Raw genomic sequence first — 57,671 nt, 5'->3', positions numbered from 1 at the left:
AACAGGGCCCGGGCCAGCAGCACGGCCTGGCGCTGGCCGCCGGAGAGCAGTTGGCCGCGTTCGCCCACCGGGCGGTCGAAGCCCTGGGGATGCTGGCGGGCCAGTTCGCCGACGCCGGTCAGTTCCGCCACTTCGAGCATGCGCGCGTCGCTGATGTAGCGGGCGCCGAGGGTCAGGTTGTCGCGCAGACTGCCGGCCAGCAGCGGCAGGTCATGGGCGACATAGCCGATCTGTTGGCGCAGGTCGGCGATGTCCAGTTGCCGCAGGTCCAGGCCGTCGAGCAGCAACTGGCCTTCCTGCGGTTCGTAGAATCCCATCAACAGGCGCGCCAGGGTGCTTTTGCCCGAGCCGCTGCGGCCGATGATCCCGACCCGTTCACCGGCCTTGAGTTTGAAGCTCGCGTTCGACAGCGCCGGTGTGCTCTGGTCGTTGTAGTGGAACGTCACGCCGTGGACGTCCAGCGCCCCCTGCAATTGGGTGCGGTCCAATGGCCGCTGCCTGGCATCGCGCTCCTGGGGCAGCGCCATCAGGGCGTCGGTGCTGCGCATGGTGAGTTGGGCCTGCTGGTAACGGGTGATCAACCCGGCGATCTGCCCCAGTGGCGCCAGCACCCGGCTGCCAAGCATATAGGACGCCACCAGCGCACCGACGCTGAGGTTGCCGGCGATGATGCTGTAGACCCCGGCGACGATGGTGGTCATGCCGGCCAATTGCTGCAGGAACAGAGTGCCGTTGGTCGCCAGTGCCGAGAGGTTGCGCGCATGGCTGTCCAGGCGGGTGAGGGCGCCGTGGGTGCTTTCCCATTGGTGCTGGCGCTCGCTTTCCGCGCTGCAGGCCTTGAGGGTTTCCAGGCCGCCGAGGGTTTCGATCAGCAAGGCCTGGCGCTGGCCACCCAGGGCCAGGCTTTTTTGTACGGTATCGCGCAGGCGTACCTGGATGATCATCGCGAAGATCACCGTGATGGGAAACGCCACCACCGGAATGACCACCAGCCAGCCCCCCAGCAAGCCGATCACCAGCAGCATCAGCACGGCAAAGGGCAGGTCGATCAGGCTGGTGAGGGTCACGGCGGTGAGAAATTCCCGCAGGCCCTGGAAGTCATGGATGCTCTGGGCGAACCCGCCGATGGTCACCGGCCGGGCTTTCATCGCCATGCCGGTGATGCGCTCGAACAGGGTGGCGGAGAGGATCACGTCGGTTTTCTTGCCGGCGCTGTCCAGCAGGTGCGCGCGCACCACCCGCAGTACCAGCTCGAAGCCGGTGCCGATCAACAGCCCCACGGCCAACACCCACAGGGTAGACGTGGCCTGGTTCGGCACCACGCGGTCGTAGGTCTGCATGACGAACAGGGGCACCATCAACCCCAGCAGGTTGATGAGCAGACTCGCCAGGATCGCGTCGCTGTACAACCAGCGCGACAGTTTCAAGGTGTCGCGGAACCACGCTTCGACCCGTGGCACCAGGGGCGAGCGCAGGTCTTCGAGTTCATGGCGCGGCCGGGCGAACAACGCCTGGCCAGCATAATCGGCGGTCAGCTCCTCGCGGCTGACCCATTGCTCGCCGCCGTCGGCTTCGCAGGGCAGGATCAATGCGCGGCCGTCCTTGTGCCAGCGTCGCAATACCGCGCAACGACCACCGGCCAGCAGCAGCATCACCGGCAGATTGAGTGGTGAAATCTCGCCCAGGCCCCGGCGCAGCACCCGTGCCTGCAAACCGGCCCGGGCCGCTGCACGTGGCAGCAGGTCCAGGCTCAGCCGTTGGTGCGCCATTGGAAGCCCGGCGCTGAGGCTGGCGCGGCTGACCGTCGCGCCATGGAGTTTGCAGAGGATCAACAGACCATCCAGCAGAGGGTCATCGAAGCTCAGGCGCGGATCGGCGCCGGGGATAGCGGGTTCCATGCTGGTCACATCGATCGCTCCCAGTGGGCTACTTCAATTCGGGCAGCCGTGCTTCGCTCTTGACTTCGGTCTGGGCGATGGCGTCGGCCGGCAGCACGATCCGTTGTTTGCTCAACAACAGGCCCATGTTCGCCAACACCCGGTACATCGAGTATTCCTCGGTGTAGCGCACTTCGGTGTAGCGACGGTTGGCGTTGTACAGCTCGTTTTCGCTGTCGAGCAGGTCGAGCAGGGTCCGCTGGCCGAGGCCGAACTGATCCTGGTAGGCGGCGCGCACGCGGGCGGTAGTGTCGGCGTATTCCCGGGCGGTGGGGGTCTGCTTGCGAGCGTTGAGCATCGCGTTCCAGGCCAGGCGCGTGTCCTCATTGAGCTGGCGCAAGGCGTTATTGCGAATGTCCATGGCCTGGTCGATCTGGTGCGCGTTGGACGCCAGCCGTGCCTTGTCGCTGCCGCCGCGGAACAGGTTGTAGTTCATCACCACACCGACCCGCCAGTTGTTGTCGTGACCTTCTTCGCCACCGATGTTGTTATTGGCGCCCACCGCGGCCTCGGCGTCGAAGCGTGGGTAGAACGGCGACTTGGCCACTTCATATTGGCTCTCGGCGGACTGCACGTCGGCCTGGGCCGATTTCAGGTATGGGTGGTTCTCCACCATGCTCTGCTGGGCTTCGCGCAGGTCGGCGGGGATTTCGCCCTTGGTCGACGGCGGTGCTTCCAGCTCATCGGGCATGCGCCCGACCACGCTGTAGAAGTTCGCCTCGGCGTCAGCCAGGTCGACCTGGGCGGTGTCGTAGTTGTTTTCCGCCAGCGCCCGACGGGCATTGGACTGGTCGGAGTCGGCCGTGCTGCCCACCCCGCGCTGGGTGCGCAGGCCGATCTGGTCGTTGACCCGCAGGTGCGCCTGCAGGTTGTTCTTGGCCAGGGTCACCAGCTCGCGACGTTTGAGCACTTCGAGATAGACCTCGATGGTGCGCAGGGCCAGGTCCTGGGCGGTGCCCTGTGCGTAATAGGCCCGGGAATTGACCACGCCCTTGGTGCGCTCCACCTCATTGCTGGTGTTGAACCCGTCAAAGAGCATCTGCCGCAGGCGCAGCTCCGACTGGGTGTAGTTCAGGGTGTTGGTGTTGTGATTGCCCTGTGCCCGGGTGTTGGGGTTGTCGCTGTAGCCACGGCCGTAGCCGGCATTCAAATCCACCGACGGAAAGAAGCCCCCCCTGGCGACCTTGACGTCTTCATTGGCCGACAGGCGGCTGTCCACCCGTTGCGCCAATTCAGGGTGAGTCGCGATGGTGCTCTGGATCGCTTCGGTCAGCGACATGGCCTGCGCAGAAGAAGAGCAGGCCATCGCCAGCAAAACCGCGCTGCAAAGAGGGGATAAAACGCGCATGGGGTGCATCTCCTGAGGTCTGTTGTGCTTCTGTGTCGCCAGAATATTGACGTATTTAAGATCAAAACCGTTTCAACCTTGTAACAACACAGCTAAGAACATCCTGAGGGAAACCTAAGAAGAATTTCTCATAACGCTTATGCCGAAAAAAACTTATGTGCCCGGAAAAAAGCGGCACATTGTTCAAAGGCAATTCCTTTGAAATTGCGGGCTCTGACGGCTTTTGGACGTCAAATAAAAGTTCCGTTGGAGTTTTGAAACAATGTGAAGAGGTGCCTACAGGGTTGAATGAGCAGGACTTTGAAGTGACGGTTTTTTGTCGTTGTGGCGACTGGCTAGCGCTTCTTGAACCTGCGAAAGCTGGCAGATTTTCCAGATTTCCTGGTTGTCCCTAAGCACGGATTTCTTCACCCAACAAAGGGCCGACTGCGGTTGGCAACGGAGGGATGCACATGGCAGCGCTCGTCGGTACAGTCAGCAAGATTGTGGGGCAGGTTTTCGCAGAGACGGCCGCAGGCCAGCGGCGTCCTCTGGTCGAAGGGGACCGGCTGTATGCCGGCGAGCACCTGATCACCGGTGCCGAAGGAGCAGTGGCCGTGCACCTTGCGAACGGTCAGGACCTGACGCTGGGCCGTGAAAGCAACCTGACCCTCACCGCGCAACTGCTGGCCCACCAGGTTCCCCATGTCGATGTGCCTGAAGCGGCGACACCGACGGCCGGGCAACTGACCGATGTGCAGAAACTGCAGCAAGCCATCGCCGCCGGTGCCGACCCGACCCAGACAGGAGAAGCCACCGCCGCTGGCCCCGGTGCGGGTGGTGCCCCCGGTGCCTTGGGTGGGGGGCACAGTTTTGTCCTGTTGGAAGAGGTGGGCGGCGTCGTGGCACCGCAGATCGGTTTTCCTACAGCCGGATTCAACGGGATTCCCGAATTTCCGCTGGTACGTCTGGCTGGCGATGAGAACGGCAACGGCGACAATCAAACCGTGCCACCGGTGACCCCTGAACCGCCGGACAATCCCGTGACCCTCGACGGGCTGAACGTGGAGGGCGGCGAACTGACCGCCAACGAGGCCAACCTGGCCGATGGCTCAGCCAGCAATCCGGGCGCATTGGTACAGAGCGGCACCTTCACCATCAATGCCCCTGACGGGTTGAGCAGCTTGAGCATCGGCGGCATCAGCGTGATTGCCGCTGGCGTGCCCGCAGGCTTCCCCCAGGCCATCACCACCGCACTGGGCAATACCCTGACCATCACCGGCTACAATCCCGCCACCGGGGTAGTCAGCTACACCTATACGCTGCTCGACAATGAAAGCCATCCTGCCGGCGACGGTGCCAATACCCTCACCGAACAGTTCCCGGTCGTGGCGGTGGACACCGATGGCGACAGCGCCACCGGCACCCTGGACGTCAATATCACCGACGACGTGCCCCAGGCCATCGACGACAGCAATGCCAGCACCGCATCGGAAACCCTGGTCACTCTCACCGGCAACGTATTGCCCAACGACCACCAGGGCGCCGATCGCATTCCCACCGGCCCCGACAGCGGGCCGATCATCGGCGGGACGTTCACCGGTACCTACGGCACGCTGGTACTCAACCCCAACGGTACGTACACCTACACCCTGGACACCAGCGACCCGCAATTCGTGGCGCTGCATGGCGGGGGAAGCGGGACCGAAACCTTCACCTACACCCTGACCGATGCGGACGGTGACACCAGCACTGCGAACCTGGTGCTGCAAGTGCACAACAACGACGATCCGGTGATCATCACCGGCCTGGACACCGACGGCGGTGAGCTGACGGTGCAGGAGAAAAACCTCAGCGACGGCAGCAGTCCTGATGCGCCGGCCCTGACCCAGAGCGGCACCTTCACTGTGACCGCGCTGGACGGTGTGCAGACCTTGAGCGTCGGCGGCATCACTGTCGTCAGCGGCGGCGTGGCGGCAGGTTTTCCACAGTCCATCACCACGGCGCTGGGCAATACCCTGACCATCACCGGCTTCAACGCGGCCACGGGCGTGGTCAGCTACAGCTACACCTTGCTGGACAACGAAGCTCATCCGAACGCCAACGGCGCCAACATTCTCGGCGAGCAGTTCAACGTCGTCGTTACCGATGACAACGGCACCACTGCCACGGGCAATCTCGATGTGAATATCGTCGACGACCTGCCGCATGCCGTGGACGACAGCAACGTCGGCACCACCTCGGAAACCAACCTGACCCTGACCGGCAGCGTGCTGACCAACGACACCGAAGGCGCAGACCACGTTGCGTCGGGCCCGATCACTCCGGGTACGTTCACCGGCACCTACGGCACCCTGGTCCTCAACGCCGACGGGTCCTACACCTACACCCTCAATCCCGCCGACACGGATTTCAAAGGTTTGCACGGCGGCGGCAACGGCACTGAAACCTTCACCTACACCCTGACCGACGCGGATGGCGATACCAGCACTGCGAACCTGGTGCTGCAAGTGCACAACAACGACGATCCGGTGATCATCACCGGCCTGGACACCGAGGGCGGCGAGCTGACGGTGCAGGAGAAAAACCTCAGCGATGGCACGAGCCCGGATGCGCCGGCGCTGACCCAGAGCGGCACCTTCACCGTGACCGCGCTGGACGGTGTGCAGACCTTGAGCGTGGGCGGCATCACGGTCGTTAGCGGTGGTGTGGCGGCAGGTTTTCCACAGTCCATCACCACGGCGCTGGGCAACACCCTGACCATCACCGGTTTCAACGCAGCCACAGGGGTGGTCAGCTACAGCTACACCTTGCTGGATAACGAAGCCCATCCAAACGCCAACGGCGCCAACAGCCTCAGCGAGCAATTCACCGTCGTCGCCACGGATGACAACGGCACCACGGCAACCGGCAATCTCGACGTGAACATCGTCGACGACTTGCCCACCGCCCACGCCGATTCCGCCTCGGTGAATGAAGGTGGGACGGTCAGCGGCAATGTCCTGGACAACGACGTGGGCGGTGCCGATGGGCCCGCTGCCAGCGGCGCGGTGATCGGCGTACGCGCCGGTGACGACACCTCGACCCCGGCAATCGGCGGCCTCAATACCCAGATCAACGGCACCTACGGCTACCTGACCCTGGACGCCAATGGCAACGCGGTCTACCACAGCAATCCGGACAGCGTCAGCGCACCCGGTGCCACGGACGTGTTCACCTACACCGTGCGCGATGCCGACGGCGATGAAAGCACCACCACCATCACCATCGACGTGCACGACGTCTGCCTCGTCGCCACGCCGGACCAGGACATCAGCGTCCACGAAAAAGCCCTCGACCTCAATCAGGACGCCCAGGACCTGGCCCCCGGCACGGTCACCGGCAGCGACCCGAGCGCCACCAGCGAAACCGCTACTGGCAGCCTCGTCGGGGCAGTGACCGGTGCCGTTGGCGCCGTGACCTTCGCCCTGGTAAGTGATGCCATCGGCGCCCACGGGCAGTTGCTGCTCAACCCCGATGGCTCCTACACCTACACGCTGACCTCGCCCGCCACGACAACGCCCCATGCCAACGACGGCCCGAACGTGACGAGTGAAAGTTTCACCTATCAGGCCACGGACTCCCTGGGCAACACCGTCACCAGTACCATCGTCATCAACATCGTCGACGATGTGCCCAAGGCTTATTGCGACACCGCCGCAGTAGTGGAGGGCGGGACGGTCAGCGGCAACGTGCTGGATAACGACGTGCTCGGTGCCGACGGCGGTACCGTCATCGGCGTACGGGGTGGCAGCGATACTTCAACCCCGGCGGTGGGCGGCCTCGACACCCAGATCAACGGCACCTACGGCTACCTGACCCTGGATGCCAATGGCAACGCGGTCTACCACAGCAACCCGGACAGCGTCGGCGCACCCGGCGCCACGGACGTGTTCACCTACACCGTGCGCGACGGCGATGGGGATGAAAGCACCACGACCATCACCATCGATGTGCACAACAGCTGCCTTGTCGCCGAAACCGACCACGACATTACCGTCTACGAAAAAGCCCTCGACCTGAATCAGGACGGCCAGGACCTGGCCCCTGGCACCGTCACTGGCAGCGACCCGAGCGGCACTGGCGAAACGGCCAGCGGCAGCCTTGTCGGTTCGGTGTCAGGTGCCACTGGTGCGGTGACCTTTGCCTTGGTGGGCAACGCCACGGGGGCTTATGGTCAATTGCTGCTCCATCCGGACGGCTCCTACACCTATACGCTGGCCTCGCCCGCTACCACGACACCCCACGCCAATGACGGCCCGAACGTCTTGAGCGAAAGCTTCACCTATCAGGCCACGGACGCCCTGGGCAACAGCGTGACCGGCAGCCTGGTGGTGAGCATTGTCGACGATGTGCCCAGCGCCGTTGCATCGGAACGTTCAGTGACGGCGGTGGAGATCGACTCGAACCTGCTGATCGTGCTCGACGTGTCCGGCAGCATGGCCGATGCCTCCGGCGTGCCAGGGCTTTCGCGGCTGGACCTGGCGAAGCAGGCCATCAGCGACTTGCTCGATAAGTACGATGACTTGGGAGACGTCAAGGTCCAGCTCGTTACCTTCAGCAGCAGTGCCACCGACCAGACTTCAGTGTGGGTCGATGTCGCGACGGCCAAGACGCTCCTCACCAGCCTGACGGCTGACGGCGGGACCAACTACGATGCGGCAGTGGCGGCGGCCAAGACTGCGTTTGTCACCTCCGGGCAACTGACCGGGGCGCAGAACATCGGTTACTTCTTCTCTGATGGCAAACCCACCACCGGCCAGGAAACCGGTGCGGCAGACGAAGCCGCCTGGAAAGCCTTCCTCGACGCCAACGGCATCAAGAACTACGCCATCGGCCTGGGCAGCGGCGTCAGCAATGCCAACCTCGACCCATTGGCCCACGACGGCAGCACCCACACCGACACCAACGCCGTGGTGGTGACCGATCTCAACCAGCTCAACTCGGTATTGTCCGGCACCGTGCAAGGCGTGCCGGTCACCGGCAGCCTGTTGGGCGAGGGCGGTACGTTCGGCGCCGACGGCGGCTATGTCAAAAGCCTGGTGGTCGACGGCACCACCTACAGCTATGACCCGGCCGCCAATGGTGGCCAGGGCGCGTTGACGGCCAGTGGCGGGGCCAACCATGGCACGTTCAACAGCCTGGACAACAGCGTGAGCATCGCCACTGCCCACAACGGTACGCTGGTGATCAACCTCGACAGCGGCGAGTACAGCTACACCTCCCAGACCACTACCAGCACGGTGATCAGCGAAAACATCGCCTACACCGTCAGCGACAACGATGGTGACCTGGCCAGTTCCACCCTGGTGATCAAAGTCGTGCCCGACAGGCCACCCGTGGCGGTCGACGACAACATCATCACCAACGTGCTGTCGGGCAATATCGTGGTACCAGGGGAATTGCTGCTGGGCAATGACAGCGACGCCAATGGCGATCCGCTGACCGCGTCACCCACCAGCTTCAACACCGGTTGGGTCGGCAAAGGCGCGGACTTCACCGGCAGCACCGGCACGGTCAGCTTCGCCGGCAACAACGTGCAGTCGATCAACCTCGACCGTGGCTCCTTCGTCGCCAACGCCGCCGCCATGACCGCCGTATTGGTGGTCAGCGGGGCGCTGGGGATGGTGTCGGGCAACAATACCAACGACGAAGACCGCCTCAACATCAGCCTCAAGCAGGGCGAAACCCTGACCCTGGACCACAATCTCGCGGCTGGTCGCATTGCCATGGAGTATTCCCTCAATGGCGGGCCGTTCATCGCGATCAACGATGGGGCTTCATTCACTGCGGCGGCGGACGGCAACTACCAGATCCACGTCACCAACATCCCCAACCCCGGTGGCGGCAATGTCAACGCCGCGGAAAGCTACCAACTGACCCTAACCGTCAACTACGCCGGCGCCCAGGACAGCACGCCGGATTACCATGGCAGCTACACCGCCAGCGATAACCACGGCGGCAGCGACACTGCGGCGTTGAATATCAGCTACCAGGCGGGCCATACCCTGACCGGCACCACGGGCGACGACGTGTTGTTGGCCGGCAATGGCGACAACCTCCTCAACGGCGGGGACGGTAACGACATCCTCAGTGCCGGTTCGGGCAACAACACCTTGCACGGCGGAGCAGGGAATGACTTGCTCTACAGCGGCGCGGGCAATGACCTGCTCGACGGCGGCGCCGGCAACGACACTGCCAGCTACGCCCACGCTACCGCTGGCGTCACGGTGAACCTGGGCCTGCTCGCCGCGCAAAACACGCTGGGCGCCGGCACCGACACCCTCGGTGGCATCGAAAACCTCGTCGGTTCGAACTTCAACGACACCCTCATTGGCGATGGTGCCGCCAACCGCATCGACGGCGGCCTGGGTCATGACGTGCTCAACGGCGGTGGCGGCGATGACATCCTGATCGGCGGCCTGGGCAACAACACCCTCACCGGCGGCAGCGGTGCGGACACGTTCCAGTGGCAAGCGGGCAATAGCGGTCATGATGTGATCACCGACTTCACCCCCGGCCTCGACAAACTCGATCTGTCACAACTGCTGCTGGGAGAGAACGGCACCAGCGCGTCGCTGGACGACTATCTGCACTTCACTGTCACCGGCAGCGGCGCATCGGTCATCACCAGCATCGACGTCAGCGCCACCGCCGGCGCCACGCCGAACCAGACCATCGACCTGGCCGGTGTCGACCTCGCCAGCCACTACGGCGTGACGCCGGGCGCAGGGGGGATGATTGCGGGCGGGGCGGACACGGCGACCATTATCAATGGGATGTTGAATGATCATTCGTTGAAGGTGGATACGGTGTGAGCTGAGCTGAAACGGCAAAACCCGTCGTTTCCGGGTTTCGATCGTTCCCACGCTCCGCGTGGTAATGCAGCCTGGGACGCTCTGCGTCTCCAAGAGCCGAACGCAGAGCGTCCGTTGAGGCATTCCCACGCAGAGCGTGGGAACGATCAAGGGCGGAGTGGCTAGCGCTGTTCGACGTTATCCAGCGCACGGTTCGCCAGCAATGCGTCCAGTTCAATCAATTGCTGGATACCCAACGCCACATGCCGCCGGGAACCGTTCAGCTCGAAGGCCAGATCACTGTCGCTGAGGTTGGCGAGCAGAACTTCAGTGTCGATACCATTGACAATGGTAAAAAGCTGATCGGGAGGCGGATCGATCTCGGACCCGCTCGGTTTTGGTTTCAGGTAAAAGTCGAGGGCGCGGTCAGCGGCTTTGTCGTAAGAGGACGTGGGCGCGGTGTCTGGCGGATTGGGAGTTACCTTGAACATAAGATGAAGCTCCATGTGTAATGAAAGGAGCCATCACCCTCGCTACCAAACGAAGGGTGGTGGCCATACGAAGGTTGGTAGACCGGACCACATGGAAAGCCGGCGCGCCCGAGGGCGCCCTGCGCATGGCCACCATAAGACGAATGCCGAAAAGACACCGCTGAAGGTGACGCCGTGCGTCATGTGGAGGACGGGCTACCAAACCCGATCGCTGATTCGTCAGCGACCGGCAAACGATAGATCTCGCCCCCCTGGTGCGCAAGCCGGCGGATTCTGGCGTAGTTGTAGGCAATGGCGCAAGGCGGTGTAGCTGAGTGCAGTAGTGTCCTACGGCTCAATAAACACAATAGATCAATGCTTTATCGATAGCGTGTGCCTGATCGCCGTAGAGAAGGGCAGGCTTGCGATTTTTTGAACTTCCTCTTCAAGGAAATCCTGAATATCGTTCTCCGAATATTCTTCAGGCATATCCATCATATCCATGAGTGCTTGTGCGGTGTTTAGGTAAGGACGAACCGCCTCTCGCCTCATCTCACGCAACGCTCCGTTCTGAGCATCCAGGTTGAAGATTCGCAATGTTTCGACTGCCCTGTGTCTCGACCGATCATCCAGATTTGCTCGCGGGACAATGGTGCCGTCGCTGACGAAAATGAAATAGTCGTCGGGATTGTCCACGTCAGGTTTAACCAGAATGGCATGTTCATAGGCGCCGCAGCGATCCTTGAACTTACCGCAGGCATCTTCACGGCAGCATGAGCCAAAGAGGTTTATCCATTCGAAGGTGCCCTTAGGGTATCTATCTCGTTGTCGAAAATGCTCAATATGGCGAGATGTCCTGATATCGGCTTCACAGTAAGCGCATCGGGTATCCTGCATGGCTTGGAGGCACTCCCAGACCTGCTCGCGCTCCAGTGCGGTCGGGGACTGTGGCGACCATTTATGCACTCCGTGTTTGTAGCGGGAGAGGCAACGCGGTCCTTCACCTCTAACAAGCTTGCGCATGGCCCCGATTTCCTTGTCTCACGGTTTTGTCAGTTTCTTGCGTTTGAAGGTTTCCAGCCGGATCAGCCGTTGGCAGTCGAGCATGTTCGGGTGCTTGACGCCAAAGTGCTTGTCCAGGTACTGCCGTAGTTCCAGACCCTCTGTCGTCGTTTCATGCAGGTTTTGCTGGATCAACGCCATGTACTTGCTTAGTTTTTGAGCTGGCTCGTTATCAGGAGTCGGATCGATGTCCATGACGTAGGCCAGCACCTGAGAGCTGGCAACTCCCTGAGTCTGTTGCTCCACATCATTGACGATGATCTGTCGTCCGCCCTCATCGGTTACCGTTTGAAGGACCCGGATGCAATGAGCAGGCACCGAGCTGATCACCTGTGGGCTGTGCGTCGTCATGACGAATTGAATGTGTGGGAAAGCATCGAGCAGGTCAGGTACGACGGTTTGTTGCCATGCAGGGTGCAAATGCATGTCGACTTCATCGATCAAGACGACGCCAGAGCTTTTACGAGGCGCCGAAATGCCCAAGTGAGGGTTGAGTTTCACGCAGCGATAGGCAATGTCGGCAGCCAGGGCGACGATGTTGCGAATACCATCGCTGAGTTGGCTGACTTTCAATACTCCATGGACAGGATGTTCCAGCACCAGGTCAGAGAATTCACTGCTATACGCCAGGTCTCGCCATCCTGTACGGGTCGCGAGGACGGCATTCACCGCGTTCTGTACCGCCAGTACCGGGAGCGCTAATTCGTCCTTCACATCAATGCTTAGTTTTCCACGTTCGAGGTTACGGATCTGTTCTTCCCGATAGCTGCGAAAGATCCGTGTATACCACTTGGCGAAATGTTTGTAGCTGGAAGCCGGGTCAAGGCAATCGCGATAGGCGTAGGTTCTGGAGAGCTCCGCGTTTTCCGCTTTTTCCTGCGCGGAGGTCAGCTTCTTCTGACTCCAGAGTCGCCCTGTGCCGTAGTACGCCAACACCGGAAGATCAAAGGGGTCTTGGTGGTCAACCACCGTTCTGTTGAAGATTTGTACTTCAAGGGCTTCGGCGGTGGTTTGCAACAGGTTGGCGGTGGCATCCTCTCGGGTTTGCGTTCCCTTGCGGATACTTTCCCGGCGGCGCGACCATGTCCAGGCTTTCTCATGGAAAAGGGCATGGGCTGTCAGTCGGGCCGGGAGAGACGGCTCCATCTGATGCGCCGCGAGGGGGCGTAGAAACACGTCTTCCGGTTGAATGCCGGTGACGTCGTTGGTCATGCTGCCAAGATCGAATCCGCGAACATAGGGCCACAACGCAACCTTGATGGCGTCCAGTAAGCTTGTTTTGCCTTGGCCGTTACGCGCAACCAACAAAGTCAGCTGGGAATCCAGCTCTAGCGTCAGGGTAGGGAAGCAGCGATAGTTTTCTAGCTCCAGCCTGATCAGTTTCACAGACTTTCCTCCATGTGGACCGATGCCAGGCTACGGCAGAAGTGATGTTCCGGGGACAGATGTGGCGCGAATTCTACTGTGAATGAAAACAGGTGAATACTACTCACAATTCCCATCGCGAATCACGGTTTGTGCAGGGTCTTCTGTCGCAGGATATAAACCGTCACCAACAACGCACTCGTCAACATGAACCCCCGCGCCCAAGGCAGGGGCACCAGGTAGCACGACAGCAGAATGCTCGCCCACATCAACCCGATGGCGTAGACCTTGCCCTTGAGCGGGATGCCGTTGCCGCTGAGGTAGTCCTTGATCCACGGCCCGAGTCGCGGGTGCTCCACCAGCCATTGGTAGAAACGCGGCGAGCTGCGGGCGAAGCAGGCGGCTGCCAGCAGGAGGAAGGGCGTGGTGGGCAGTACTGGCAGGAAGATCCCGATCACCCCCAATGCCACGCTCAGCCAGCCGATGGCCAGCAGCACGTAGCGCAACATCAGGGGGCGGTTGCCTATGGGGTTGTCCATAGGCCGGGTCTTAGTGGTGACGAGGCTTGAGGATCGCCGGCTTCTCGTCCGGAGCGTTGCACAGCAGGTACAGCGCGGTGAGAGCTTCCGGGATCTGTACGATCATGTCGTCCATCAGGTTGGCGTCGGCGGCGATGTCGGAGAATTCCGGTTGCTCGTCGAACAGACCGGAACCGACCATGATCGGCAGCAGCATTTCGCTGACTTCCTCTTCGGCGGTTTCGAACCAGGCCGCTTCGCGCAGGAACACACCCTCCATGAAGCCGATGCACCAGCCGCGCAGTTCCGAGTCGTCCGGGTCATCGCCCAGGTCCAGCTCGCAGGGCAGCTCGAACTCTTCGTCGGAGGCCAGCTGACGGGCAATGTGCGCCTTGAGGCCGACCAGCGTGGCTTCGATTTCGATGCGTTGGGCTTCGTCGGTGTAGTGCGGTTCTTCGGCGAAAAGGGCGTCGATCCACTCGCGATCCGGCACCTGTTCGGAGCAGATCGACAGGGCGGTCAGGTAGCCATGAGCGGCCACGTAGTCCAGCGCTTCCTCGTGCAGCTCATCGGCGTCGAGAAAGACTTGCAGGCGGGTCAGTTGCTCAGCGAAGGACATTACAGGCTACCTTGGGGGAATAAACAATGCGGGAATTCTAGGCCTTCTTGAGCGCCCAGGCCAGCCGCTTGGCAGATTTGCCTGCTTCGCAACGACTGACACGGTCTTTGTGGCGAAAGGATTTCTTTGTGGCGAGGGGATAAATCCCCTCGCCACAGAGTGCAATGTCAGGCCTTACAGGTCTTGAGCACCTCTTGTCAGCATCACCCTTTGTAACGAAGGCCTCGGGTATACTGCCGCGTTTTGTGATGCCCTGCAGTGTCCCAGCGATTCGAAACGCGCACTTACGATTTGCCGGTGCAGCATGTTCGGTTCTGAACCAGCCTTGCAGGGATGTTTCGGTGATTTTTGGAGTTTCTATGCTCGAACAGGCTCAACGCGTCCTCAAGGACATCTTCGGCTACGACAGTTTTCGTGGCCGTCAGGGTGCCATTATTGAGCGCGTGGCCAGCGGCGGCGATGCCCTGGTGCTGATGCCCACCGGCGGCGGCAAGTCCTTGTGCTACCAGGTGCCGGCGTTGTTGCGCAATGGCCTGGCGGTGGTGGTTTCGCCGCTGATCGCCCTGATGGACGACCAGGTCGCGACCCTTGAGGAGCTGGGCGTTGCCGCCGCTTCGCTGAACTCAACCCTGAGTGCCGAGCAGCAGCGGGACCTGGCGGCGCGGATCCGGCGCGGTGAGCTGAAGATGCTCTACCTGGCTCCGGAACGCCTGGTACAGCCGCGCATGCTGGCGTTCCTGCAGAGTCTGGAAATCGCCCTGTTCGCCATCGACGAAGCCCACTGTGTGTCCCAGTGGGGCCACGATTTCCGTCGCGAATACCTGCAACTGGGGCAACTGGCGGAGCTGTTCCCCGACGTACCGCGCATCGCGCTGACCGCCACCGCCGACAAACGGACCCGGGAAGAAATCGTCGAGCGCTTGCATCTGCAAGACGCCGAGCGGTTCCTCTCCAGTTTTGACCGCCCCAATATTTTCTACCGCATCGTGCCCAAGGAGCAGCCCCGCAAACAGTTGCTGGCGTTCCTCGCCGAACGGCGCAGCGATGCCGGCATCGTCTATTGCCTGTCACGAAAAAAAGTCGACGAAGTCTCGGCGTTCCTCTGCGACCAGGGGTTTCCAGCGTTGCCCTATCACGCCGGGCTGCCCAACGAACTGCGGGCCTATCACCAGAAGCGCTTTCTCAACGAGGAAGGCTTGATCATGGTCGCCACCGTGGCGTTCGGCATGGGCATCGACAAGCCCAACGTGCGTTTCGTGGCGCACCTGGACCTGCCCAAATCCCTCGAGGCCTATTATCAGGAAACCGGTCGTGCCGGCCGGGATGGCTTGCCGGCCGACGCCTGGATGGCCTACGGCCTGCAAGACGTGGTGATGCTCAAGCAGATGTTGCAGAACTCCGAAGGTGACGAACGCCACAAGCGCCTGGAGCAGCACAAGCTCGATGCCATGCTCTCGCTGTGCGAAGAAACCCGCTGCCGCCGCCAGACCTTGCTGGCCTATTTCGACGAAGACATGCCCCAACCGTGCGGGCACTGTGACAACTGTGTCGATGGCGTGGAGACCTGGGACGCCACGGAACCGGCGCGCCAGGCGTTGTCGACCATCTTCCGCACGGGCCAGCGCTATGGCGTCGGGCACCTGGTGGATGTTCTGCTGGGCAAGGACAACGAGAAGGTCCGCAGTTTCGGTCACCAGCACTTGTCGGTGTACGGCGTCGGCAAGGCCCGCTCCGAGAGCGAATGGCGTTCCCTGTTCCGCCAGCTCGTGGCCCGGGGCCTGGTGGACATCGACCTGGAAGGCTACGGCGGACTGCGCCTGAGCGAGACCTGCCGGCCGTTGCTCAAGGGCGAGGTGAGCCTGGAGCTGCGCCGCGATCTCAAGCCGGCGACCGCAGTCAAGAGCAGCAAGAGCCAGGCCAGCCAACTGGTGCGTGGCGAAGAGCGCGATCAGTGGGAAGCCTTGCGTGCCTTGCGGCGCAAGCTGGCCGAGGAACACGCCGTGCCGCCGTACGTCATCTTCCCCGATTCGACGCTGCTGGAGATGCTGCGCAGCCAACCCACCTCCCTGGCGGAGATGGCCCGGGTCAGCGGCGTCGGCGCGCGCAAGCTGGAGCGCTATGGCGAGGCCTTTCTGCAGGTGCTGGGCGGCGAGGCCGAGGCGCCGAAGGCAGTGGCCGATGTGCGCCATGAGCTGATCACCCTGGCCCGGGCCGGCATGACTCCGTTGCAGATCGCCGGACAGTTGCAGTGCTCGGAGAAAAACGTCTACACGATGCTGGCCGAAGCCATCGGCCAGCAGCAATTGTCGCTGGAACAGGCCCTGGACCTACCCGAGGACTTGCTGGGCGAGGTGCAGGATGCGTTCCTGGATGGAGAAGGTGAACTGCCTGCGGTGGCGGAAGTTGCAGCGCTGTTCGCCGGTCGGGTGCCGGAAGGTGTCCTGTATTGCGTGAGGGCTGCGTTACAGTCGGAATTCGAAGTCTGATCAGTAAGTTGCATGCCTTTAACGATTCAGTACAGGCCGGGCCTTGCCTGAATCCAATGCGCATGCTTAGCTGACTAATAATTAGTATTTCTCCTATTTCAGATCTGATGAGTTTTTTATGTCGTTAACCGATCAACACCGTTTTGGCATGCAACTGGCGCAGATGTCCCGGGGCTGGCGTGCCGAACTGGACCGGCGCCTGGCCGGTCTGGGCTTGTCCCAGGCGCGCTGGCTGGTGCTGCTGCACCTGGCCCGCTTCGAGCACGCGCCGACCCAGCGCGAATTGGCCCAGAGTGTCGCCGTCGAAGGTCCGACCCTGGCCCGTTTGCTCGACAGCCTGGAAACCCAGGGGCTGGTGCAGCGCCAGGCCGTGGCCGAGGATCGCAGGGCCAAGAAGATCGTGCTCTGCGCACCGGCCCGGCCGTTGATCGAACAAATTGAAACCATTGCCACGCAACTGCGCCGGGAGCTGTTCGAAGGTATCGACGAAGAAGACATGCGGGTGTGCATGCGGGTTCACGGCAGGATCCTGGCCAATCTGGAAAAATCCTGAGGCATATCGGCGGTATCCCGACTTTTGAGATTCGGCGATTAGCGAACTATAACCAGTACTAAGCGATCGTATTGGAAGCGTTCGAATCGAAAGGGATACCCATGCTTGAAAGTTTGCAGTCCACGTTGCGCAGTTGGGTCAACGTGTCAGTTGTCTTGGGTGCATTGGGGTATCCGGCTTTGGCGTCAGCGCTGGGGCTGGGGGAGATCACGCTCCATTCCGCCCTGAACCAGCCGTTGCGCGCCGATATCGCCCTGGTCGATGCGGCCGGACTCAGCGAGGCCGATCTGTCAGCCAGTCTGGCCAGCCCGGACGACTTCAAGCGTGCCGGCGTGGAGCGGGTGTTCTTTCTCAGTAACCTGCGCTTTACCCCGGTGATACGCGGCGAGCGCAGTTTCATCCGGGTCACTTCCAGCAAACCGGTGGAAGAACCGTTCCTCAATTTCCTGGTACAGCTCAATCAGCCCAACGGGCGGCTCTTGCATGAATACACCGTGCTGATCGACCCACCGGGTACGCCGGGTATCGTGCCCGCTTCCGACGAGCCTGCCGCTGCTCCCCGGTCTTCGATGCCGACCCCGGCGGCGCCAGCCATCAAGCCGCCCCCGGCGACCCAAGGCAAGCGCTACACCGTCGTGCAGGGCGATAACCCCTGGCTTATCGCCAAACGCCTGCACGATGCCGGCAGTGGCGCTTCGATCCATGAACTGATGCAAGGAATCCAGGCCCTGAACCCGGGCAGCGACCGACTCTCCATCGGCCAGCGCCTGCTGCTGCCTGATTCGGCGGTGTTGCCATCCCCGGCGGAAACCGCCGCCACGCCAGCCACCGTTGCCGGCGACGAGCAACTGGCTGCCAGCGTGCTGCAAAACCAGCAGCAACAGAAAACCATCGACGAGTTGCAGGCCCGGCTGCAGGCCCAGGACCAGGAAATTGCCGGCCAGCGCAAGCAGATCAGCGAGTTGCAGGCGAAACTGGCCGAGGTCCCTCCTGTTCCGGCTACATCTACTGCGCCGCCCCCGGCGCCCGCTGTAACTGAAACGGCGAAGGACGCACCGACGGCTGAGCCGCAGCCCGTGACGCCACCACTACCTGCGGCGGAGCCGTCCGAGCCCGAGGGCATCAATTGGCTGTGGGTGGCGGGGCTGGTGGCTCTTCTGGGGTTGCTTGCGTTGTTGCTGTTCATCCGTCGTCGACAGGAGCAGGCCGACGTACAGCCGATGCCGGAACGTCCCGAACCGATGCTCGAAGACAACGCTGAAACCTACGCATCGGCGGCCGATACGGAGCAGCCCGAGGTCGCTTCGTCGTTCAACAACGGTGATGCGCCGCTGGGAGACGTACTGGAAGGGGTCGGGATCTACCTGACCTATGGCCGCTTCACCGAAGCCGCGGGTCTGTTGCGCGCGGCATTGCTGGCGGAGCCGGAGCGCACCGACCTGGGCCTCAAGTTGCTGGAGGTACTGGGCAAGCAGGGCGATGCCATCGGCTTTCAGGCCCAGGAACATCACTTGTCGGCGCAGGGCGTCGATGCCAGGACGCTGGAAGACATTCGTGGGCGTTACCCGAAGGTCGCGGTGGTTGCCGCACCCGTGGTGACCCCGCCAGAGCCTCAAGCCCCCGAAGCCCTCGCTCCTGTGCCGCCGCCGGTACACGTGCCCGGCGACGAATTCGAGCTGGATCTGGATGCGCTGTCCATGGACAGCAATTGGGACCTGACCAATGAACAGGACAACGTCGAGGAAAAAAGCGCCGTCGCGACGCCTGCCGTTGACGTCTCCCAGGAGTTGTCGCTCTCGGGGTTCGACGAGCCGGAGCTGCAATGGAGCGCACCCCTGGAAACCGAGTCGCTGGACGACGCCTTTCTCGACGGGTTTGCCGATGAAGAGCAGTCGCTGGAGCTGGAAGCGCTGCCTTTCGAGCCTGAGTCTGAGTCTCTTTCCCTGGAGACCATCTCCCTTGAGCCCGAGGCGCCGGAACACGCCGAAAAACTGGAGCAGGCGCAGAACTGCATCGATGATGGCGACTTGAAGACGGCAATCACCCTGCTTGAAGAATTGCTCCAGGAAGGTGACGAACCCCTCAAGCAGACCGCGCGGGTGCTGCTGGCCGGGATTCGCTGAAGCAACGGCTTCCCCGGACCAATGTGGGAGCAAAGCTTGCTCGCGATAGCGGTGGGTCAGCTGGCATCAACGCTGAATGTGCCACAGCCATCGCGAGCAGGCGCGCTCCCACAGGGTATTGGCGGCGGTCCGATCAGAACGTCTGCCCCAGGTTCAGATACACCGCCTGCTCATCATCGTCGTTAAAGCCATAACTGAAACTCAGCGGCCCCAACGGCGTGTCGAACCCGAGGAAAATGCTGGCGGCATTGATATAGCCGCTGTCGAATTCGTTGTCGTTGTTCCAGGCCCGGCCGCGCTCCAGGGAGCCGCCGAGGTACAGCGGAAAGTCCAGGGGCAGGTAAGCTCGCGGCGTCAGTCGACGGTAATACACGGCACGCATCAGGCTCATGTTCTGTCCGGAAATCCCGTCTTCGCGAAAGCCCGACAACTGCCGCGCGCCGCCAAGCACGAAGCTCGACGTCACGATTTGCGCGGTGTCGAGCGTGCGGCCATAGCGTCCACCCAGGATGAAGGTGTCCGGCCCGCTGCTCAGGGCCTTGTCCAGTTTGAACTCCCATTGGCGGTAACGCTGGTCGGAGCCCAGCCCGGGTTCGTACTGGCGCCAGGTCAGGCCGATGTCTTCGCCTTCGTGGGGGAAGTACACGTTGTCGAGGGAGTCGAACGAGTATTTCAGTTCGTAGAAGCCTTCGTTGAAGTCCTCGCTGGGCTGGCTGTGATCGCCGATGCGCACATCCGCCTTGCCCCAGGCCTGGCCGACGCCGAAACGGATCTCGCCGCTGTTGCCGATCTGCCGACCCAGGTTGAGGCCCAGGCCATAGCGTTCAACGCGGTATTGGGCGATCGGATCGTTGTCCAGGATCGCCTCGACGTTGCGGGATTCGAATTGCCCATAGGGCGCGATGAAGTAGCGCGAGCCCACGTCCAGCGGTTGGTAAAACTCGCTGTACAGTTCCTGCCTGTCGCCGATCTGCGCCCGGGTCAGCCACTCTGCGCCGAGGCGGTTGATACCGTTGACCCGATAGCTGGCGCCGAGGTTGAAGGCGCTGTCGCCACGCATGTCGTCCGACAGGCTCAGTCCCAGCCGCAGGTAGTCGGTGCCGGTACGTTTGCCTCGGGCGCTGATCACCAGCGTGTTATCCGCGCCCTTGTGCACCACGCGGTATTGCACCTGTTCGAAGTAATCCAGGCCGTACAGCGTGCCCATGTCGGTCTGCAGGTGTCCCAGGTCCAGTGGTTCGCCGATTTTCTGGCGAACGTAATAGCGAATCACGTCGTCGCCGACTTTCGAGTCGTTTTCCACGCGAATGGCGGTGATGACCGGCGTACGCTGGCTGGGAGTACGTGCCGCCATGAGTTCGACGTCGGTCGGTTCGGCAGGGCGAAGCAGTGCCAGGCGGGTCTTGAGTATCTGTGTGGCACGGTAGCCGGCATCGATCATGTCCCGGGCCCGACCAAAATCGGTTGGACCGAAGCTCGCCAGGGCCGGCTGGATCAGTACGTCACCTTTGTTCAGTGTTGCCAGTTGTTCTTCGGAGTTGCGCCGGGTCATCAACGTGGTCGACTGGTTCAGGACATCGACCACCGTGACCAGTTGCTTGCGGGTGCGCAACGGGGTGCCGATGTCGACCACGATAGCCATGTCCACGCCCATTTCCCGTGCCACGTCCAAGGGAATGTTGTCGCTCATGCCGCCATCCACCAGCAACCGGCCGTCCAGCTCCACCGGGGCGAACACCGCCGGGATCGACATGCTGGCGCGAATCACCTTGGGCAGGTGGCCTTTGCGAAACACGACCTTTTCACCGCTGGCGATGTCGGTGGCGACGGCGCGGAAAGGAATCGGCAGTTTGTCGAAGTCCCGGGTGTCACTGGTGTGGGCCAGCAGGCTTTCGAGCAGCAGGGCCAGGTTCTGTCCCTGGATGACGCCCAACGGCAGGCCGAGGCTGCCGTCATCGCGAAAGCTCAGTTTCTGTTTGACCAGGAAATCCCGGTCGTCCTGTTTGCGCCGGAACGGCACGTCCTTGCGAGGCGGGGCGTCGGATAGGGCTTGTTGCCAGTCGATGCCCAGGGCGAGTTTTTCCAGTTCGTCGATCTTGTACCCCGAAGCGTACAACCCGCCGATCACGGCGCCCATGCTGGTGCCGGCAATGGCATCGATCTTGATGCCCTGTTCTTCCAGGGCCTTGAGCACGCCGATGTGGGCCAGGCCTCGCGCCGCGCCGCCGGACAGTACCAGGCCGATCTTCGGGCGCGAGGTTTCGCCGGCGGGCTCGCTGGCATGGCCGAACAAGGGCAATAGCAACAGGAACAGGCAAGGCAGCAGGCGGCGCATCGTCAATCTCGGGGCGGACGGTCAAAGGCGAGTATTATAGCGGCGCCTTCGAAGCCACGAGTCGACCCGCAATGACCGAGCAAAAACCGGAAATCATCATTACCTATTGCACCCAGTGCCAATGGTTGCTGCGCGCTGCCTGGCTGGCCCAGGAACTGCTCAGTACCTTCGGTGACGATCTGGGCAAGGTGTCCCTGGTGCCGGGCACCGGCGGGGTGTTCCACATCAGTTGCGATGGCGAGCAGATCTGGGAGCGCAAGGCCGACGGCGGTTTCCCCGAGGCCAAGGCGCTCAAGCAGCGGGTCCGTGACCGGATCGATCCGGAGCGGGACCTGGGCCACAACGACCGGGTTCAGTGAGAGGGCGCTTCGCTGCCTGCCAGCGGTTTTTTCGCGCCGCTTAGCCGGCTCGACACCACGATGGCGGCGATGATCAGCGTGCCGCCCGAGAGCATGCGCAACGTCGGCGTCTCACCGAACAGCAGCCAAGCCATGCCGATGCCGTAAACCGGCTCCATGGCGAACACCACCGCCGCCGTGCGGGCCTTGATCACCTCCAGGCTGGCGACGAACAGGCTGTGGGCCAGGCCGGTGCAGAACACGCCGAGCAGGCCGATCCACAGCCAGTCGAGGGGGCGCACCGCGCTCAGTTGTGGCGCGGCCAGCGGCAACAGGCATACCCCCACCACCAGGTTCTGACACAGGGCCGCCTGTACGGGCGGCACGAAGCCTGCGCCGGCACGGTTGGTCAGCGACAGCAGGGAAAACAGCAACCCTGATGCCACTGCCCATAGCAGGCCGGTAGTGGCGCCACTGGCCAGGTCGAAGTCCGGCGTGACCAGCACCAGGCCGATGCTTACCAACATCACCAGCAGGATTTCATTGGCCCGAATCCGCTCGCGAAACACCAGTCCTTCGAGCAGTACCGTGAAGGCCGGGAAACTGGCAAACCCCAGCGTGGCGATCGCCACCCCGGCGACTTTCACCGCGATGAAAAAACTCACCCAATGCCCGGTCAACAACAGCCCGCTCAGCAGCAGTCGCCAGCCGTCCCGCGGCCGGAGTTTCTGCCATGGGGTATTGCTGGCGAAGCGGGCAAACACCGCCAGGGCCAGCACGGCAAAACCGGCGCGGCCAAAGACGATGATCGCCGGCGAGGCGGCGGCGAGTTTGCCGAACACACCGGTCAGGCCAAACATCAGTGCGCCGATATGCAGGGCGCCCAGGGCGGTACGGGGAGTCATTGCAGTCCTTAGATCAGCCATCACTATTCCCTGTGGGAGCGAGCCTGCTCGCAATAGCACTGGATCAGTCAATGCAGTATTGGCTGGCAGACCGCTATCGCGAGCAGGCTCGCTCCCACAGAGATCAATATTTAAACCTTTGGATGAGTGGCTGTCTGTCGCGATCCTGGCGTTTTTTAGCGCCAGGCTAGCGCGAACGCCGCAGTTTGCCCGGCGAGCTGCCGAACTCGCGCAGTATCGCCGCGGCAAAGGCGCTCTGGGAGCTGTAGCCGACCCGGTGGGCGATCTCGCCGATAGGCAGGTCCGAGTCGCGCAGCAGCGCTACGGCCTTGTGCAAGCGGCGGCTGCGGATGTAGTCCATCGGAGTCTGCCCGCATTCGGCGACGAAGCGGGCATGCAGGCGAGCGGCGGAAAGTCCCGCGATCCGCGCCAGGTCCGCCACTTGCAGGGGATAGGCGGCATATTGGTCGATGTGCGCGTCGAGGGCGGCGTAGGGCAGGCGCCGGCGGCCGGTCGGTTCCTGGGGAGTACCATTGAGGCTGGCCAGGAGCAGTACCGCTCCTTGCTGGGCGATCAGCGGATCGTTCACCGGGCTGCCCGCGAGCCAACTGACCAACTGGCTTTGTCCCGCATCCAGGGGCCGGCGGGCAGTGCTGTCCAGCAAGCGCCGGCTGGCATCGGCGTGATCCCCCAGGCACTGGGCGACCCACTTATCGTCCGGGACGTCCAGCACCAGGCACTGGCTGCCGCGCGGGCTGCCGCAGGCGTGATGAGCACCGGCCGGCACTACCACGAAACTCTGCTGCACCACCTGGCTGCCACGGCCCTCCACCTCGAAATCCAGCGCGCCCGACAGGCCGAAGACCAGTTGGGCGTGGTCGTGGCTGTGGACAATCAGGTCATGGCTGTAGTGGCGGAGCGTGAGGATCGGTCTCATCGCGGTCTCCCGGGCAGGTCGCCAGCATAACCGAAGGTACGTCGCGTTGCCTTGTCATGTAATCGACATGTGCCTGTCACGGACCATTAACCGCTGCTGTGCACAGTGGTGAAAACGATCAGAGGGGTTGCTCATGACCAGCGCCGAGCTCGCCAGACCCAGCCGCAAGCAGCGTGTCCGCACCCTGTGGATTTCCGATGTGCACCTCGGTACCCGGGATTGCCAGGCCGAACATTTGTCGCAGTTCCTCAAGGGCTATCACGCCGACAAGATCTATCTGGTCGGTGACATCATCGATGGCTGGAAACTGCGTGGCGGCATGTACTGGCCCCAGGCCCACACCAACGTCATCCGGCGTTTGCTGACCATGAGCAAGCGCGGCACCGAGGTGATCTACGTCACCGGCAATCACGACGAATTCCTGCGCCGCTATTCGAAGCTGATCCTGGGCAATATCCAATTGGTAGACGAGGCGGTGCACGTCACCGCCGATGGCCGGCACCTGCTGGTGATTCACGGCGACCAGTTCGACGTCATCACCCGCTACCACCGTTGGCTGGCGTTTCTCGGTGACTCGGCCTACGAATTCACCCTTACGCTCAACCGCTGGCTCAACCATTGGCGGGCTCGGTATGGCTACGGCTACTGGTCGTTATCGGCGTACCTCAAGCACAAGGTCAAGACCGCCGTCAGCTTCATCAGCGACTTCGAAGAAGCCATCGCCCATGAGTGCGTGAAGCGCGAATTGCACGGTGTGGTGTGCGGCCATATCCACCACGCCGAGATCCGCAAGGTGGGGGAGGTCGAATACCTCAACTGCGGCGACTGGGTCGAATCCTGTACGGCGCTGATCGAGCATTGGGACGGCTCGATCGAGTTGTACCGGTTGGCGGATGCCCAGGCACGCGAAGCCCAGCTGAAAGCCCTCAAAGTCGCCGAGCCGGCCTGAGCCTGACACAGTTACCTGTGGCGGTGCGAAGCAGCCCCAAAAAAAAAGCAGCCTGATACATTTAGTTGAAGCTTATAGGGGGCGCTACGCACCCCAGCGGGGATAAATCCCCTCGCCACAGGGGACGGTTCTTTCCTAGAACGGAACCTTGCCCCGCAGCATGTCGCGGTACATGACGAAATCGCCCAGCAGGCTGTAGAGCGGGTGCTTGAAGGTGGCCGGCCGGTTCTTTTCGAAGAAGAAGTGCCCGACCCAGGCAAAGCCGTAGCCGGCCAGGGGTAAGGCGATCAACCACCACCAGGCCGTTGCGACAACGGCCAGGACGAGAATCAGGATGACCAGGGAAGTGCCGATGAAGTGCAGTTGTCGGCAGGTACTGTTGCTGTGCTCGCCCAGGTAGTACGGATAGAAGTCGGCAAAACTCTTGAATTCTCTGATGTTTTCCAAGACTGCAGGCTCTTTGGTGATGGCTCTGTTTCCAAGTCTAGAGTGATCATCTGCAACGGCCAGTGACAATGAGCGCCACTTTAGTATCCTTCGCAAATCCGGCCGTACTCTGCGGCTTGTCATGCAAGCGATACGTCATGAGCGAACGAACGACTTCTTCAAGCTGGGCGATGGGGATTGTCAAGGCGCTGGAAATGGACGGCCTGGATTGTCGTGTGCTGTTCAATCAATTGGGGCTGGACTTTGACGCGTTGGAAGATCCGGACGCACGTTTTCCCCAGGATTCGATGACGCGGCTCTGGCAACTGGCGGTGGAGCTGTCGGGCAACCCGGCCATTGGCCTGAACATGGGCAAGGTGGTGCGCCCGGCATCGTTCCATGTGGTCGGTTACGCCCTCATGTCCAGCCGAACACTGATCGAAGGTTTCCAGCGACTGGTGCGCTACCAGCGGATCATTGCCGAAAGTGCCGATGTGAGCATCCGCCAGATGGAAGGCAACTACGCGCTGATTCTGACGGTGCACGGCGATCATCTCCCCACCACCCGGCAAAGTACCGAGGCGTCCCTGGCTTGTGCGCTGAGCCTGTGTAACTGGCTGACCGGACGTACCCTGCATCCGGTCAAAGTGCTGTTCCAGGGGGCCGAACCGGTCGACCGGGCACCTTATCAACAGGCGTTCTGCGCGCCGCTGGTGTTCGGTGCACCCTTTGATGCGCTGGTCTTCAAGCAGGCCGATATGGAGGCGCCGCTGCCCACGGCCAACGAGGCCATGGCGCAGCTTCACGACCGGTTTGCCGGTGAGTACCTGGCGCGCTTCTCGGAAAGCCGGGTGACCCACAAGGCGCGCCAGGTGTTGTGTCGGTTGTTGCCCCAGGGCGAACCCAAGCGTGACGTGGTGGCGCAGGCGCTGCACTTGTCCCAGCGCACCTTGCAACGGCGCTTGCAGGAGGAGGGCACCAGTTTCCAGGCCTTGCTCGACGACACCCGTCGCGAACTGGCCGAGCAGTACCTGGCGCAGCCGGCCATGACCTTGCTGCAGATCGCCTATCTGTTGGGGTTCGCCGACCCGAGCAATTTCTTTCGCGCCTTCCGCCGCTGGTTCGATGCCACGCCCGGCGAATACCGGGCGGCGAGGTTCGCCAAAGCGGTCAGTGACGCCAGAACGCCGGGATGCACAACACGAACACCGTGATGATTTCCAGTCTGCCCAGCAGCATGCCGCCGGACAGAATCCACTTGGCGGCGTCCGGCAACGGTGCGAAGTTGCCGGCCGGGCCGATGGTTTCCCCCAACCCGGGGCCGACACCGGACACCGTGCTGGCCGCGCCGGTCAGCGCCGTCATCCACTCCACCCCCAGCAGCGACAGCAACAGGGCGATCACGCAGATGGTGATGGCGAAAAAGAACGAAAACGTCAGGATCGACCGCACGATTTCTTCGTCGAGGCGGTGACCGTTGTATTTCTGCTTGATCACCGCCCGGGGGTGAATCAGTTGCATCAGGTTGGCACGGAGCAGGATGTAGGCGACCTGGAAGCGAAAGATCTTGATCCCGCCGGCCGTCGACCCTGAACAGCCGCCGACGAACCCCAGGTAGAAGAACAGCATCAGCGAGAAATTGCCCCAGAGGCTGTAGTCCCCCAAGGCGAAACCGGTGGTGGTGATAATCGATGTCACGTTCAACGCCACGTGCCGTAGCGCGTCCAGCCAATGCAGGTCGGTGGTGGCCCAGTACCAGGTGCCGAGCACCAGCCAGGTCACCAGCAGCACGCCGATCAGGCCCTGGACCTGCTGGTCCTTGATCAGCGCCCGGCGATGGCCCCGCAGCGTCGAGACGTACAGGGCGAACGGCAGGCTGCCGAGGATCATGATGACAATGGCGACCCAGTGCACCGCCGGCTCGGTCCATTTGGCCAGGGACAGGTCCGAGGTGGAGAAGCCGCCGGTGGAGATCGCCGACATCGAATGGTTGACGGCATCGAACGGGCTCATCCCGGCCCACCAGAGTGCCAAGGTGCCGAGAATGGTAATGCCGACGTAGGACGCCACGATCAGTCGCGCCACCATGTGGGAGCGGGGCATGACCTTTTCCGAACGGTCCGAGGATTCGGTCTGGAACAGGCGCATGCCGCCGATGCGCAACAGCGGCAGGATCGCCACCGCCATGCCGATGAAGCCGATCCCACCGAGCCAGTGCAGCAGCGAGCGCCACATCAGGATACCCGGGGACATGGTGTCGAGGCCGCTCAGGACCGTGGCGCCGGTGGCGGTGATCCCCGACATGCTTTCAAAGAACGAGTCCGTGTAGCTGATGTGCTGGGTCAGCAGGAACGGCAATGCGGCAAAGATGCACACCACCAGCCAGCTGCTGACTGTCAGCAGGTACATGTCCCGCGGGCGCAGGTGCACATGCTCGGGGCGTCCGGGAAGCACCAGGGCCAGGCCGGCGACGAAGGTGATCATGCTCGACCAGAGGAACGATGGCAGGTCGCCGGTGCGCTCGAAGATCAGCAGGGTAGCCATGGGCACGACCATGAAGATCGCCAGGGTGATCAGGAAGATGCCGATGATGAAACCAATGATCCGCAGGGTCGGCAACGCCATGAAGTCCGCTCGGGTGAAAGGAGAGGGCGCCATTCTACCCACGCTAGGCGGCATGTAAACCGCACCCGGCGCGACTGGCGTGAGCGTCGGCGGCCAATTTGCGCTAACGGACTCGCCGTACAGGACACTAGAATAGCCAGACATTTTTTCAGGGAGATGGCCGATGCAGGCTCTCGATGCTTTGCTCAACCGTGTTTCCGTTCCACGCCTGGTGGAACCGGCACCCACGCCTGAACAGCGGGAGATCATGTTCGCCGCGGCGATGCGCGCTCCCGATCATGGCCAATTGCGGCCATGGCGTTTCCTGACGGTCGAAGGGCAGGCGCGCTATCGCATGGGCGAACTGTTGGCCGACGCGGCGCGATTCAATGATCCGCTGGTATCCGAGGCGGTTGTGGAAAAAGCCCTCAATGGTCCGCTGCGGGCGCCGCTGGTCGTGGTGGTGATCGCGCGTTTGCAGGACCATTTCAAAGTCCCGAAATCCGAGCAATTGCTGGCCGCCGGCTGCGCTGCCCACGGAATCCTGCTGGCGGCCTATGCCCAGGGCGTTGGTGGCGTGTGGCGCACGGGCGAACTGGCCTACTCGCCGCACGTGGCCAAGGGGCTGGGTCTTGATGTGGGGGAAGAGGTGATTGGCTTCCTTTACCTGGGCACACCGCAGAAAGAAGCGCGGACGGCACCGAAGGAAGATACTGCGGAGTTCGTTCGCGAGTGGACAGGTTTGTAGCAGCGCTTTTGTGGCGAGGGGATTTATCCCCGCTGGGCTGCGCAGCAGCCCCAAGATCGAACGCCGCGGTGTGTCAGGTTACTTCTTATGTAATCAGTTGAGGGGCTGCTGCGCAGCCCAACGGGGATAAATCCCCTCGCCACAGGGTAGCGGTTACTTGCAAACGTCCGCTATCGCCTCGGCCAGCCGATCCAGGCGCGTCGCATCGATACCGGCCACGTTGGCCCGGCCCGTGCCGACCATGTACACGCTGTGGCGCTCGCGCAGCTGCTTGACCTGTTCCGGCGACAGGCCGGTGTAGGAAAACATTCCTCGTTGCACGCCGATATGGGCGAAGCGTTCCCGTAAGCCGTGGGGCTCGAGGGCGTCCAGCAGGCCACTGCGTAGCTGGGCGATGCGCAGGCGCATGGCTTCCACTTCGTCGGCCCACAGCCGCTTGAGCTCCGGGTCGCCCAGGATTGTCGCCACTACCGCTGCGCCATGATCCGGCGGTGTCGACCACAGGTTGCGGGCGATGTTGGCCAGCTGGCTGCGGATGTCCACCAGCTTGTCGGCGTTGCGGGCGCAGACGATCAACGCACCGGTGCGGTCGCAGTACAAGCCGAAGTTCTTCGAGCAGGAGCTGGTGATCAGCACCTCGGGCAACGCCTGGGCGAACAACCGGACTGCCCAGGCATCTTGTTCCAGTCCGTCGCCGAAGCCCTGGTAGGCGAAGTCGATCAGCGGCAACAGCTCACGGCTGCGCACCACCTCCAGTACCTGGCGCCACTGATCCTGGGACAGGTCGAAACCGGTAGGGTTGTGGCAGCAGGCGTGCAGCAGGACCACGTCACCCTTCGGTGCCTGGCTGAGGGTCGCCAGCATCGCCTCGAAATCCAGGCGATTGTCGCTGCCCACGTAGGGGTAGCGGCTGGCCTTGACGCCGGCGGTGGCGAAGATGGTTTCGTGGATCGGCCAGGTCGGGTTGCTCAACCATACGCCACGGCCCGGCAGGCATTGGGCAATGAAGTCGGCGCTCAGGCGCAGGGCGCCGGTACCGCCCGGGGTCTGGGTGGCGCCGGCGCGTTTTTCGGCGATCTGCGAGGCGTCGGCACCCAGGACGAGCGCAGTGATCGACCGGCCGAAAGCAGCATCGCCATGACCGCCGATGTAGGTCTTGGTGGTCTGCTGATCCACCAGCCGTCGCTCGGCCTGTTTCACCGATTCGAGAATCGGCGTCAGGCCCTGGGCGTCCTTGTAAACGCCCACGCCCAGGTCGAACTTGCTCGGGTTGCTGTCCGCGCCGTAGGCCTCCATCAGGCCGAGGATCGGGTCGCCGGGTACCCGGCCGATGGCGTCGAAATGCATTACTTGCGGCCCTCAGCAGTCTTGGCCACGTCATCGGTGCGCGCGGCCATGATGAAGTCGTTGCGGTGCAGGCCCTTGATGGAGTGGCTCCACCAGGTCACGGTGACTTTGCCCCACTCGGTGAGCAGACCTGGATGATGCCCCTCGGCCTCGGAGATTTCACCGACGGCGTTGGTGAATGCTAGGGCGTGCTTGAAATTCTTGAACAGGAAAACCTTTTCCAGCTGCATCACGCCGTCGCGCACTTCGATGTTCCAGTCCGGGATCTGCTTGATCAGTACCGGCAGTTCTTCGTCGCTGACCTGTGGGGCGTCGGCGCGGCAGGCTTCGCAATGGGCTTGGTTCAGAGTGTTCATGGTGTGTTCCTGGATCGAATTGGAAAGAACGTCGATGCACCCACGCTAAAGCAAAGCTGCGCAGTGCAACAGACTCACTTGGAATCAAAAAACGCCATTCAGGCAGCTTTCGGCGGAAATTTCGGCGCGTGCAGGCCCAGTTCCCGACCGCGCTTGACCATGCCCATGATGTCTTCATGGGCCAGGTCGAACAGGCGCTTGAGCTCTGGCAGGACGAAATACACCGGTTGCAGGATGTCGATGCGATATGGCGTGCGCATGGCTTCCAGCGGATCGAAGGCCTGGTGTTCCGGCTCGTCCGACAGGCAGTACACGGTTTCCTTGGGCGAAGACAGGATGCCGCCACCGTAGATGCGTCGGCCCTGCGCTGTTTCCACCAGCCCGAATTCGATGGTCATCCAGTACAGGCGCGCCAGGTAGACACGTTCTTCCTTGGATGCCTGCAGGCCGAGCTTGCCGTAGGTGTGGGTGAATTCGGCGAACCAAGGGTTGGTCAGCAGCGGACAATGGCCGAAGATCTCGTGGAAAATGTCCGGCTCTTGCAGGTAGTCCAGTTCTTCGCGGGTGCGAATGAAGGTCGCCACCGGAAACTGTTTACTGGCGAGCAATTCGAAAAAGGTCTGGAAGGGAATCAGCGCCGGCACCCGGGCAACTTGCCAGCCCGTGGTCGCGCCTAACACCTTGTTGATTTCGCCCAACTGCGGAATGCGGTCGTGGGGCAGGCCAAGCTTGTCGATACCGTCCAGGTATTCCTGGCACGCACGGCCTTCAATGACTTTCAGCTGGCGGGTGATCAGCGTGTTCCACACCGCATGTTCTTCGGCGGGGTAGTGGATAAAACCTTGCGCATCGGGCTCGCGGGCCACGTACTGCGTCTGCTTCATGCTGCTCTCCTGCTGATTTCCCTCGAGGGGAAGGCTGTTTGTTGTTATGTCCAGCGATGCGTTAGAGATAGCGCGAAGCAGGTAAATGTGCAGCGGGGCAGCGGTGAGATGTTCGAGTTGAAAGGGAAGATTTTTGTAAAGTTTTCGTTACGTATGGTGCGATGATCCGGCGCTGATTGGATTTTCAGCTAGGAAATGGCCTACAGCTGTCACATAATCTTGACGGTTATTTGCACTCAGCCACAGAAAAAACTCTTCACAACGAGCTTCCAGGCCTCCCTATGCGCATCAAAGTCCATTGCCAGAACCGCATCGGCATCCTGCGGGACATTCTCAACCTGCTGGTGGAATACGGCATCAACGTCGCCCGGGGCGAAGTCGGTGGCGAGCATGGCAATGCGATCTACCTGCACTGCCCGAACCTGATCAACATTCAATTCCAGGCGTTGCGCCCGAAGTTCGAAGGCATTGCCGGCGTGTTCGGCGTCAAGCGGGTAGGGCTGATGCCCAGCGAGCGTCGGCACATGGAGCTCAATGCGTTGCTTGGCGCCCTGGAGTTTCCGGTGTTGTCCATCGACATGGGCGGTTCCATCGTCGCGGCGAACCGGGCGGCGGCGCAACTGCTCGGGGTGCGGGTGGACGAGGTGCCAGGGATTCCGCTGTCGCGCTACGCCGAGGATTTCGACCTGCCGGAGCTGGTGCGCGCCAACCAGTCGCGCATCAACGGGCTGCGGGTCAAGGTCAAGGGCGATGTGTTCCTGGCCGATATCGCCCCGCTGCAATCGGAGCACGACGACAGCGAGGCCATGGCCGGTGCGGTGTTGACGCTGCACCGGGCCGACCGGGTCGGTGAGCGCATCTACAACGTGCGCAAGCAGGAGCTGCGTGGCTTCGACAGTATTTTCCAGAGCTCGAAAGTGATGGCTGCGGTGGTCCGCGAAGCCCGGCGCATGGCCCCGCTGGACGCGCCCCTATTGATCGAAGGCGAAACCGGCACCGGTAAGGAATTGCTGGCCCGCGCCTGTCACCTGGCGAGCCCGCGCGGACAATCACCGTTGATGGCGCTCAACTGCGCCGGGCTGCCGGAGTCCATGGCCGAGACCGAGCTGTTCGGCTACGGCCCCGGTGCCTTCGAAGGCGCCCGTGCCGAAGGTAAGCTCGGCCTGTTGGAATTGACGGCTGGCGGCACCTTGTTTCTCGACGGGGTGGGAGAAATGAGCCCGCGCCTACAGGTCAAGCTGCTGCGCTTTTTGCAGGACGGTTGCTTCCGTCGGGTCGGCAGCGATGAGGAGGTGTACCTGGACGTCCGGGTGATCTGCGCGACCCAGGTGGACTTGTCCGAACTCTGTGCCCGAGGGGAATTTCGCCAGGACTTGTATCACCGCTTGAATGTGCTGTCCCTGCACATTCCGCCGTTGCGCGAATGCCTCGACGGTCTGGAACCTCTGGTGGAACACTTTCTCGACCAGGCCAGTCGCCAGATCGGCTGTGCGCTGCCGAAATTGGCCCCGGCGGCCATGGAACGACTCAGTCATTACCATTGGCCAGGCAATGTCCGGCAACTGGAAAACGTGCTGTTCCAGGCGGTTTCCCTGTGTGACGGTGGGAAGGTCAAGGCCGAGCATATCCGTCTGCCGGACTATGGCGTGCGCCAGCCCCTGGGGGACTTTTCCCTGGACGGTGGGTTGGACGAGATTGTCGGGCGATTCGAGAAGGCGGTACTGGAACGGCTCTACTCCGAACATCCCAGCAGCCGGCAGTTGGGCAAGCGATTGGGGGTTTCCCATACCACCATTGCCAATAAGCTGCGCGAATATGACGTGGGCAGGCCCGCATAGTGGCTCTTCAAAGCCGCGTGCACTGCCCCAGTCGTTTCGCCCGGATATCGGTCAGTCGGGTAACCATCCCTGAACCCAGCGCGCCGCGTAGGCATCGTCGAAGACCCAGTTATTGATCACTTGCTCGCGCAGTCGGGTCGCTTGCTGCCGTGATGCGTCCCGGTCGGCCAGGTGGTCGCTGATCGCCTTCAACCATTGTTCCCGATTGTTCGCTACGCGCGTGATTGCAAGATCGACCGGATAATCAGTGGTGTCGCTGGCGATCACACTGTAGCCGCAAGCGCCATATTGCAGATGCTGGAGCCGATTTGCGGTTTCTCGGGTCGGGCCGAAGCCTTGGGGGGCGAGGACGATATCCAGTTGGAGGCTGGCCATGACATCGGGATTGTCGTGAACGTCGTCATGAACCTCGTTGGCGAGCGGTCGCAGGTACGTCGGCACATCGCCCCAGAGTACCCACTCCACTTGACCTGCCAACACTTGCATCAGCTCAAGGATCAGGGGTTGGACGAAGGGCTGCGCCGGGTCGATGGCACAGCCGATGCGAGGGACGCCAGAGGTCTGGCGCATCTGCGGCACGTCGCGCCATTTGTGGCCCAGACGTGTTTCGAGGACGCGGATATCCCGGTGCAAGCCGGCACAGGCTTCAGCCATCGCGGGCGTCGCCACGATGATACGGTCGACCAGGCTTGCCACTTGTCGCAGTGACGTCAGCCACTGCGGGTTCTCCGGTGTCGACACATCCAGCTCAAGGACCTTGAACGCTTTGGAGAGGACGCTTATGCGCTGCATCTGTTCCAGGCGCAGCGGGTCGTCCTGGTGCTGGAAGACGATGACATCGGGGTTATAGCGTTCCAGCGTCGTCGCCGGCAGCAGGCTGTTGTGGAGGCAACCTTCGATTTTTCCAGCGTCACGCAAGGCAGTGAATGGTTCGATGACGCGCTGCTTGGCGGTTTGCGCCGACTGCGCGGGATGAGCCAATACGACCGGAAGGGGGCGCCAGCTCAGCGGCCGCCAGGTCAGCTCATTGATGGCTTCCAGCTCAAAGCCACCACCGCGCAATGACAGGTTACTGTTGTAGGCGGGGTCAGTGGACAGGACGCTCAGCCATTTGCTCAAGGCATGCTCTTGCTCTGTGGCAAAGCGTTGCTCGTTGAACTCACTCTTGTCGGCCTTTGACAAGGTTGCCCCACCTTCATGCAAGAGCACCGCACGCGGTGCCCAGACGTTAAGGTAACCAAGGCTCTTCACCTTCAGACAAAGATCCAGATCGTTGCAGGTGATCTGGAACAGCGTTTCGTCCATACCGCCGGCTTCCAGATAGAGCGACGTGCGGATCATCATGCAGGCCGCGCTGACCGCGCTGGTATTCTGGTCGACCTGCAGACGCTGCAGATAGCCGCCGCCGGTGGCGGCCTGACCGATGAACGGGCTGCCGGCTGGACCGCGTAGCCCGGTGATCAGGCTTGCCTGCTGGATGGTGCCGGCCGGGCTAACCAGCTTGGCGCCAACAATACCTACTTCGGGGCGCAAGGCATGGTTGAGCAATTCGTCCAGCCAGTCTTCGCGGATGATTGCCGTATCGTTGTTCAACAATACCAGGTACTCGCCGCGCGCTTGGCTGGCCGCAAGATTGTTCATGGCGCTGAAGTTGAACGGATATGGGAAGCGGACGACGCGTATTTTGTCGCCGCCAATCGAATCCATCTCGCTCAGCCAGTTGAGTGCCTCCTCGGTCTGGCTGCAGTTATCGATCAGGATGATTTCGAAGTGCGGGTAGCGCGTCATCGACAACAGGCTTTCCACGCAGCGTTGCAGCAGCGCCAGCTGGTCCCGGGTAGGGATCAGGATCGATACCAGGGGCTGTTGGTCGTGACCATACTCGATGTGGTAATGCCTGCTCGGTTCCTGCCGGATCCTGGCGTTCGGGTAGCCGCGATTGTTCAGGTGCCGTTGCAGGGCATTGAGTTCGTCAGGGTTGTCGGTCAGTTTTGGTGTGTCGCAGACCACCAGCGGTTCGCTCAGGTGGCCAATGCCGTTCATGCCATCGGTTTCGATCAGTCGCAGGATCAGATCCAGTTCGAGCGCCGCGGGCACCTGTGGGTCGTAACCGCCGACTTGCAGGGCCAGCTCGCGTCGGATCAGCCAATGGTTGGCCAGGGTCAATGGCAAGCTCAACAGGTAGTCGAGGTTGATGTCAGGTCGGAACACCGGGTTCGGACCATCAGCCGAGCGATACATGTCATCGCAATAGATCATCCGGCAGCCTTCGGCACCGGGCAAGTCCAAGTCGAGCATCAACGTGCCGCCGGGCAAGAATTCTTCGCCGGCGGTCAGCAGCATGATCCAGTCGCTGTCATCCGTTTGCAGCGTTTCGTTCAATTCTCTGGCGCCTGGGTTGGCGCAGGTCAGCCAGCGCAGGCTGCCGGGCAGGCTGGCAGGCCCCTGCACCGTGCTCAGGACCGTCATGCGCAGCCTGATCGAGGTGCGCGATTGCCACAGCGCCACGCTTTCCAGGGTCTCGCTCAAGGCATTCATATCGCCCAGGGGATCGAGTATCAACAGCGTCAGGCTGGTTTGTCCGCTGAGTTGTTGGCGACGCTGATCCACCAGCTGTTGCTGGATTGGTGTGAGGACACGCTTGCGCAGCCAGTCCCTGACCGAGGGAACATGGCTGTCGGTTACCCGCTTGATGGCGGCCTGCTGAGTGATATCGAGAAAACGTTCCAGCTGGGGCCAGAAGGCGTTCTCGATGTCCAGCCAACGCTTGCGAGCCTGCATCACCGTGGCGCGGGCGCGCTCCAGTCCGCCAGGCTCGTCAAAGAGTGCCGAACCGGCGTCACCGAACTGTTCGATGAACGGCTGGGTCTTGACGTGACCGCCGGGCATATAGACAACCGGGCAGCCGCAGAGCATGGCTTCGGTGCACGTTGCCGAGATTTCGTAACTGTAGAGCGTTGAAGCCGTTCGAAAAATCTGCGCCAGCTCGGCAAGGGTCTTCGGGTTGGCCAGGCTCAGGACTTCGATATCGTCCGGCAGCAGCGAGTAGTCGATTTTGGCTCGGTCGAAGCGGTGCAAATACAGGTAATTGCCGCTGCGCTGCACGGGATCGCTTGGCGGCGAGAACAGTTGCGAGTCGATGACCGGCAGCAGGAGCAGGTTATCGCTCTTGCTATTGCCACGAAAATCCTGGGTGTAATAGAAAAACAGGTCAGATTTCTGCGCGTTGATCGCACGACCAGTGAGGAAACCTTCACGGTTCAGAATGTAGCGAGCCACGATCGGCGTACCAATCGGGTTGCCATCCATGACCTCGGAGTAGACCCCGATCGGCGCCAGTCCTAATGACAGATGGTGCCGGCGCACCTCGTCGGTAAGAATCGGCGTGCGCAGTTTCGGATTGACCTTGCATGGTGTGACATAGGCTTCGTAGCCGGCCAGGTTCAGCGCATGGCAGAGGTAGTGCAGCACGCACACCCCCGAGGAGGTCTCCCGATAGTCCGGAGCGGCGATGTAGTAGGGGTGACGCGGCTGGCCATGCAGAGATGGAGAGGTCATACGGTCGCCTTGGGGCTGGAGGGCTGTTCACAGATGACGAAGACACTGGCGCAAAGATCTGGATAGACCATGCCCAGGGCATGGCAGGCGTCCATGAAGCGGTCATCGATCAGTTGGGTTTCCAGCGCCTTGTCCAGCTGGAAGTTGGCCAGTGGCTTGAAGAACACCCCGCCGCGCTGGCTGACCCGCCAACCGGCACTGCGTACTTCGTGGTCCAGTGTATCGAGGGTGTAGGTGACTCGATGGCCGTGCAGGCGTTCGCCTTCGGTCACCGCACTGTTATGTTCGATCAGGCCCATTTTGACAGCGATCTGGCGCGACGGTGCATTGGCGTTAGGCACGGCGATGAACAGGCGACCACCCGGGGCGAGCCAACTGTGAATGCGCTTGAGCACCGCCTGGCGGTCGTCGAGGTGTTCCAGTGTGTGGATCAGGAAGATGTTGGCGAAGCGTGGCGGCAGCTCGGCTTCTTCAAAGGTACTGCAGACGAAACTGACGCCTGAGCCGACCTTGTTCCGAGTGACTTCGATCAGGTCGCTGGCCGCTTCGATGACTGTCAGGTCGGCAAAGCGTTCAGCGAACAGGGCCGTGAAGGCGCCTTCGAAGCAGCCCATTTCCAAGGTCGGCCCCTCCGCCAGCCAGGGGCCGAAGCTGTCCAGCATATAGCGTCGCAGGCGCGAGTCGAAATCGTAGAAATAGCTGCGGTGAGCGTTATCTTGAAATTCTTTGTTGTAGTCGCGTGTGGACATGGCGTTATTCCTGGCTTTTCCTGTAGAAACGGCGTTCTTCAGGTTGGTACCACTCATGAAGGGTCGAGGGCGTGCGGGCATACCACCCCAGTAGTTGTTGCAGCGCCGGTGTCTGCGCGAGACAGAATTCGTCGCCAAGCGCCCGGCAATAATCGAACTGCGGTTTGAAATGGCTGCGTGTGAACGTCAGTGTCAGGCAGCGTCGTGGCAGGTCGGTGCGGTTGACGCCGGCGGCATGCCAGATGCGTGAGTCGAACAAGTAAATCGAACCGGCACTGCCGAGGGCCTTGCGGGCCTGGGCTTCGAATACCTGAGGGTCGGGTTTCTCAGGTGCGGTATGCGAACCTGGCAGAAACAGGGTGGCGCCGTTATCGGGGGTGAAATCGTCGAGTAGGACCAGGGCCTGGGCCATCTGCATGGACTCGGCGGTCCAGGAGCGAACGTCCCGGTGCACATTTCGCACATAGGCGTCGGTGCTGTTCAGGTTGTTCAGACCACCAAATGAATTGAGGATCGCTGCGCCGCCGAGCATATGTCGCAAGAGGTCGATGATCCCCCATCCGGCGAACCGGTCGAGCAGTTCGACGAAATGAGTGTCTTGAGCAAGGATATGGTGTGCGGTCTGTTCGGTTCTCTGGGTGATACCGTTTTCCAGCTGTACCCGACGGCAACGTTCTATGGCGCTGGCGAGGTCTTCACGCAACTGGCCGAGCAGGGGCTCCGTAATAAGGGACGACAGGCAGGCGTAGCCGTTCGCTTGCAGCGCTTGGAGGGCCTGATTCATGGGGTGTCTCCCCGGGCGGCTTGCCAGGCACGGTACTCTTCAGCGCTTACGCCGAGCAGGATGCGGTCCCAGCGCTGACCCTTGCGGTAGTACCACTGGCGCTGCACGCCTTCGATAACCCAGGGGGTCTTGCGGGTGTAGGTCGCCAGGGAGGCGGCATTGTACTCAATGATGGTCGTCGAGAGGCGGCTCAGGCCCAGTTCGTCGAAGGCGTAGCGCATCACTGTGGCAATCACGTCGGTGCCATAGCCCTGGCCGCGCAGGGATGGGGCACCGATCATCATGCCGTGTTCGGCTGTGCGGTTCTTCCAGTCGATGCTGACCAGGTTCGCCGTACCAATCAGGCCCTGGCCCTGAACCTCGATCCCAAAGCGCTGATTGAGGGAGTCGCTCTTGAGACTCAGCAACCACTCCCGTTGCGCTTCCCGAGAGGTGGGGAAATGCCAGCCGCCCAGGAGGCTCCAGAGAGCCTCGTCATTGGACCACTGATGCAGCAGCGGCAGGTCCTCGAGCTCCAACGCCCTCAGCAGGACGTGTTGACCTTGAATACTCATGATTTCCCCGTGTTCTGAAGGATGGCGTCGGCAAGACGATTCATGTCATCGACGTTGTATCGCTGGTCGATCGGTAGCGGTAGTAAGCATTCTGCCCAGTCTCTTTCTATGGGCGGCGCGGTGGCAGTACTGAGCACTTCGCGCCAATAACCAGGCACATAGATGTGTTGTTCCAACAGTTGGGTACGCAGCCGGGTCGCCGTTTCGGCGGATCTGGCCAACAGCGGGTAGCACAAAGCGGCAACAGGCTGCGCGGGCCAACTGCAGAAGCGATTGCAATGGTCCAGGCGTTGGCGCAGTTGCGCGAAGTTATCCATCCTCTGCCTGGCGATTTCCTGGTAATCGATGCTGTCGAGCACGCGGGCTGTGCTGGTGGCCATGGCTTTGATGCCGTCGTTCTCCAGTGCCTGTTCCAATGCCTGGAACGCCGCATAGTGATCTTGAGGATGGTCTTCGAGGCGGCCCAGAAGCGCGCCGAAACGTGCCTGAGAGCGGCTGCTCTCGGCTTGTGGCAGATCAGCTGGCCCATTGACCAACCAGCCACCATCGGGAACACCGACGAACTTGCGGGGTGAATACAGGGTAGCAATCCCGGGCAGCGGCACTGAAAACAGCGCCTGGGAATTGTCGACGATCAGTCGTTGGCCGTAGCGTGCGGCCAGCACTGTGCCGATGTAGTCGGTCTTGAGTCCGAAGTAATTGACGAACAGCAGAGCCTCATCGGCCTCCAGGGGCGGGAAGGCCGGCAATTCAAGTTGCTCGGAGAGTGCATAGCGCAACACCTCGATGCCGGATCCGTGCAGCACGTCTCGCATGACGTCGCATATGTAGAAAGGCAAATGAACCCGGCGCAGCTTGCGCGCCAATAGCAAAGCCTTGAAGGCTGAGCGGGCAGAGTTGAAGCCCACGGCCTGCGGATAAGGATGTTGCCCCTTGCGCAGCTCCAGTTCGAAATAACCGCCGATGGCTTCAGGCACGAACAATTTCCCCGCATTTTGCCCAGGCGCCTACCGTTTGCGGGTCGTTGTACATCAGGGCGTCGAGAATCGACAGACCGGGTACGAAGGGGTGTTCATCCGAACCCTGTCGATAGTCGGGTAAGGCAGGCTTGAGCAATTCAAGGGTGATACCCGCTTGCTGGAATGCCTCGGCCTGATAGAGATGCCCGCCGTTGAAGGGATTGAGGTAATGGGTGCCAGTGCTTGCCTGAACCACTTCAAGGACCCGGTCCTGGGCTTTGCTGTCGGCGGAAATCGGCAGGTCGCTGGAACGGCTGATCGGGGTTTGCAGCCCGATCAGGCTGCAGCAGGCCCGTAACATCCGTTCGTTGAGCTCGGCAATGTTTCGGGCTGGCGCGACCAGCAGCGCTTCCAGCCACGCCAGCATGCGTGAAGCGTGAGGTGCGCGGCGATAGGCGAAGCTCAGCTGGTTGAGAATATCGCCAGGGTCGAACGCCTCGGAAATGCGCTTTTCCATGATTTGCTGCGTGTGACTGCCCTTGGTCAACGGCACCCGAAACCACTTCGGCTCCTGGCCCAGTAGATAACGGTTGCGTTCGATCCAGCCATTCTTGATGAACTGCACGTTGTCATAGATGACAAAGCAATCGACCGCGGCGATCAGCTGGAAATAACCCAGGTAGGGCAGGAAATAAGGTTGCATCAGGGCAATCCGATGCTGCCGTTCCGCTGCCGCGGCGCAGGCATTCGAGGTGTGGGCCAGGCTCATGCCACCCGGGCCTTGAGCAGCACCTCGACGATCTGTTCCTGGGCTTGCGAATCGAGGTCTGGATAGATCGGCAGGCACAGCACCTGGCGGGACACCTCGTAGGCGTTCCCCAACTGAGAAAGATCCGAACTGGCAAGGCCGCGGTACATCGGAAATTCGCTGATGAGGGGGTAGAAATACCGGCGTACCAGAATGTTTTCTGCGCGGTAGCGGTCGTACAGCTCGTCCCGACTCACCCCGAAACGCTCACCGTCGACCAGGATTGGACAATAGGCATAGTTCCAGTCCAGCCCCTGCGGTTGCTCCAGCAGGCTGATACCGGCGATGTCTTTCAGCGCCCTCTGGTAGTACTCGAACACTTTTTTGCGACGACCGAGGGCCTCCTCGATGTGGCGCAACTGCATCACGCCGAATGCCGCCTGCAGCTCGTTCATCTTCCCGTTGATGCCGGGAGCCATGACCGTTACTTCATCGGCAAAGCCGAAGTTCTTCAGGTAATCGATGCGGCGCTTGATCTTTGCGTCAGGGCAGATGATGGCGCCGCCTTCGAAGGTGTTGAATACCTTGGTGGCGTGGAAGCTGAGAATCGACAGGTCGCCGTTGTTGAGAATGCTCGCGCCATTATGGCGGACACCGAACGCATGTGCGGCATCGTAGATGACCTTGAGTCCATAGGTGTCGGCGACGGCCTGGATGCCCTCGACATCACAGGGAATGCCATAGCAATGAACTGGCAGAATCGCCGAAGTGGCCGGGGTGATGGCTTCGGCTATACGTTGCGGATCGAGGTTCTTGGTGACTGGATCGATGTCTACGAACACCGGCTTGAGGTTGTTCCACAGCAGCGAGTGAGCCGTAGCGACGAATGAATACGGTGTCGTGATGACTTCACCGGTAATACGCAGCGCCTGTAGCGCCGTCACCAAGGCCAGGGTGCCATTGGAAAACAGCGAAATATGCTGGACACCGAGGTATTCGGCCAGCTCCTGTTCCAGTTGTTCGTGGAAGGGGCCACCGTTGGTCAGGCGTTTACTGTCCCAGATCCGCTGCAGGTAAGGGATGAACTCCTCCAGAGGCGGGAGTAGCGGGCTGGTAACGGTGATGGAGTTGGCCATGGGTACACTGCTCGGGTTGACTAAAAAATGGCACGCAGCTCGAGAGTCCTTTCGGTCTGGCATGGCACCGCCGTCAATATCGACGGTCGCAACGCCATGAAACCGGCAACTGGCTCTTGATGTGTGGATTCCAGCAAAAAATCGGCCAACTCCTCGGTAAGGGCCGAACGCTGCCTGCATGGTGGAGGCGGGCTTGCTTGTGACTAAGCCTGGCAGACGGTGATCGATACAGGTGGCGCCGCCACTGTCTGAGCAAGCTGTGGGGCTGACTCTTGCCACTTACCGGCATGACACCGCCGGTTTTTCGTCTTGATACATTTCCTCCTTACCCGCAAAAAAACCGCAAAGTCCTTTGTTTGCCGGGGCTCGAGCCGCCAGAAAAAAGTTGGTCTGCAAATTGCTTATGGCTGAGCTGTACAGCAGTGGGCGGCAAACGTCCGGCATGCAGAGGAACGACAGTGGACAAGTACCTTTATGTGGCAATGACCGGCGCCAGCCAGAACGCACTGGCGCAGCGGGCCCATGCCAACAACCTGGCGAACATCTCCACCAATGGCTTTCAGAAAGACTTGGAGCAGGCACGTTCGATGCCAGTGTTCGGCGACAGCTTTCCGGCGCGGGCGTTTGCCATGTCCGAGCGGCCTGCCACGGACTTCACTCCAGGCGCTCTGGTGCAAACCGGTCGCGACCTCGACGTGGCGGTCAGCGGGCCGGGCTGGATGGCCGTGCAGAACCCTGATGGCGGTGAAAGCTACGTGCGCACCGGCAGCCTCAACGTCGACGCCCTGGGCGTGCTGCGGGCCGGCAACGGCATGGCGGTGATGGGCAACGGCGGTCCTATCGCCGTGCCGCCGGAGCAGAAGATCGAAATCGGCCAGGACGGCACCATCAGCATCCGTGCCATGGGCGAAGGCCCACGCGTGATGGCTGAAGTGGACCGTATCAAACTGGTCAACCCGGACCTCAAGAACATGACCAAGGGCCTGGACGGTTCCATCCGTACCAAGGACGGCCAGCCGGCACCGATCGACGCCAACGTGCAACTGGTGTCGGGGTTCCAGGAAGCGAGCAACGTCAATGCTGTGGACGAGATGACTTCGGTGCTGGCCCTGGCCAAGCAATTCGAGCTTCACGTGAAAATGATGAACACCGCCAAAGAAGGCGACGAGGCCATGGCTCGGGTCTTGCAGATCTAACCATTAATTAAAGCGTCGCGCCGAAAATCAGGCGTACGAGGAGAATCGAATGCTTCCGGCTCTGTGGGTTGCCAAAACAGGTCTGTCCGCCCAGGACACCAACCTGACCACCATTTCCAACAACCTGGCGAACGTCTCGACCACAGGTTTCAAACGTGATCGCGCCGAATTCCAGGACCTGCTGTACCAGGTCAAGCGTCAACCAGGTGCCCAGTCGACCCAGGACAGCGAACTGCCGTCGGGCCTGCAGGTCGGTACCGGTGTGCGCATTGTCGGCACCCAGAAAAACTTCACCGCCGGCAGCCTGCAGACCACCGAGCAGCCGCTGGACATGGCCATCGACGGTCGCGGTTTCTTCCAGATCCTGCAGCCGGACGGCACCACGTCCTATACCCGTGACGGTACGTTCCACCTGGACTCCAATGGCCAGATCGTCAACGCCAGCGGTTTCGCCCTGGAGCCGGCCATCATCATCCCGAACGACGCCCAGACCTTCACCGTGGGCCGTGACGGCACCGTGTCCATCACTGTGGCGGGCAACCCGGCCGCCCAGGTGATCGGCAACCTGCAGACCGCCGACTTCATCAACCCGGCCGGTCTGCAAGCGGTAGGCAACAACCTGTTCCTGGAAACCGCTGCCAGTGGCGCGCCGCAAATCGGCACCCCAGGCTTGAACGGTTTCGGCACCACGCTGCAGAACACCCTGGAAACCTCCAACGTGAGCACCGTTGAGGAGATGGTCAACATGATCACCACCCAGCGTGCCTACGAGATGAACTCCAAGGTGATCTCCACCGCCGACCAGATGCTTTCGTTCGTTACGCAGAATCTGTAATCACTTCTATAGGGCGGCCTCAAGGTCGCCTGCAACACCGAGAGGTAGGGTCATGAAACGCTTTGTATCTGTACTGGCACTGAGTGGGATCACCGCGCTTGCGGGATGTGTCGCGCCAACGCCCAGGCCCAATGACCCGTACTACGCTCCGGTGTTGCCGCGCACGCCGTTGCCGGCCGCCGCCAATAATGGCTCGATCTACCAGGCCGGTTTCGAACAGAACCTGTACAGCGACCGCAAGGCATTCCGGGTCGGTGACATCATCACCATCACCCTGAACGAGCGGACCCAGGCGAGCAAGAACGCCAACTCCCAGGTGGACAAGACCAGCAACACCAGTGTCGGCCTCACCTCGTTGTTCGGCTCCAGCCTGACCACCAACAACCCCATCGGCAGCAACGACCTGAGCCTCAACGCCGGTTACGGCTCCGACCGGGCCACCAAGGGCGACAGCAAGTCCGGCCAGAGCAACAGCCTGACCGGTTCCATCACTGTGACCGTCGCCGACGTATTGCCCAACGGCATCATCGTCGTGCGCGGCGAGAAGTGGCTGACCCTCAACACCGGTGACGAACTGGTGCGCATCGCCGGCATGGTTCGTGCAGATGACATTGCGACCGACAACACCGTTTCTTCCACCCGTGTGGCGGATGCGCGCATCACGTACTCGGGTACCGGTGCCTTTGCCGATGCGAGTCAGCCGGGCTGGTTCGACCGTTTCTTCCTCAGCCCGAAGTTCCCTTTCTAGGTGGCCCAGTTGAATCTTAAGCGGTTGAACCTCAAACAGCTGTTGATGGGTGCGTTGCTGATGTCGGCAGCCTTTACCGCTCATGCCGAGCGTCTGAAGGACATCGCCAGCATTTCCGGCGTGCGTTCCAACCAGTTGATCGGCTACGGCCTGGTCGTGGGCCTGAACGGCACCGGCGACCAGACCACCCAGACCCCGTTCACCCTGCAGACTTTCAACAACATGTTGTCGCAGTTCGGCATCAAGGTGCCGCCGGGTTCCGGCAACGTCCAGTTGAAGAACGTCGCGGCGGTGTCGGTCAGTGCCGATCTGCCGGCGTTCGCCAAGCCCGGTCAGCAGGTGGACATCACCGTGTCGTCCATCGGTAACTCCAAGAGCCTGCGCGGCGGCACCTTGCTGCTGACGCCGCTCAAGGGTATCGACGGCAACGTCTATGCGGTCGCCCAGGGCAACCTGGTGGTCGGCGGTTTCGACGCCGAGGGTCGCGACGGTTCGAAGATCACCGTCAACGTTCCGTCGGCGGGTCGTATCCCTGGCGGTGCGTCGGTGGAACGTGCGGTGCCGAGTGGTTTCAACCAGGGCAACAGCCTGACGCTGAACCTCAACCGTTCCGACTTCACCACCGCCAAGCGCATCGTCGACAAGATCAACGACATGCTCGGCCCAGGTGTGGCCCAGGCCATCGACGGCGGCTCGATCCGTGTCACCGCCCCCCTGGATCCGAGCCAGCGCGTCGACTATCTGTCGATCCTGGAAAACCTCGAGGTCGACCCGGGCCAGGCCGTGGCGAAGGTCATCATCAACTCGCGCACCGGCACCATCGTGATCGGCCAGAACGTCAAGGTTTCGCCGGCCGCCGTGACCCACGGCAGCCTGACCGTGACCATCACCGAAGACCCGATCGTGAGCCAGCCTGGCCCGTTGTCCAATGGCCAGACTGCTGTCGTACCGCGTTCGCGGGTCAATGCCGAACAGGAAGCCAAGCCGATGTTCAAGTTCGGCCCGGGCACTACCCTGGATGAAATCGTCCGGGCGGTGAACCAGGTCGGCGCGGCACCGGGTGACCTGATGGCGATTCTCGAAGCCTTGAAGCAGGCCGGCGCGTTGCAAGCCGACCTGATCGTGATTTGAGGAGCGGGCCATGGATATGCGCAAGGGCGCTTTGATCAGTGGCGATTCGGGGTCCTACTCGGACCTGAACCGCCTCAACCAGCTCAAGGTTGGCGACAAGAACAGCGATGGCAACCTGCGCAAAGTGGCCCAGGAATTCGAGTCGCTGTTCCTCGGCGAAATGCTCAAGTCCATGCGCTCTGCCACCGAGGCGTTGGGCAAGGACAACCCCATGAATACGCCTGAGGCCAAGCAGTATCAGGAAATGTACGACCAGCAGTTGGCCGTTTCCATGTCTCGCGAAGGGGGTGGTATCGGCCTGGCCGATGTCCTGCTGCGCCAGATGTCCAAGAACAAACCGTTGGCGCCGGGCGAAGCGGCCGCGGCGTCGGCTGCCAAGCAGCAAGAGGCGTTGGACAAGATCAAGGCGGTGCCCACTCCGGTGGCTGCCGGAACCTTGCCCACCGACGGGCCTTTGTCGCGCCACAGTGGCCAGCGTCCGCTCTGGGCTTCGCGGGCCGTCAGCGCGCCGCAAGGGGCGGGCGAGGGCAGTCATCGCAACGACATGGAGCTGCTCAACCAGCGCCGCCTGGCCTTGCCGCCGAAACTGGCCGACCGCCTGCTGGCCGGCCTGGTGCCTTCGGCATCGACCAATGCCGCTACCGATGTGCCGGCGCAGAACATTCGCTCGGATCGCGCCGTCGCCGCCACCAGGTCCGCCTCTGGCGAAATGGCCAATGGCGACTGGCTGGCCACGCTCAAGGCTTCCGAAGCGAGCGGGAACATGCAGGTCTATGGTCGCGCCGTGGCACAGCCACCGCTGGCGCCGGCCCGCAAAGCCTTCCGCGATGCCGACGAGTTCGTCAACGCCATGTTGCCCATGGCCAAGGAAGCGGCGGACCGCATTGGCGTCGACCCGCGTTACCTGGTGGCCCAGGCTGCCCTGGAAACCGGTTGGGGCAAATCGGTCATGCGCCAACCCGACGGCAGCAGCAGTCACAACCTGTTCGGCATCAAGGCCAGCCAGAACTGGAAAGGCGATTCGGCGCGGGCAATCACCAGTGAGTTCCGTAATGGCGAGATGGTCAAGGAGACGGCCGAGTTCCGTTCCTATGCCTCTTACCGTGACAGTTTCCATGACCTGGTCAATCTGCTGCAAAGCAACAGTCGCTATCAAGCTGTGCTGAAGTCGGCCGATAACCCGGAACAGTTTGTACGCGAGTTGCAGAAGGCCGGTTACGCCACCGACCCGCACTACGCCAGCAAGATTTCGCATATAGCCCGGCAGATGACCAGTTCGCAGAACTACGCATCCGCAGGCGCCACCACGACTTTATAAGGTCTGAACCATGAGTTTGCTCAATATAGGGATGTCGGGTCTGTCAGCCAGCCAGACCGCATTGGTGACCACGGGTAACAACATTGCCAACGTCGATACCGCCGGGTATTCGCGTCAGCAGACCGTGCAGACCACCAAGGCCTCCAATCAATACGGCAACGTGTTCATTGGCTCCGGCACGACCCTGGCCGACGTGCGTCGGGTCTACAACTCCTACCTTGAAGCACAGCTGAAAACCACCACTTCGCTCAACAGCGATGCGGCGGCCTTCCAGGGCCAGATCACGCCTCTGGACTCCCTGCTCTCGGACAGCGGCACCGGCCTCAACGGCGCGCTGACCAAATTTTTCGCGTCGGTGCAGAACGTCAATGCCAAGCCGGGTGACGATGCGTCCCGTCAGTTGCTGCTCAGCGATGCCCAGGCCTTGAGCAACCGGTTCAACTCGATTTCCAGCCAGTTGACCGAGCAGAGCCAGAACATCAACGGCAACTTGTCGAACATGGTCAACCAGGTCAACGACCTGGCCACCACCATTGCCCAGTTGAACAAGAAAATCGCTGAAGTCTCCAACGCCGGCGGCGCGCCCAACGATCTGCTGGACTCCCGTGGCGAAGCCATTCGCCAACTGTCGACGTTCACCGGTACCCAGGTCGTGGAGAACGGCAGCAGCCTGGACATCTACCTGGGTTCCGGCCAGCCGCTGGTAATGGGCACCATCGTCAATACCCTGGAAGCCGTACCGGACAAGAACGATCCGGGACGCATGGGTATCCAGCTCAACAGCGGCTCCAGCTCCATGGATCTCACCTCTGTGCTCACCGGCGGCGAGATCGGTGGCCTGATGCGCTATCGCAGCACCGTACTCGACCCGGCGATGAATGAACTGGGTCGAGTCGCCCTGGTGGTCGCTGACCAGATGAACACCGTACAGGCGTCGGGCATCGACATGAACGGTGCCTTTGGTTCCAACCTGTTCAACGACATCAACAGTGCCACGCAGGTCAGTCAGCGCAGCGTTGCCGCGCTGACCAACAGTGCAGGTTCCGGCAACTTCAATGTGGCCATTACCGACGCCGGCAAACTGACCACCAACGACTACAAGGTCACGTTCACCAGCGGTACCAACTACACCGTTCAGCGCTTGCCCGATGGCTCGTCGATGGGTGCGTTCAGCACCGCAACCACGCCGCCACCGGAGATCGACGGTTTCTCGATGACCTTCGCCAGCGGCACCGCAGCGGCCGGCGACTCGTTCAAGATCACGCCGACCCGCAACGCGGCGGGCAACATCAAGACCGAGATGACCGACTCCAAACGGCTGGCGATGGCTGCGCCGTTGGGCGCAGCCATCGCGGCGGGCGGCAGCGGCACGCTGACCATCCCGGCCAGCGGCCAGCCGAAGTTGACGACCAGCCTGGACATCTACGACGCGGCGACGACGACCGTCATCCAGAACGGCATCAAGACCTCCATGCCGGTCAAGGTGTTGTTCGGGGCGACCTCAGCCGATGGCACCAGCCAGGCTTACCAACTGCTCGATGCCCAAGGCAACACACTCAGCGCTGGCACGATCACCCCTGGTCAAAGCAATACGCTGAATCTGAGCGTTCCGCTGAAGGACGCCAGCGGCAACCCGATCATGGATTCCTCCGTACCGCCGGTGCAGCGCACCGTCGGCTTCGCCATGTCCATCGCCGGAGCACCGTCCAACGGTGCCGCCATCAACGTCAGCGTCAGCCAGGCGGGTAGCCTGGACAACCGTAATGGCACTGTCCTGGCTGGCTTGCAGACTGCCAAGACCGTCGACACCGGTTCCTCCAGCGGTGGTATTTCCCTGAGTGATGCCTACGGCAAGCTGGTGGAGGGCGTAGGTTCCAAGGCGGCCCAGGGCAAGCTCGACAGCGCCGCCACCGGCGCGATCCTGAACAACGCCAAAAATGCCCGCGACTCGTTGTCAGGCGTGGACCTGGACGAGGAAACCGGCAACCTGGTCAAGTTCCAGCAGTACTACACCGCGTCTTCGCAGATCATCAAGGCGGCGCAGCAAATCTTCAGCACATTGATCAACAGTCTTTAAGGAGCCGTAGCCCATGCGCATTTCTACTTCTCAGTTCTACGAAAGCACGGCTGCGAACTACCAGAAGAACTTCGCCAAGGTGGTCAAGACCAGCGAAGAAGCCAGCAGCCTGGTGCGTGTGAACACCGCCGCTGATGATCCAGTGGGCGCTTCGCGCCTGCTGCAGTTGGGCAACCAGGCTTCGATGCTTTCCCAATATGAAACCAACGTCACCACCATCAAGGCGACTTTGGGCACGACCGAAGCGGTCATGACCAGTATTGGCAATGTGCTGCAGCGCGCCAAGGAATTGGCCGTGAGTGCCGGTAACGCCGCTTACACCGACTCGGACCGCAAAGCGGTTGCCTCGGAATTGGGCTCGATCGAAGAGCAGCTGCTGAGCCTGATGAACACCAAGGATGAAAACGGCAAGTACATCTTTTCCGGTTCCAAGGGCGATGTCGTACCGTTCACTCATAACGACGACGGCAGCTACAGCTACAACGGTGACCAGGTCACCCTTGACCTGCCGATCGGCGACACCATGACCATGGCCACCAACAGCACCGGTTGGGATGCGTTCCAGCAAGCCATCAACACCAGTCGCAGCCAGGTCACCATGACCGCGCCGGCAGTGGATGACGGGCGCGTCGTACTGACCAACGGCCAAGTGTCCTCCAGTGTGACCTACAACAGCCAGTTTCGCAGTGGTGAGCCGTACACCGTGGAGTTTGCCAGCGGCACCCAGCTGAAAATCACCGATTCGAGTGGCAATGATGTGACTGCCGAAGCCAGCAAGGGCGGGGTCATCGAGCCGAACAACCAGACCGGGCAGACGGTGAGCTTTCGTGGCGTAGACTTGACCCTGAACGTCAACCTTCAGGCGGGTGATGTTGCCGGCACGGTCTTGCCTGGCCATACGTTCACCCTGGCCGCCAAGCCCGACTCGTTCGCTCCGGCCCGCAGCCCGGGCAATACCACCGCAACCCAGATCACCGGTAGCGCAATCACCGATCCGGTGGCGTACCACGCCAGCTTCCCGACGGGGTCGGCGGTGCTGAAGTTCACCAGCGCCACGGATTTCGATCTGTACGCCGCGCCACTGACTGCTGACAGCAAACCGGTGTCCAGCGGCACGCTGGCGGGCAACGTCGCCACTGCATCCGGTGTGAGTTTTACCCTCAACGGTGCCCCGGCCGCCAACGATCAGTTCAGCATCGCGGTCAATACCCATGAGACGCAGAACATCCTGGATACCGTGAACCAGTTGCGAACGGCTTTGAACACCCCAGCCGATGGCGACAACATCGCTATCCAGAAACTGAATGCGGCATTGGCTTCGGGTATTGGTAACCTGGCCAGCGGCACCGACCAGTTGACCAGTGCACTGAGTTCGGTGGGCGGCCGCGGGCAGGCGCTCGATACCCAGAGCGATACCAATCAGAGCTTTGTCCTGGCGAACTCGCAAACCCAGTCTGCAATCCGTGATTCCGATCCCGCCGAAGTGATGACGCGCCTGACCTTGCAGCAGACTATGCTGCAGGCGTCGCAGTTGGCCTTCAGCAAGATCGCTCAATTGGGCTTGTTCAACAAAATGTGATTCAGGCAGGGGCCGTGACGCTATAAGCGGTCCCTGACTCGTTCCTCTATACGATCCAGGACGTCCTGCTCTCGCCTGAGTTGGCGCCCAACGGTTGAGAGCCATGCGTGTGAAATCAGCTCCTCTTGTCAGCATTGCCATTCCCGCGTTCAACCCTCGCTTTTTCCGCCTCGCCTTGCAAAGCGCGCTCGAGCAGACCTACGAGAATCTCGAGATTGTCATCTGCGACGATTGCCGTACCGATGAAATCGAGCAGATTGTTCAGCAAATTGGCATGGGCTCTCATGTTGCGGTGCGCTACCTGCATAACCCGACCCGGCTGGGATTCCAGCAGAATCTGTTGCGCTGCCTTGAAGAGTCCCGGGGCGAATTCATCAAGTTCCTGTGCGATGACGACCAGTTGCTGGCGTTCTGCGTCAAGCAGCAGGCGGCCATCTTGCAGGAGCATGCGCAAGTATCGCTGGTGATCAACAAGCATCATTTAATCGATGCAGACAATTACGCCTTGCCGGTACGTGTTGAAAACACCGGCATCACGCTGTTCGATGCGATGTTCAACGGCAGCGACATGCTGGCGTATTTTGAAAAAACCACCCGCAATATTCTCGGCGGTTTCAGTGGCGCATTAATGCGTCGCGCAGATGTCGAGGCCTTGTTGCCGGCCTTGGCCCGGCCCGGTGAGGGTTTCGAGGCTGTCCTCGATTTTGCCTTGTTCATCTGCCTGTTGCGCCGGGGTAATCTGGTTCAGCTTTACGCCGAAGGAAGCGGCCAGCGGCTGCATCCGGAGCGCCTGGCGCGTCAGGCAAAGATGCTTGAAGCGGCCACGGTGGAGCTGACGTGGCTCAAGGAAATGCTGGCCCAGCGCAGCGGCGAGCCGGCACCAGCCAGTGGCTGGGTGCGCTACCTGGCGCTGGAGCACAACAAGGATCCAGAGACGTCCGAGTGGGAAGAAATCAACGTTTACTCGGTCATTGCGACTCGCCAGGGTGTCATCGGTTCGCAAGTCGGTACTGACATCGAAAGTTACGCAGACCTCTATGTGCAATGGTTGGCGTGTCGACATTTCAGCCCATTGCGCAAGCAGGTCTTGTCCCGGCAGATCGCTCGCTGGGCCTATCGACCCATGATCGTACCCGTCATCATCGATGAGCAGGACGATCCTTATGCGTTGGGTATTACCCTGCAGAGCATCGCTGACCAAGCCTATGCCTGCGAATCGGTGCTGCTGTTGTCCAATGGGCGCCAGGCCGTGGACAACCATGTCCTGCGCCTTGGCCTGCAAGCGGACTGGGCGCAGCAGCTCAATGGGCTGTTGCCTCAACTGGACGGGGCTGACTGGTTCTATCTGCTGCGTGCCGGCGATCGCCTGACGGAGTCTGCGCTGCTGATAATGGCCGACCGGATTGTCAGCTCGCCGGCTTCTGCCTGTATCTACAGCGATGAAGGTGCGTTGGTGGATGACAAGTCGGTGGAGCCGATTTTCAAGCCCGACTTCAATCTCGACCTGATGCGCGGTTATCCCTATGTCGGCCGGACACTCGCCTTCGAGCGTGCCCGATTCCTGGCCTCGGGCGGATTCGATTCGAGCCTGGGCGAGTTGGCGCCCCATGACTTGATCTGGCGATTGGTGGAGACGGATGGACCGCAGGTCATCAGTCACATCCCGGAAGTCCAGGTCGAATCGATATTTTCATTTGCCCAATGGCTGTCGTTGCCCGAGGTCATCGAGCAAAACGCCCGGCTGATCGGCACTCATCTACAGCGTATCGGCGTGCCGCACCGGCTGCATCCGGGACCGCTCCTGGCGCTGGTCCCGCGTATCGAATACCTGTTCGATACGCGCCCCCTGGTGTCCATCGTCATCAGCGTCAAGGATGACCTGGGCGCGTTGGAACGTTGCGTAAACAGCCTGATCAGCACGACCGCGTATCCGCATTACGAAATCATCATTGTCGATAACGCCAGTGAGAACCCCGAGCTGCAGCATTGGCTACGGGCCATGGCAGAGCTGGGCAGTGAAAAGCTGCGGATATTCCTGCACCCGGGAAGCGGCAGCGAAGCCGTGATCCGCAATTTCGCCGCCCAGCATGCCCGCGGTGAGTACCTGTTGTTGCTCAACCCCAATTGCATCCTGCTGGAAACTGCCTGGCTGGATGAGTTGCTCAATCATGGACTGCGTCCCGAAGTGGGGATCGTCGGACCTCGCACACTCAACCAGCAAGGCCGGGTCATTGACTCCGGTATGATCATGGGGCTGGGTGGGTTGGCAGGCAGGGCTTTCGTCAACGAGTCGGTCACGTCTGGCGGCTATATGCAGCGCTTGCAGACGGTGCAGAACTGGAGCGCTGTCGGCGATCACTGCCTGTTGGTACGCAAGCAGGTTCTGGAGGAAGCCGGCGGCTTCGATGAGTCGATCACTACGCAGCGGATCAACTCTTTGGAGTTATGCCAGCAGGTCGGAAAAAACGGTTACCTGATCGTCACTACACCTTACAGCGATGTCGTGCTGGCGGCCGGTGTGGAAGCCAGTCGTGATCCTGCATGGAAGCAGCGACTGGAGCATGAACAAGAAGCGTTCTATCAGCGCTGGTTGCCCAGGATCGCCAACGATCCCGCTTATAACCGTAACCTGACCCTGACCGGGAAAAGCTTCAGTCTCGAGCCTGGACCACGCACCGGCTGGAATCCGTTGGTCACCCGCAACGTCCCTTCGATCCTGGGGCTGGCGGTCAATACTTCAGCGGTGGGGCATTACCGGGTCAGCCAACCGTTATTCGAGCTGGAGGCGGCTGGGCGAATCGTGGGGCGTGTGGCCTACGATACGCCCTCGATCATCGACATCGAGCGCCAGTCGCCGGATGTAATCATCCTTCAAGGTCGCTATAACGTCGGTAAGTTCAAGGACATCACTCAGGTCAAGACTTACTCCAACGCCATGCGCATCTACGAGTTGGACGACTACATCGCCAAGGTCCCGGAGAAAAACGAACACCGCCGCAACATGCCGGACAACCTTGAGGACTTGCTGCGTCGAGGGATAGGCCTGTGTGACCGGGTCGTGGTGTCAACCCACCCACTGGCAGACGTCCTGTCCAGCATGCACCACGACATCCGCGTCGTGCCGAACATGCTGGCGGCTGGCCTGTGGAACCGGCTCAGAAGCCAGCGTGCAACCTCCAGCAAGCCTCGTATCGGTTGGGGAGGGGGCACCAGCCACCGCGGCGACCTGGAGCTCATCGCCGATGTCGTCCGGGAGTTGGCTGATGAAGTCGAATGGGTTTTCTTTGGCATGTGTCCCGATTTACTCAAGCCCTATATCCATGAGTTTCATCAGGGCGTGAGCCTGGCGGATTATCCGAAGAAGCTTGCCAGCCTGAATCTCGACCTGGCCTTGGCGCCGTTGGAATTCCATATTTTCAACGACTGCAAAAGCAATCTTCGCCTGTTGGAATACGGTGCATGCGGCTATCCGGTCATTTGTTCGGATACCGAGGCATACCGGGGGCATTTGCCTTGTACACGGGTCCTCACCAACAGCACCGAAGAATGGCTGGAGGCAATCCGTATGCACCTGGCCGATCCGATTGCCAGCTACCGGATGGGCGACGAATTACGTGAAGTGGTGCTGCGCGATTTTATCTTGCGCGGCGACAACCTGCAGTATTGGGCCAATGGTTGGCTGCCGGATTGATGGGTTTCAACCGCGAGACTCCCGCCATCGCTGGTGCGGCCACCCACTCGTTAAGGAATGAATATGCAAAGCAATGTCCCAGCAGGATCGACTGCGCCGTTCAATGAACGGGTTACTCTGGTGCTGCTCGCTCACGACCAGTCGACTGCCTTGCGGCGGGCGTTGCGTCACTACCGCGACAGTTCATTTGCCGTATTGGTGATCGATTCATCAAGCCTGATCGACGCTGATATCACGGCGGCGTGCCCGGGCGTGCAATACCTGCACGCGCCAGCAGCCGTTGGTTTCGGCGACAAGGTTCGCCAGGCTGTCGAGCGAGTCGCCACCCCTTACCTGGCGATTGCCGATGTCGAGGGTTTTCTGCTACCCCAGGGGCTCGAGCAGGCGTTGAGTTTCCTGGAGACGCACACTGAATATGGTGCCTGCCAAGGCTATGGCCTGGCGTTCGAAGCGCATGCCGACCGTGTCGACTATTACTTGCTCGATCGCAAGGGACGTGAGGATTACTCCAATGCATCGGCTGACGCTCGGTTAGCTGTGTTTGCCGAGGATTGCCCATCCCTGGTGAATGCCCTCACGCGCACTGAAGCCTTGCGGCGCAGTTACGCTTCGTTGCCCGTCGGTTTTGATTCCCGGTTGCAGGAGGCTGGCCATTCCCTTGGGGTGGTGGCGGATGCAAAGGTCCGTTTGCTGGACATTCCTTACGCTGTACACGAGCGCAGTCGCGTGGCGAAGCCACGGAACCCGGTTGGCATGGCGCCTGGTACCGAGGACTTGCGAGCGGCCGCTGAACAGGAGCGCATGGGCACTATGTTGGCCCAAGTCTTGGGTATTGATGCTTCGGCGCGGGAGCATGTTCGGGCCATGCTCAAGAAGCTGGTCGAACGTTCGGTGCCGCAGGCCGGGAAATTGTTCGAGTCGACCTGGGATTCACGGCGTGGCGAACCGGTTCGGCGTTTCGAGCCGACGCAATACGTTGAATTGCCCTTTTATAACCAGGCTTTTTTCGACGTGCTCACTTCCCTGGAGTTTCTGCTTCATGCGGCGCCAAGCGGTACGGTGCAGTTGAAGGAACTGGAAGCGGTCATGCTCAAGCAGAAGGAGTTGTCCCGCCCTCAGCGCAACACCAGCGCCGAGCCGCTTGATGAACAGCTGGCGAGGGCTTTCCTGAGCTATGCCTTCAACCAGGACCTGGTGGAGCAGCTGCTCGAGGTCATGCAAGCCAAGGGTGACAAGCGCTACGTGCAAATGCTCCAGGCCTGGGAACAACGGCTCAAGACGGCGGCCTTTGAAAACACCGCGAGGTTGTTCGACGCCACGCGGTCCGGTCAGTTGCTGCGTTGGCTCGATGCGCGTGAACCAAGCGCCAGTGAAGCCCAGAAAGTGTCCAAATACCTGGCCACTCGCAAAGGTGGACCGAATTTCGGCATTTTGATCCTGGATCTGGACGCCGACCTATTCAAGATGCAGGCAACCTTCGACAGCGTGATCAATGGCTATTGCCGGGCGTTCAAGATTGTCGTGTTTACTACCGGTGACCTGCCGGCCGAGACGACACCCAAGCAGGTCCTGCATTTTGTCAAAGTCAACGAAAGCAACTACGTCGACAAGATCAATCAGGTTATCAGCCAGAGCGATTGTGATTGGATGGTCATGGCCGAGGCCGGCGATGAATTGACGCCGGGCGGTCTGTTCCGTGCGGGTGTCGAATTGTTGGCCGCGCCACAGTGCCAGGCCGTGGCAATGGATGAGTTCCATCGCCAGCCTGACGGGACGCTGGCCGATGTCTTCCGGCCAGGATTCAACCTTGATTTGCTGCAAAGCTCCCCGGCGTTGATGGCCCGGCATTGGCTGGTACGACGCGAGATGTTGGTAAAGCTCGGCGGTTATTCGCGCGAGTTCAAGAATGCGATGGAGTTCGATCTGTTATTGCGCCTGATCGAGCAGGACGGCCTGGAGGGGCTTGCCCACCTGGATGAGCCGCTACTGATTTGCCAGGCGCCGACGGTGGAAGACAACGCCGATGAGCGCAAGACCCTGTTGCGTCATCTGGCGGTTCGTGGCTATCAGGCCGATGTGAGCGCGGTCGTGCCGGGCACGCATAAAATCGACTACCGCTTTGCCGAACGGCCCATGGTGTCGATCATCATCCATGGTGCTTGCGAGCTGACGTCCCTTCAACGCTGTCTGCTCAGCGTGCTGCAGCGCACGCGATATCAGCGCTATGAGGTGTTGCTCTGCGCCGCCGCGGCAGACAACGCTGTGCTGCGTACCTGGCTCCAGGGGCAGGGACACCAGGCAAGTCGTGTTCACTTGTTGGATATCGAACAAGACATGGCGACGGGCTCTTTGATCAACGCGGCCAGCCAGGAGGCCAAGGGCGACTATCTGGTGACGCTGGCGGCTGACAGCGAAGTAGTGAACGTCAACTGGATCGAATCGCTGCTCAATCAGGCGTTGCGTCCGGAAGTCGGAGTGGTGGGTGCCAAGCTGGTCGAGCGCGATGGACGTGTCACCCAGGCGGGCCTGATCCTGGGCTTGAACGGCGAAGTCGGCTCGGCATTCGTTGGTGAACCGAAGACTGCCAGAGGCTACATGAACAGACTTGTCGTCGAGCAGAATTGCTCGGCGGTGTCCTTTGCCTGCTTGATGATTTCCAAGCAGTTGTTCGAAGCGGCTGACGGCATAGACAGCGGTTTGTTCGATGAGGCCCTGGGAGATGTGGATCTGTGCCTCAGAGTCGGCCAGGCCGGGTACCTGACGGTATGGACGCCGCATGTGCAGGTTATCCAGTCCGGCGTACTGCCGAGTACGCCACAGGCGCGTGCGGCACTGCGTGAAAAGTGGTCCGAGGCGTTGGCCCAGGATCGATTCTACAACGCGAACCTGGCGTTGGAAGGCAGGGGTTTCGCCCTGGGGCCGGTGCGCAACGTACCCTGGCTCGACTTGCTGGACACACCTGCTGCGTAACCCCAGCCGTACAAGGCTTTCCCTCAACGCCGGCAACTGAAACCTGCCGGCGTCTTCCCTCTCTGATCACGCCGCCATTTCCAGGAACTTTGTCCGGTGTTCGATCCCCCCTCTGGGAAGTGACACGGCTTCGTTTGTCGTGAAAAAATGCCCCTTCAGGACAAAACGGCGTGACGCATAGGTCATAAAGTGCATCTTCACTGTATTGTGTTCCATGGAGTGGAGGCTCATTCGTTCGCCAGACCAGGCGTCCGCCCTTGGAAATCAACCATTTGAAGCGCCCCTGAGCTTTCGGGGGTGAACCTAGTCGCTGTTCATGATCGGGAAGCCATGATGATTGGCATAAAAAGCATAGCGAGTTATGTGCCGACCGCTGGTGTGGATAACTACGCTCAGGGTGCCAAATTCGAGAAGGATGAAGAGTTCATCCTTGGCAAGATTGGTTCGGCGTTCCTGCCGCGCAAAGACGCTGACCAGGAAACTTCGGACCTGTGTGTACAAGCGGTTAACGCATTGTTTGCCAACAATCCGGGACTTTCGCGCGAATCCATCGATGCGCTGATCGTCGTCACCCAAAATGGTGATGAAGAGGGGTTGCCGCACACGGCCGCCATCGTGCAGGACAAGCTCGGGCTGCCAACCCATGTGGCGGCGTTCGATATATCACTGGGCTGT

The 57,671-nt window shown here is 61.2% G+C and carries 41 protein-coding genes (2 of these 41 cut by a window edge); 19 read left to right on the top strand and 22 right to left on the bottom strand.

Annotated features, from left to right (window positions below; translation table 11 throughout):
* A protein-coding gene (locus N005_RS13785; protein ID WP_047701690.1) for a type I secretion system permease/ATPase crosses the window boundary here: on the bottom strand, positions 1–1,907 show its 5' portion. The gene continues 253 nt to the left of window position 1, outside the view; the window shows 1,907 of its 2,160 coding nt (coding positions 1–1,907); it begins with the start codon at positions 1,905–1,907; its stop codon lies off the left edge, out of view.
* 19 nt (positions 1,908–1,926) lie between these two features.
* The gene (locus tag N005_RS13780; protein ID WP_047701689.1) at positions 1,927–3,285 is read right to left on the bottom strand and encodes a TolC family outer membrane protein; all 1,359 of its coding nucleotides are present in this window, start codon (positions 3,283–3,285) and stop codon (positions 1,927–1,929) included.
* A 452-nt stretch (positions 3,286–3,737) separates the two neighbouring features.
* Between N005_RS13780 and N005_RS13775 the strand changes: the two genes are divergently transcribed.
* Positions 3,738–10,121, top strand: coding sequence for a retention module-containing protein (locus N005_RS13775; RefSeq protein WP_047701688.1), 6,384 nt, complete (start codon positions 3,738–3,740; stop codon positions 10,119–10,121).
* A 161-nt stretch (positions 10,122–10,282) separates the two neighbouring features.
* On the opposite strand, the gene N005_RS13770 is transcribed toward N005_RS13775, so the two are convergent.
* The 5 genes from N005_RS13770 to N005_RS13750 all read right to left on the bottom strand — a co-directional run bounded on the left by N005_RS13770 (position 10,283) and on the right by N005_RS13750 (position 14,134).
* On the bottom strand, positions 10,283–10,591 hold the full coding sequence (locus N005_RS13770) for a DUF6124 family protein (protein WP_047701687.1): 309 nt from the start codon (positions 10,589–10,591) through the stop codon (positions 10,283–10,285).
* 351 nt (positions 10,592–10,942) lie between these two features.
* Entirely contained in the window at positions 10,943–11,593 is a 651-nt protein-coding gene (ptuB, locus tag N005_RS13765) for a retron Ec78 anti-phage system effector HNH endonuclease PtuB (protein ID WP_047701686.1), read from the bottom strand.
* Positions 11,594–11,611: 18 nt separating this feature from the next.
* The gene (locus N005_RS13760) at positions 11,612–13,018 is read right to left on the bottom strand and encodes an AAA family ATPase (RefSeq protein ID WP_047701685.1); all 1,407 of its coding nucleotides are present in this window, start codon (positions 13,016–13,018) and stop codon (positions 11,612–11,614) included.
* Between the two features lie 122 nt (positions 13,019–13,140).
* Positions 13,141–13,536, bottom strand: a complete 396-nt coding sequence (locus N005_RS13755; protein WP_047701684.1) for a YbaN family protein — start codon at positions 13,534–13,536, stop codon at positions 13,141–13,143.
* Between the two features lie 10 nt (positions 13,537–13,546).
* Positions 13,547–14,134 (bottom strand): UPF0149 family protein, encoded by a 588-nt coding sequence (locus N005_RS13750; protein WP_024778612.1) that lies wholly within the window; start codon positions 14,132–14,134, stop codon positions 13,547–13,549.
* Between the two features lie 359 nt (positions 14,135–14,493).
* Here N005_RS13750 and recQ point away from each other — a divergent pair, with 359 nt between their 5' ends.
* The 3 genes from recQ (at position 14,494) to N005_RS13735 (ending at position 19,296) form a co-directional block, all read left to right on the top strand.
* The gene (gene recQ / locus N005_RS13745) at positions 14,494–16,620 is read left to right on the top strand and encodes a DNA helicase RecQ (protein ID WP_047701683.1); all 2,127 of its coding nucleotides are present in this window, start codon (positions 14,494–14,496) and stop codon (positions 16,618–16,620) included.
* Positions 16,621–16,738: 118 nt separating this feature from the next.
* Entirely contained in the window at positions 16,739–17,173 is a 435-nt protein-coding gene (locus N005_RS13740; protein ID WP_041023344.1) for a MarR family transcriptional regulator, read from the top strand.
* A gap of 101 nt (positions 17,174–17,274) precedes the next feature.
* Positions 17,275–19,296 carry a motility hub landmark protein FimV gene (locus N005_RS13735; RefSeq protein ID WP_047701682.1) on the top strand — a complete coding sequence of 674 codons (2,022 nt, stop codon included), beginning with the start codon at positions 17,275–17,277 and terminating at the stop codon, positions 19,294–19,296.
* 133 nt (positions 19,297–19,429) lie between these two features.
* Here the strand turns inward: N005_RS13735 and N005_RS13730 are convergent, their stop codons facing one another.
* Complete coding sequence (locus tag N005_RS13730; protein WP_047701681.1) at positions 19,430–21,631, bottom strand: patatin-like phospholipase family protein; 2,202 nt, start codon at positions 21,629–21,631, stop codon at positions 19,430–19,432.
* 71 nt (positions 21,632–21,702) lie between these two features.
* Here N005_RS13730 and N005_RS13725 point away from each other — a divergent pair, with 71 nt between their 5' ends.
* On the top strand, positions 21,703–21,990 hold the full coding sequence (locus tag N005_RS13725) for an Rdx family protein (protein ID WP_047701680.1): 288 nt from the start codon (positions 21,703–21,705) through the stop codon (positions 21,988–21,990).
* Here the strand turns inward: N005_RS13725 and N005_RS13720 are convergent.
* On the bottom strand, positions 21,984–22,874 hold the full coding sequence (locus tag N005_RS13720) for a DMT family transporter (RefSeq protein ID WP_047701679.1): 891 nt from the start codon (positions 22,872–22,874) through the stop codon (positions 21,984–21,986). The two genes, N005_RS13725 and N005_RS13720, sit on opposite strands and share 7 nt — an antisense overlap.
* Positions 22,875–23,061: 187 nt before the next feature.
* Positions 23,062–23,811 carry a helix-turn-helix transcriptional regulator gene (locus tag N005_RS13715; protein WP_047701678.1) on the bottom strand — a complete coding sequence of 250 codons (750 nt, stop codon included), beginning with the start codon at positions 23,809–23,811 and terminating at the stop codon, positions 23,062–23,064.
* A gap of 133 nt (positions 23,812–23,944) precedes the next feature.
* Here N005_RS13715 and N005_RS13710 point away from each other — a divergent pair, with 133 nt between their 5' ends.
* Positions 23,945–24,760: a UDP-2,3-diacylglucosamine diphosphatase gene (locus N005_RS13710; RefSeq protein WP_047701677.1), complete on the top strand. Its 816-nt coding sequence runs from the start codon at positions 23,945–23,947 to the stop codon at positions 24,758–24,760.
* A gap of 135 nt (positions 24,761–24,895) precedes the next feature.
* On the opposite strand, the gene N005_RS13705 is transcribed toward N005_RS13710, so the two are convergent.
* Positions 24,896–25,207, bottom strand: coding sequence for an Mpo1-like protein (locus N005_RS13705; RefSeq protein WP_047701676.1), 312 nt, complete (start codon positions 25,205–25,207; stop codon positions 24,896–24,898).
* A 137-nt stretch (positions 25,208–25,344) separates the two neighbouring features.
* On the opposite strand from N005_RS13705, the gene N005_RS13700 reads away from it, so the two are divergent.
* Positions 25,345–26,400: an AraC family transcriptional regulator gene (locus tag N005_RS13700; protein ID WP_081993267.1), complete on the top strand. Its 1,056-nt coding sequence runs from the start codon at positions 25,345–25,347 to the stop codon at positions 26,398–26,400.
* Here N005_RS13700 and N005_RS13695 read toward each other — a convergent pair.
* A complete protein-coding gene (locus N005_RS13695; protein WP_047701674.1) occupies positions 26,357–27,811 on the bottom strand; it encodes a TrkH family potassium uptake protein in 1,455 nt (484 codons plus the stop codon). The two genes, N005_RS13700 and N005_RS13695, sit on opposite strands and share 44 nt — an antisense overlap.
* A 163-nt stretch (positions 27,812–27,974) precedes the next feature.
* Here N005_RS13695 and N005_RS13690 point away from each other — a divergent pair, with 163 nt between their 5' ends.
* On the top strand, positions 27,975–28,538 hold the full coding sequence (locus N005_RS13690) for an NAD(P)H nitroreductase (protein WP_047701673.1): 564 nt from the start codon (positions 27,975–27,977) through the stop codon (positions 28,536–28,538).
* Between the two features lie 153 nt (positions 28,539–28,691).
* Here the strand turns inward: N005_RS13690 and N005_RS13685 are convergent, their stop codons facing one another.
* The 3 genes from N005_RS13685 to phhA all read right to left on the bottom strand — a co-directional run bounded on the left by N005_RS13685 (position 28,692) and on the right by phhA (position 31,125).
* Positions 28,692–29,885 (bottom strand): amino acid aminotransferase, encoded by a 1,194-nt coding sequence (locus N005_RS13685; RefSeq protein WP_047701672.1) that lies wholly within the window; start codon positions 29,883–29,885, stop codon positions 28,692–28,694.
* Positions 29,885–30,241, bottom strand: coding sequence for a 4a-hydroxytetrahydrobiopterin dehydratase (locus N005_RS13680; protein ID WP_003184087.1), 357 nt, complete (start codon positions 30,239–30,241; stop codon positions 29,885–29,887). Before N005_RS13680 ends, N005_RS13685 begins: the two co-directional genes overlap by 1 nt.
* A gap of 98 nt (positions 30,242–30,339) precedes the next feature.
* Entirely contained in the window at positions 30,340–31,125 is a 786-nt protein-coding gene (gene phhA / locus N005_RS13675) for a phenylalanine 4-monooxygenase (RefSeq protein WP_047701671.1), read from the bottom strand.
* A 281-nt stretch (positions 31,126–31,406) separates the two neighbouring features.
* On the opposite strand from phhA, the gene N005_RS13670 reads away from it, so the two are divergent.
* Complete coding sequence (locus tag N005_RS13670) at positions 31,407–32,963, top strand: sigma-54-dependent phenylalanine hydroxylase transcriptional regulator PhhR (RefSeq protein ID WP_047701670.1); 1,557 nt, start codon at positions 31,407–31,409, stop codon at positions 32,961–32,963.
* Positions 32,964–33,014: 51 nt separating this feature from the next.
* On the opposite strand, the gene N005_RS13665 is transcribed toward N005_RS13670, so the two are convergent.
* The 7 genes from N005_RS13665 to N005_RS13635 are packed head-to-tail and all read right to left on the bottom strand — an operon-like array spanning position 33,015 to position 41,451.
* Positions 33,015–36,521: a glycosyltransferase family 2 protein gene (locus N005_RS13665; protein WP_047701669.1), complete on the bottom strand. Its 3,507-nt coding sequence runs from the start codon at positions 36,519–36,521 to the stop codon at positions 33,015–33,017.
* On the bottom strand, positions 36,518–37,270 hold the full coding sequence (locus tag N005_RS13660) for a class I SAM-dependent methyltransferase (protein ID WP_047701668.1): 753 nt from the start codon (positions 37,268–37,270) through the stop codon (positions 36,518–36,520). Before N005_RS13660 ends, N005_RS13665 begins: the two co-directional genes overlap by 4 nt.
* Positions 37,271–37,274: 4 nt before the next feature.
* Positions 37,275–38,054 (bottom strand): phytanoyl-CoA dioxygenase family protein, encoded by a 780-nt coding sequence (locus N005_RS13655; RefSeq protein WP_047701667.1) that lies wholly within the window; start codon positions 38,052–38,054, stop codon positions 37,275–37,277.
* Entirely contained in the window at positions 38,051–38,608 is a 558-nt protein-coding gene (locus tag N005_RS13650; RefSeq protein ID WP_047701666.1) for a GNAT family N-acetyltransferase, read from the bottom strand. The genes N005_RS13655 and N005_RS13650 overlap by 4 nt, the downstream gene beginning before the upstream one ends.
* Positions 38,605–39,585 (bottom strand): hypothetical protein, encoded by a 981-nt coding sequence (locus tag N005_RS13645; protein WP_047702223.1) that lies wholly within the window; start codon positions 39,583–39,585, stop codon positions 38,605–38,607. Before N005_RS13645 ends, N005_RS13650 begins: the two co-directional genes overlap by 4 nt.
* Complete coding sequence (locus tag N005_RS13640; RefSeq protein WP_047701665.1) at positions 39,578–40,336, bottom strand: WbqC family protein; 759 nt, start codon at positions 40,334–40,336, stop codon at positions 39,578–39,580. Before N005_RS13640 ends, N005_RS13645 begins: the two co-directional genes overlap by 8 nt.
* A complete protein-coding gene (locus N005_RS13635; RefSeq protein WP_047701664.1) occupies positions 40,333–41,451 on the bottom strand; it encodes a DegT/DnrJ/EryC1/StrS family aminotransferase in 1,119 nt (372 codons plus the stop codon). Before N005_RS13635 ends, N005_RS13640 begins: the two co-directional genes overlap by 4 nt.
* 458 nt (positions 41,452–41,909) lie before the next feature.
* On the opposite strand from N005_RS13635, the gene N005_RS13630 reads away from it, so the two are divergent.
* The 10 genes from N005_RS13630 to N005_RS13585 form a co-directional block, all read left to right on the top strand.
* Positions 41,910–42,647 carry a flagellar basal body rod protein FlgF gene (locus tag N005_RS13630; RefSeq protein WP_047701663.1) on the top strand — a complete coding sequence of 246 codons (738 nt, stop codon included), beginning with the start codon at positions 41,910–41,912 and terminating at the stop codon, positions 42,645–42,647.
* Between the two features lie 49 nt (positions 42,648–42,696).
* Complete coding sequence (flgG, locus tag N005_RS13625) at positions 42,697–43,482, top strand: flagellar basal-body rod protein FlgG (protein ID WP_024778628.1); 786 nt, start codon at positions 42,697–42,699, stop codon at positions 43,480–43,482.
* A 52-nt stretch (positions 43,483–43,534) separates the two neighbouring features.
* Positions 43,535–44,230 (top strand): flagellar basal body L-ring protein FlgH, encoded by a 696-nt coding sequence (gene flgH / locus N005_RS13620; protein WP_047701662.1) that lies wholly within the window; start codon positions 43,535–43,537, stop codon positions 44,228–44,230.
* Positions 44,231–44,275: 45 nt separating this feature from the next.
* Positions 44,276–45,361 (top strand): flagellar basal body P-ring protein FlgI, encoded by a 1,086-nt coding sequence (locus N005_RS13615; RefSeq protein WP_167336855.1) that lies wholly within the window; start codon positions 44,276–44,278, stop codon positions 45,359–45,361.
* 10 nt (positions 45,362–45,371) lie between these two features.
* Positions 45,372–46,679: a flagellar assembly peptidoglycan hydrolase FlgJ gene (flgJ, locus tag N005_RS13610; protein ID WP_047701660.1), complete on the top strand. Its 1,308-nt coding sequence runs from the start codon at positions 45,372–45,374 to the stop codon at positions 46,677–46,679.
* A 10-nt stretch (positions 46,680–46,689) separates the two neighbouring features.
* Positions 46,690–48,756, top strand: a complete 2,067-nt coding sequence (gene flgK, locus N005_RS13605) for a flagellar hook-associated protein FlgK (protein ID WP_047701659.1) — start codon at positions 46,690–46,692, stop codon at positions 48,754–48,756.
* 13 nt (positions 48,757–48,769) lie between these two features.
* Positions 48,770–50,335 carry a flagellar hook-associated protein 3 gene (locus N005_RS13600; protein ID WP_047701658.1) on the top strand — a complete coding sequence of 522 codons (1,566 nt, stop codon included), beginning with the start codon at positions 48,770–48,772 and terminating at the stop codon, positions 50,333–50,335.
* A gap of 109 nt (positions 50,336–50,444) precedes the next feature.
* Positions 50,445–54,026: a glycosyltransferase gene (locus tag N005_RS13595; RefSeq protein WP_047702222.1), complete on the top strand. Its 3,582-nt coding sequence runs from the start codon at positions 50,445–50,447 to the stop codon at positions 54,024–54,026.
* Between the two features lie 63 nt (positions 54,027–54,089).
* Entirely contained in the window at positions 54,090–56,996 is a 2,907-nt protein-coding gene (locus tag N005_RS13590; RefSeq protein ID WP_047701657.1) for a TIGR00180 family glycosyltransferase, read from the top strand.
* A 333-nt stretch (positions 56,997–57,329) separates the two neighbouring features.
* Positions 57,330–57,671, top strand: the 5' portion of a protein-coding gene (locus N005_RS13585) for a ketoacyl-ACP synthase III (RefSeq protein WP_047702221.1). The gene runs 585 nt beyond the window's last position; only the first 342 of its 927 coding nucleotides appear in the window; its start codon is at positions 57,330–57,332; its stop codon lies off the right edge, out of view.

The organism is Pseudomonas mediterranea CFBP 5447, assembly GCF_000774145.1.
Lineage (GTDB): Bacteria > Pseudomonadota > Gammaproteobacteria > Pseudomonadales > Pseudomonadaceae > Aquipseudomonas > Aquipseudomonas mediterranea.
Note: the sequence above shows the minus strand (reverse complement) of the source record. Positions and strands in the feature narration are given on the sequence as shown.

Coding starts and splice junctions, on each gene's coding strand:
- N005_RS13775 (WP_047701688.1), top strand. CDS start 3,738: ATGGCAGCGCTCGTCGGTACAGTCAGCAAGATTGTGGGGCAGGTTTTC.
- N005_RS13680 (WP_003184087.1), bottom strand. CDS start 30,241: ATGAACACTCTGAACCAAGCCCATTGCGAAGCCTGCCGCGCCGACGCC.
- N005_RS13615 (WP_167336855.1), top strand. CDS start 44,276: ATGGGTGCGTTGCTGATGTCGGCAGCCTTTACCGCTCATGCCGAGCGT.
- N005_RS13665 (WP_047701669.1), bottom strand. CDS start 36,521: ATGACCTCTCCATCTCTGCATGGCCAGCCGCGTCACCCCTACTACATC.
- N005_RS13635 (WP_047701664.1), bottom strand. CDS start 41,451: ATGGCCAACTCCATCACCGTTACCAGCCCGCTACTCCCGCCTCTGGAG.
- flgG (WP_024778628.1), top strand. CDS start 42,697: ATGCTTCCGGCTCTGTGGGTTGCCAAAACAGGTCTGTCCGCCCAGGAC.
- recQ (WP_047701683.1), top strand. CDS start 14,494: ATGCTCGAACAGGCTCAACGCGTCCTCAAGGACATCTTCGGCTACGAC.
- N005_RS13690 (WP_047701673.1), top strand. CDS start 27,975: ATGCAGGCTCTCGATGCTTTGCTCAACCGTGTTTCCGTTCCACGCCTG.
- N005_RS13770 (WP_047701687.1), bottom strand. CDS start 10,591: ATGTTCAAGGTAACTCCCAATCCGCCAGACACCGCGCCCACGTCCTCT.
- N005_RS13710 (WP_047701677.1), top strand. CDS start 23,945: ATGACCAGCGCCGAGCTCGCCAGACCCAGCCGCAAGCAGCGTGTCCGC.
- N005_RS13670 (WP_047701670.1), top strand. CDS start 31,407: ATGCGCATCAAAGTCCATTGCCAGAACCGCATCGGCATCCTGCGGGAC.
- N005_RS13780 (WP_047701689.1), bottom strand. CDS start 3,285: ATGCGCGTTTTATCCCCTCTTTGCAGCGCGGTTTTGCTGGCGATGGCC.
- N005_RS13660 (WP_047701668.1), bottom strand. CDS start 37,270: ATGTCCACACGCGACTACAACAAAGAATTTCAAGATAACGCTCACCGC.
- N005_RS13640 (WP_047701665.1), bottom strand. CDS start 40,336: ATGAGCCTGGCCCACACCTCGAATGCCTGCGCCGCGGCAGCGGAACGG.
- flgJ (WP_047701660.1), top strand. CDS start 45,372: ATGGATATGCGCAAGGGCGCTTTGATCAGTGGCGATTCGGGGTCCTAC.
- N005_RS13755 (WP_047701684.1), bottom strand. CDS start 13,536: ATGGACAACCCCATAGGCAACCGCCCCCTGATGTTGCGCTACGTGCTG.
- N005_RS13715 (WP_047701678.1), bottom strand. CDS start 23,811: ATGAGACCGATCCTCACGCTCCGCCACTACAGCCATGACCTGATTGTC.
- flgK (WP_047701659.1), top strand. CDS start 46,690: ATGAGTTTGCTCAATATAGGGATGTCGGGTCTGTCAGCCAGCCAGACC.
- N005_RS13700 (WP_081993267.1), top strand. CDS start 25,345: ATGAGCGAACGAACGACTTCTTCAAGCTGGGCGATGGGGATTGTCAAG.
- N005_RS13735 (WP_047701682.1), top strand. CDS start 17,275: ATGCTTGAAAGTTTGCAGTCCACGTTGCGCAGTTGGGTCAACGTGTCA.
- N005_RS13695 (WP_047701674.1), bottom strand. CDS start 27,811: ATGGCGTTGCCGACCCTGCGGATCATTGGTTTCATCATCGGCATCTTC.
- N005_RS13750 (WP_024778612.1), bottom strand. CDS start 14,134: ATGTCCTTCGCTGAGCAACTGACCCGCCTGCAAGTCTTTCTCGACGCC.
- N005_RS13685 (WP_047701672.1), bottom strand. CDS start 29,885: ATGCATTTCGACGCCATCGGCCGGGTACCCGGCGACCCGATCCTCGGC.
- N005_RS13650 (WP_047701666.1), bottom strand. CDS start 38,608: ATGAGTATTCAAGGTCAACACGTCCTGCTGAGGGCGTTGGAGCTCGAG.
- N005_RS13740 (WP_041023344.1), top strand. CDS start 16,739: ATGTCGTTAACCGATCAACACCGTTTTGGCATGCAACTGGCGCAGATG.
- phhA (WP_047701671.1), bottom strand. CDS start 31,125: ATGAAGCAGACGCAGTACGTGGCCCGCGAGCCCGATGCGCAAGGTTTT.
- N005_RS13655 (WP_047701667.1), bottom strand. CDS start 38,054: ATGAATCAGGCCCTCCAAGCGCTGCAAGCGAACGGCTACGCCTGCCTG.
- flgH (WP_047701662.1), top strand. CDS start 43,535: ATGAAACGCTTTGTATCTGTACTGGCACTGAGTGGGATCACCGCGCTT.
- N005_RS13590 (WP_047701657.1), top strand. CDS start 54,090: ATGCAAAGCAATGTCCCAGCAGGATCGACTGCGCCGTTCAATGAACGG.
- N005_RS13600 (WP_047701658.1), top strand. CDS start 48,770: ATGCGCATTTCTACTTCTCAGTTCTACGAAAGCACGGCTGCGAACTAC.
- N005_RS13725 (WP_047701680.1), top strand. CDS start 21,703: ATGACCGAGCAAAAACCGGAAATCATCATTACCTATTGCACCCAGTGC.
- N005_RS13730 (WP_047701681.1), bottom strand. CDS start 21,631: ATGCGCCGCCTGCTGCCTTGCCTGTTCCTGTTGCTATTGCCCTTGTTC.
- N005_RS13720 (WP_047701679.1), bottom strand. CDS start 22,874: ATGACTCCCCGTACCGCCCTGGGCGCCCTGCATATCGGCGCACTGATG.
- ptuB (WP_047701686.1), bottom strand. CDS start 11,593: ATGCGCAAGCTTGTTAGAGGTGAAGGACCGCGTTGCCTCTCCCGCTAC.